Source organism: Okeania sp. SIO2B3 (assembly GCF_010672525.1).
Taxonomy (GTDB): Bacteria; Cyanobacteriota; Cyanobacteriia; order Cyanobacteriales; family Microcoleaceae; genus Okeania.
Map to the genome: position 1 here is coordinate 146,229 of NZ_JAAHGH010000005.1, position 55,963 is coordinate 202,191.

General features: G+C 37.2%; 31 protein-coding genes and 1 tRNA gene. 17 read left to right on the forward strand and 15 right to left on the reverse strand.

What is annotated here, in order from left to right; all coding sequences use genetic code 11:
• On the reverse strand, positions 1-3,850 hold a 3,850-nt coding region (locus F6K15_RS06320; RefSeq protein WP_293058478.1), incomplete at its 3' end, for a methyltransferase domain-containing protein.
• A 948-nt stretch (positions 3,851-4,798) separates the two neighbouring features.
• A complete protein-coding gene (locus F6K15_RS06325; RefSeq protein WP_293058481.1) occupies positions 4,799-5,647 on the reverse strand; it encodes a hypothetical protein in 849 nt (282 codons plus the stop codon).
• Between the two features lie 1,081 nt (positions 5,648-6,728).
• On the opposite strand from F6K15_RS06325, the gene ftsH3 reads away from it, so the two are divergent.
• Entirely contained in the window at positions 6,729-8,570 is a 1,842-nt protein-coding gene (gene ftsH3, locus F6K15_RS06330; protein WP_293058484.1) for an ATP-dependent zinc metalloprotease FtsH3, read from the forward strand.
• A 1,207-nt stretch (positions 8,571-9,777) separates the two neighbouring features.
• On the opposite strand, the gene F6K15_RS06335 is transcribed toward ftsH3, so the two are convergent.
• Positions 9,778-10,083 carry a type II toxin-antitoxin system RelE/ParE family toxin gene (locus tag F6K15_RS06335; RefSeq protein ID WP_363267488.1) on the reverse strand — a complete coding sequence of 102 codons (306 nt, stop codon included), beginning with the start codon at positions 10,081-10,083 and terminating at the stop codon, positions 9,778-9,780.
• 862 nt (positions 10,084-10,945) lie between these two features.
• Here F6K15_RS06335 and F6K15_RS06340 point away from each other — a divergent pair.
• The 8 genes from F6K15_RS06340 (at position 10,946) to F6K15_RS06375 (ending at position 19,467) form a co-directional block, all read left to right on the forward strand.
• Positions 10,946-11,476 carry a phycoerythrobilin:ferredoxin oxidoreductase gene (locus tag F6K15_RS06340; protein WP_293058487.1) on the forward strand — a complete coding sequence of 177 codons (531 nt, stop codon included), beginning with the start codon at positions 10,946-10,948 and terminating at the stop codon, positions 11,474-11,476.
• Positions 11,477-11,758: 282 nt separating this feature from the next.
• Positions 11,759-12,277 carry a phycocyanin subunit beta gene (locus tag F6K15_RS06345; protein ID WP_293058490.1) on the forward strand — a complete coding sequence of 173 codons (519 nt, stop codon included), beginning with the start codon at positions 11,759-11,761 and terminating at the stop codon, positions 12,275-12,277.
• A gap of 106 nt (positions 12,278-12,383) precedes the next feature.
• A complete protein-coding gene (cpcA, locus tag F6K15_RS06350; protein ID WP_293058493.1) occupies positions 12,384-12,872 on the forward strand; it encodes a phycocyanin subunit alpha in 489 nt (162 codons plus the stop codon).
• An 865-nt stretch (positions 12,873-13,737) separates the two neighbouring features.
• A complete protein-coding gene (locus tag F6K15_RS06355) occupies positions 13,738-14,607 on the forward strand; it encodes a HEAT repeat domain-containing protein (protein ID WP_293058495.1) in 870 nt (289 codons plus the stop codon).
• Positions 14,608-14,780: 173 nt separating this feature from the next.
• Positions 14,781-15,425, forward strand: coding sequence for a HEAT repeat domain-containing protein (locus tag F6K15_RS06360; protein ID WP_293058498.1), 645 nt, complete (start codon positions 14,781-14,783; stop codon positions 15,423-15,425).
• Positions 15,426-16,621: 1,196 nt separating this feature from the next.
• Complete coding sequence (locus F6K15_RS06365; RefSeq protein WP_293058501.1) at positions 16,622-17,587, forward strand: metal ABC transporter solute-binding protein, Zn/Mn family; 966 nt, start codon at positions 16,622-16,624, stop codon at positions 17,585-17,587.
• Entirely contained in the window at positions 17,584-18,345 is a 762-nt protein-coding gene (locus tag F6K15_RS06370; RefSeq protein ID WP_293058504.1) for a metal ABC transporter ATP-binding protein, read from the forward strand. The genes F6K15_RS06365 and F6K15_RS06370 overlap by 4 nt, the downstream gene beginning before the upstream one ends.
• Before the next feature lie 303 nt (positions 18,346-18,648).
• Positions 18,649-19,467 carry a metal ABC transporter permease gene (locus tag F6K15_RS06375; protein ID WP_293058507.1) on the forward strand — a complete coding sequence of 273 codons (819 nt, stop codon included), beginning with the start codon at positions 18,649-18,651 and terminating at the stop codon, positions 19,465-19,467.
• Positions 19,468-19,834: 367 nt separating this feature from the next.
• Here the strand turns inward: F6K15_RS06375 and F6K15_RS06380 are convergent, their stop codons facing one another.
• The 4 genes from F6K15_RS06380 to glgB form a co-directional block, all read right to left on the reverse strand.
• Entirely contained in the window at positions 19,835-20,608 is a 774-nt protein-coding gene (locus F6K15_RS06380; RefSeq protein WP_293058510.1) for a peptidase, read from the reverse strand.
• A 153-nt stretch (positions 20,609-20,761) separates the two neighbouring features.
• Entirely contained in the window at positions 20,762-25,573 is a 4,812-nt protein-coding gene (locus F6K15_RS06385) for an NB-ARC domain-containing protein (protein WP_293058513.1), read from the reverse strand.
• Positions 25,495-26,334, reverse strand: a complete 840-nt coding sequence (locus F6K15_RS06390; protein ID WP_293058516.1) for a triacylglycerol lipase — start codon at positions 26,332-26,334, stop codon at positions 25,495-25,497. The genes F6K15_RS06385 and F6K15_RS06390 overlap by 79 nt, the downstream gene beginning before the upstream one ends.
• A gap of 493 nt (positions 26,335-26,827) precedes the next feature.
• A complete protein-coding gene (gene glgB, locus F6K15_RS06395) occupies positions 26,828-29,155 on the reverse strand; it encodes a 1,4-alpha-glucan branching enzyme (protein ID WP_293058519.1) in 2,328 nt (775 codons plus the stop codon).
• A 1,008-nt stretch (positions 29,156-30,163) separates the two neighbouring features.
• Here glgB and F6K15_RS06400 point away from each other — a divergent pair.
• Positions 30,164-30,739 carry a hypothetical protein gene (locus F6K15_RS06400; RefSeq protein ID WP_293058522.1) on the forward strand — a complete coding sequence of 192 codons (576 nt, stop codon included), beginning with the start codon at positions 30,164-30,166 and terminating at the stop codon, positions 30,737-30,739.
• A gap of 693 nt (positions 30,740-31,432) precedes the next feature.
• A complete protein-coding gene (locus F6K15_RS06405) occupies positions 31,433-33,325 on the forward strand; it encodes a penicillin-binding protein 2 (protein WP_293058525.1) in 1,893 nt (630 codons plus the stop codon).
• An 880-nt stretch (positions 33,326-34,205) separates the two neighbouring features.
• On the opposite strand, the gene surE is transcribed toward F6K15_RS06405, so the two are convergent.
• Positions 34,206-34,910 (reverse strand): 5'/3'-nucleotidase SurE, encoded by a 705-nt coding sequence (gene surE / locus F6K15_RS06410; protein WP_293058527.1) that lies wholly within the window; start codon positions 34,908-34,910, stop codon positions 34,206-34,208.
• A 955-nt stretch (positions 34,911-35,865) separates the two neighbouring features.
• On the opposite strand from surE, the gene F6K15_RS06415 reads away from it, so the two are divergent.
• Entirely contained in the window at positions 35,866-40,140 is a 4,275-nt protein-coding gene (locus F6K15_RS06415; RefSeq protein WP_293058530.1) for a tetratricopeptide repeat protein, read from the forward strand.
• Positions 40,141-41,848: 1,708 nt separating this feature from the next.
• On the opposite strand, the gene F6K15_RS06420 is transcribed toward F6K15_RS06415, so the two are convergent.
• A tRNA-Ile gene (locus F6K15_RS06420) sits at positions 41,849-41,921 on the reverse strand.
• A gap of 186 nt (positions 41,922-42,107) precedes the next feature.
• Between F6K15_RS06420 and F6K15_RS06425 the strand changes: the two genes are divergently transcribed.
• Both F6K15_RS06425 and F6K15_RS06430 read left to right on the forward strand, forming a co-directional pair.
• Positions 42,108-42,776: a hypothetical protein gene (locus F6K15_RS06425; RefSeq protein WP_293058532.1), complete on the forward strand. Its 669-nt coding sequence runs from the start codon at positions 42,108-42,110 to the stop codon at positions 42,774-42,776.
• Positions 42,777-43,114: 338 nt separating this feature from the next.
• Positions 43,115-44,641 carry a hemolysin family protein gene (locus tag F6K15_RS06430; RefSeq protein ID WP_293058535.1) on the forward strand — a complete coding sequence of 509 codons (1,527 nt, stop codon included), beginning with the start codon at positions 43,115-43,117 and terminating at the stop codon, positions 44,639-44,641.
• Positions 44,642-44,982: 341 nt separating this feature from the next.
• Here F6K15_RS06430 and queF read toward each other — a convergent pair whose 3' ends face one another.
• Positions 44,983-45,402: a preQ(1) synthase gene (gene queF / locus F6K15_RS06435; protein WP_293058538.1), complete on the reverse strand. Its 420-nt coding sequence runs from the start codon at positions 45,400-45,402 to the stop codon at positions 44,983-44,985.
• Between the two features lie 151 nt (positions 45,403-45,553).
• Between queF and F6K15_RS06440 the strand changes: the two genes are divergently transcribed.
• A complete protein-coding gene (locus tag F6K15_RS06440; protein WP_293058541.1) occupies positions 45,554-46,150 on the forward strand; it encodes a hypothetical protein in 597 nt (198 codons plus the stop codon).
• A 1,155-nt stretch (positions 46,151-47,305) separates the two neighbouring features.
• On the opposite strand, the gene F6K15_RS06445 is transcribed toward F6K15_RS06440, so the two are convergent.
• The 3 genes from F6K15_RS06445 to F6K15_RS06455 form a co-directional block, all read right to left on the reverse strand.
• Entirely contained in the window at positions 47,306-47,431 is a 126-nt protein-coding gene (locus F6K15_RS06445) for a hypothetical protein (RefSeq protein WP_293058544.1), read from the reverse strand.
• 58 nt (positions 47,432-47,489) lie between these two features.
• Entirely contained in the window at positions 47,490-47,933 is a 444-nt protein-coding gene (gene speD / locus F6K15_RS06450; protein WP_293058548.1) for an adenosylmethionine decarboxylase, read from the reverse strand.
• Between the two features lie 142 nt (positions 47,934-48,075).
• On the reverse strand, positions 48,076-49,131 hold the full coding sequence (locus F6K15_RS06455) for a pentapeptide repeat-containing protein (protein WP_293058551.1): 1,056 nt from the start codon (positions 49,129-49,131) through the stop codon (positions 48,076-48,078).
• A 1,006-nt stretch (positions 49,132-50,137) separates the two neighbouring features.
• Here F6K15_RS06455 and F6K15_RS06460 point away from each other — a divergent pair.
• Positions 50,138-51,154 carry a CHAD domain-containing protein gene (locus F6K15_RS06460; protein WP_293058554.1) on the forward strand — a complete coding sequence of 339 codons (1,017 nt, stop codon included), beginning with the start codon at positions 50,138-50,140 and terminating at the stop codon, positions 51,152-51,154.
• Between the two features lie 466 nt (positions 51,155-51,620).
• Positions 51,621-52,277 carry a Crp/Fnr family transcriptional regulator gene (locus F6K15_RS06465; RefSeq protein ID WP_293058557.1) on the forward strand — a complete coding sequence of 219 codons (657 nt, stop codon included), beginning with the start codon at positions 51,621-51,623 and terminating at the stop codon, positions 52,275-52,277.
• A gap of 963 nt (positions 52,278-53,240) precedes the next feature.
• On the opposite strand, the gene F6K15_RS06470 is transcribed toward F6K15_RS06465, so the two are convergent.
• Positions 53,241-54,422, reverse strand: a complete 1,182-nt coding sequence (locus F6K15_RS06470; RefSeq protein WP_293058560.1) for an FtsW/RodA/SpoVE family cell cycle protein — start codon at positions 54,420-54,422, stop codon at positions 53,241-53,243.
• A gap of 187 nt (positions 54,423-54,609) precedes the next feature.
• Positions 54,610-55,089 (reverse strand): GNAT family N-acetyltransferase, encoded by a 480-nt coding sequence (locus tag F6K15_RS06475; protein WP_293058562.1) that lies wholly within the window; start codon positions 55,087-55,089, stop codon positions 54,610-54,612.
• Between the last annotated feature and the right edge of the window lie 874 nt (positions 55,090-55,963).

Here is a 55,963-nt window from a genome sequence, read left to right on the forward strand (position 1 = left end):
CTTCCAGGAGCAAATCTTTTAGTTGTTCTTCAGTATAAGCATTACCAGAAAAATAATATTGTTGATCTTTCGCCCCTTCCTCGTCAAAATTTCCCAAACTTTTAGCACTGTGGTCATGTACTTGAATTCTAAAATATCCCCCTGGTTTTAATACCCGAAATATTTCACTAAAATAACTTTTGACAATGGAAATAGAACGGATGTGCTGAAAAACTATTGTGGAATAAACAAAGTCATAATATTCATCAGGCAACTGTTGTAAATCATAGCCATTATTAACATATACCTCTCCATTTTGTTTACCATCTGCCAAATATTGCCGGGCAAACTGAATCATATTTTCCGAAATATCGACACCATCTACCCGTGCAAATGTTTCTCGTAAATACTTAATCAGACGACCTACACCACAACCAATTTCTAATACTTTCCACTCTGGTTTTACGGGGATATCTCCCATGATTTTTGGTATCCAAGTTTGTATTGACTTTTCCCAAACTTGCTTTTTTTCTTCTGGAGAAAGTGTTTCTATTCCTTCATAAGCTAATACCCGCCCAAACATAGCTTCATCTATAGAATTAACATTCCAAAATTGGCGCTGCAATTCCAGTTGCTTATCGTTTATTGGTGCAATTTTACTTGGATTTTGAACGAGATTTTCAACTGTTGAATTAGCCATTGAAATTAACTGGGATTCTAATTTACTTTGACTAGCTTCTTCTCTAAATACTTCTATTTTTTCTGGGCGTTTGACTGTTGCCCAAATCCAAGGTTTAACAGATTTTAGGGAAACTAAATTAAAACCAACTTCCAGGAGCAAATCTTTTAGTTGTTCTTCAGTATAAGCATTACCAGAAAAATAATATTGTTGATCTTTCGCCCCTTCCTCGTCAAAATTTCCCAAACTTTTAGCACTGTGGTCATGTACTTGAATTCTAAAATATCCCCCTGGTTTTAATACCCGAAATATTTCACTAAAATAACTTTTGACAATGGAAATAGAACGGATGTGCTGAAAAACTATTGTGGAATAAACAAAGTCATAATATTCATCAGGCAACTGTTGTAAATCATAGCCATTATTAACATATACCTCTCCATTTTGTTTACCATCTGCCAAATATTGCCGGGCAAACTGAATCATATTTTCCGAAATATCGACACCATCTACCCGTGCAAATGTTTCTCGTAAATACTTAATCAGACGACCTACACCACAACCAATTTCTAATACTTTCCACTCTGGTTTTACGGGGATATCTCCCATGATTTTTGGTATCCAAGTTTGTATTGACTTTTCCCAAACTTGCTTTTTTTCTTCTGGAGAAAGTGTTTCTATTCCTTCATAAGCTAATACCCGCCCAAACATAGCTTCATCTATAGAATTAACATTCCAAAATTGGCGCTGCAATTCCAGTTGCTTATCGTTTATTGGTGCAATTTTACTTGGATTTTGAACGAGATTTTCAACTGTTGAATTAGCTATTGAAATTAACTGGGATTCTAATTTACTTTGACTAGCTTCTTCTCTAAATACTTCTATTTTTTCTGGGCGTTTGACTGTTGCCCAAATCCAAGGTTTAGCAGATTTTAGAGAAACTAAATTAAAACCAGCTTCCAGGAGCAAATCTTTTAGTTGTTCTTCAGTATAAGCATTACCAGAAAAATAATATTGTTGATCTTTCGACCCTTCCTCGTCAAAATTTCCCAAACTTTTAGCACTGTGGTCATGTACTTGAATTCTAAAATATCCCCCTGGTTTTAATACCCGAAATATTTCTCGAAAATAACTTTTGACAATGGAAATAGAACGGATGTGCTGAAAAACTATTGTGGAATAAACAAAGTCGTAACTTTCAGAACTTAGTGCTTGTAAATCACAACCATTATTAACATATACCTCTCCATTTTGTTTACCATCTGCCAAATATTGCCGGGCAAACTGAATCATATTTTCCGAAATATCTACACCATCTACCTGTGCAAATATTTTCCGTAAAGGTTGAATTAAACGACCTACACCACAACCTATTTCTAAAACTTTCCACTCTGATTTTATTGGTATACCTTGAATAATTTTTTCCGTAGAACTTAAGATTGAATTTTGCCACGCCAGATTTTTTTCTGAAGGAGACATCCCATTAATTTTTTCATCAGTAAAAACTCGTTCAAACATCGCCTCCTCTAAAGAATTAACATTCCAAAACTGACGTTGAAAGGAAAGTTGTGCTGTATTTATCGGTTCAGATAAAGCAGGGGAAATATTATTTTTCCTTTCTACAAAATTTTCAGTTTTGCCTTTAGACTTAATACCATCCCTGGAAAGAGGTAATACTTCTTTTCTCCCTAATATTTTCTGCAATATTTCTGTAGCAGGAGTAAAACTAGGTGCTTTTTGTAATACTTGACGCAAAACTTTTTCTGCCAAGTCAAAATCATTAACTTTCTCTGCCGAAATTGCCAAATAATACCCTACTCTCCAGTTATTACAACCCAAATTTATAGCTGCTGTAAACTCAGAAATAGCTTGATGATGCTGACTCTGTTTTTGTAAAACTAATCCCGACCATAACCTCAAATAACCATCTTTTAAATAATAATCTCGATAATGAAAAATTCCACCTCCATACCTATTACAAAGTACAGGAGAAGAATGAGAAATCTGATTCTCCGCAAATAATAATTCTGAAATATTTTCAGACTTCATACTCACAGAAAAATTTTCTGCCGTCTCCCCTAAAGATTGAATAAATAATTCCGCGCCAGATAATTTATTTCTATCCCATTGATGTTTAATTTTTGGTTGTTTGAGGAGGTAGTCGTAAATTTCATTAATCTTGTTTGTAGAACTTTCAGGACTAAAATTTTGTCGCGCATATTCTTGAGCATTGCGACCTAATCTCATCCTTTCCTCTGGGTGAAAATAGAGATATTCTATAGCATTTTTATATTCCGTTTCATTATTAACAACTAAACCCGTTTGATTATGAATAACTAATCTTTTAATTCCGCCAAAAGGGAAAACCACAGGTGGTACTCCAACCCACATTGCCTCTTGCAAACTCTTCTCTGAAGTAGCATAAGTATCTTCACACAATGGATAACCAAAAACATCTAAAACTTCTAATACCGACTTAATATTTTCAACGTAACTCCTAAACTCAAAACGCTCTACTGCACCTAACTTTTCCGCTTCTTTTCGTAAATAATTATTGATACCACCACAGACAATAAATTTCACATTTGGGATATTAACTTTGGCACTCATTCCCACATAATTAGAGTACATTTTCGCAAAATCAACTGTACCAATATAGCCAACATTAAATGTCTCGTGAAATTGTGGCTGAAAATCATCAAGTCTATCAAAATCTGCAATCCCATAAACCACAGAAGTGCTTAAATTTTTCTTCGTTGAAGATACACTTTCAAATACAGGTAATTCCAGAGTATAAGGACTTGTTACTATAGAAAAATCAGCATATTCCAGTAACTCCTTTGTAATAATATGAGGCGCTCGATCGCCAATTATTTTAAACCAAAATACCAACCGCATTGCCGGAAGTTCAGAGCATAATAATTCATAGATTTCTGGATTATTCCAAAAATGAATATGTACAATATCAGCCGCCTCTATTTCACTCCAAATAATTTCTTGATTAGGTTGATTTATTACATACATCCCTTCATTATTTCCTAGTGAAACGGCCTCTGTTTCTGCTGGTAATAAACTCAGAACTCGATGTTGTTGCACTACACCCATTCGAGACGAATATTTAGCAGTTGCCACCATTGAGCGACCAGCACCACCACGGGAAAGTTGTTGAATAATATGCAGAATTTTTAGCATTTTTTTCCAGCTAAAGCTTAAGTAAATTAATCCTCTAAAACAGGGAATAATTATACCATTTATCAAAAACTTTTCTACATTTTTTTGAGTAGGGGAGTAAGGACGTTGTATGTAACGTCCCTACAGGGAGAAGTAAACAGAAGAATAATAATACCAAATTCAATCAAGATTGTTACAGTAACACCTTCTGCTGAATGGAATTGAAAAATATTCACTTTTTATTTCTCATACCTAACACCTAATACCTAATACCTACCACCTACCACCTCACACCTACCACCTAATACCTACCACCTCACACCTACCACCTAATACCTAATACCTAATACCTGAGAATAATTCATACAAAATTCAATCAAGATTGTTACAGCAAAATATAGATACTGAATGGAATTGAAAAATATTCACTTTTTATTTCTCATACCTAACACCTAATACCTACCACCTACCACCTAATACCTAATACCTAATACCTGAGAATAATTAATACCAAATTCAATCAAGATTGTTACAGTAACACCTTCTGCTGAATGGAATTGAAAAATATTCACTTTTTATTTCTCATACCTAACACCTAATCCCTAATACCTAACACCTAACACCTACCACCTACCACCTAATACCTAATACCTAATACCTGAGAATAATTAACACCAAATTTAATCAAGATTGTTATAGCAAAATTGAAAAATATTCACTTTTTATTTCTCATACCTAACACCTAATCCCTAATACCTAATACCTAATACCTGAGAATAATTAATACCAAATTCAATCAAGATTGTTACAGTAACACCTTCTGCTGAATGGAATTGAAAAATATTCACTTTTTATTTCTCATACCTAAAACCTAATACCTAATACCTAACACCTAATACCTAATACCTACCACCTAAAACCTAATACCTAAAACCTAATACCTAATACCTAATACCTACCACCTAACACCTAATACCTTTTCAAAGAATAGTGCTTGAGCTTATGAACTTGATTAATTAAATACCCTTTGTCAAAAAAATAATCACTATAAATATCTTCCACTTCACGGTCACAATCATGAATAAATATATCAGTATTACCACTTTTCATAGCTAGTTTAGCTGCCATATAAATACTCTTCATTCTCCCTGGTTTCTCCTCAGAATATCCTGCTGGTGCATCTACCAAAATAAAATCCCATTTTGTAAATAAAACTTTCTCAGGTAATACCATCCATAAACAATCATTTCCTTGACTATATTCTTCCAGTAAACTTTTCCATAAATAAACTCTCGTACCATACTCAACCAAATAAGCCTCAATAGAATTTTCACAACCAACTTTTACTTGATTCAACCAATCTTTATCATCCTCCAAAAATACAGTTTTTCCACCTCTATTTACCCCCAACCAAAGTAAACTATCCTGACCAACTCCAAAGATTAGAAAATTACCAGGTACTTTCCCCCCAATCACATTAGTAATATAAGCATATTCTTGAAAAGACATTTGACCAGGATTATCATTAACTAACTGAAAAATTTGACTACCATACTCATCAAATAAACAGCGGTCTAAATTACTATAAACTGAACCATTATCAAGCAAAACTTCTGTTGCTTTAATATAAGCACGAACAGCAGCATTTATATCCCCATTTAACTGCAAAAAAATTCCCATAATTTCATATACTTCCACAAAATTTGGTTGACCTTTAATAACTTCATAGCACCAGGCGATCGCTTCCTTGAATTTTCCTTGATTGTAATAAAATTGTGCTTTTTTATTTAAAGCAATAGTATCGCCAAAATTAATCATCAACCTTCCCTCCTTAACTATCCACTACAAATAAGCCTCCTTATTCAGAAAAATCAAAAATAATCAGGACTTAAATAATCCATGAATTATCAACACTAAATATCTCTAACGTTATAGTTTTTCTTCCCTATAGTTATGATATTGATATACATAGTCTCTTTACCTAAGTGATGAATAATTTCATACAGTATATATTAATTATCTCAAACTTTTGAAAATATCTACAATCAAGTTATTAATTAGAGTTTGCTGAAAAAGTTGCATGGCAGGGGTAATAGTCAAAAGGAAAGGGGAATTTAGAGCAGGTAGTCGGATATATTTATCCCTTGAATTTTTTGCCATAGTTAGCCCAAAATCTTAACTTTTTGGTCGCTCAAGCTTAAAAAGTTGTACTTTTTTTCGCTCCTTAAATGTTAAAACCTTTATCTGTAAATACTTTGAGATTTAATCAACAAGTCCTAATTACTTTCACAATAAACAAATAAACAATAGAAGAGCTATGAAATATAGCTCTGAGTACTTCTCCACCTCCCAAAACCCGATCGCCTAAAAAATCTAATCATTAGACATCTCCAATAATAAAAAATCAAATCAATTATCCCACTGTGATTCATCAATTCTTTCTCCCTACTCCCTGCTCCCTAATCCCTCTTTTGGAGGAGATGTCTATGATTAGTAATAATTAATTTTGCTCTTCCCTATTCCTTCCAAATCTACAATATCTGACAACCAAAAAAGGACTGGTATATCAATATTTTATTTAGCTAGTGCAGGATGGCGGAAATAACTGACCAGTTACAAAATCCTCAAACAATTGCAAATCAAAAATGATTGACTGTCAGATGTGCGTCTTACATTCTGGAGGGGCTATGTACGGAACTATTTCCGCACCTTAAAAGCGCCGTAGGAAACCTCGCCAATTAGCACTCGCTTTTAACTTCCGCGTAGCAGCACTAGCACAACTCATATCCTGTTACTCCAACCACTGTGATATTATATTAGAAATCAGTTAACATAAGTTAATATAGCTGGATTAAAAAATAGTCCCAATAGTATAAAAAGATTAGAAGGAGCAACCCTAGTGAATAATAAAAGGTGGAGAAATGCTGGCCTATATGCCTTATTAGCAATAGTAGTCATCGCCTTAGCAACAGCATTCTTCGATCAACAACCCCAAACCAACGAAACCTGGAAATATAGTCAATTTATTCAGCAGGTAGAAACCAACAACGTAGACAGAGTCAGCATCAGCGCCGACCGTACAGCAGCACGAGTCAAAGTCGCCGACGGTAGTATAGTCCGCGTTAATCTACCCAACGACCCCGACCTAATTAACATCCTCACCAAAAACAACGTAGACATTTCCGTACTGCCCCAAAGTGAAGAAGGTTTCTGGGTTAGAGCATTAAGTAGTTTATTCTTCCCTGTCCTATTATTGGTGGGACTGTTTTTCCTACTACGTCGTGCCCAAAGTGGACCAGGTAGCCAAGCTATGAACTTTGGTAAATCTAAGGCTAGAGTCCAAATGGAACCCCAAACCCAAGTTACATTCAGCGATGTAGCAGGTATCGAACAAGCCAAACTAGAACTAACAGAAGTAGTAGACTTCCTCAAAAATGCTGATCGCTTCACAGCGGTAGGCGCAAAAATTCCCAAAGGAGTATTGTTAGTAGGTCCTCCGGGAACAGGTAAAACCCTATTAGCAAAAGCAGTAGCTGGTGAAGCAGGAGTACCATTCTTCTCCATCTCCGGTTCAGAATTTGTAGAAATGTTTGTGGGTGTAGGTGCTTCCCGGGTCCGCGACCTATTTGAACAAGCAAAATCTAATGCTCCCTGTATCGTATTTATAGACGAAATTGATGCGGTGGGACGTCAACGGGGTGCTGGTTTAGGTGGTGGTAACGATGAAAGAGAACAAACCCTCAACCAGCTACTTACCGAAATGGACGGTTTTGAAGGCAATACAGGTATCATTATTATTGCAGCTACTAACCGCCCGGATGTTCTAGATGCTGCCCTACTCCGACCAGGTCGTTTTGACCGTCAAGTAGTAGTAGACCGCCCTGACTATGCAGGTCGTCTAGAAATTCTCAATGTTCATGCTCGTGGTAAGAGTCTTTCTAAAGATGTAGACTTAGAAAAAATTGCTCGTCGAACTCCTGGATTTACTGGAGCAGATTTGTCTAACCTATTAAATGAGGCAGCTATTCTGGCAGCTCGTCGCAACTTAACTGAAATCTCTATGGACGAAGTTAATGATGCTATTGACCGGGTATTAGCAGGTCCAGAAAAGAAAGACCGAGTAATGAGCGAGAAGCGCAAGGAACTTGTAGCGTATCACGAAGCTGGTCATGCTCTAGTCGGAGCGTTGATGCCTGATTATGACCCAGTGCAGAAAATTAGTATTATTCCTCGCGGTCGTGCTGGTGGTTTGACTTGGTTTACTCCTAGCGAAGACCGGATGGACTCTGGTTTGTACTCTCGTGCTTATCTACAAAATCAGATGGCTGTAGCTTTGGGCGGTCGTCTTGCTGAGGAGATTATTTTTGGTGATGAAGAGGTGACTACTGGTGCTTCTAACGATTTACAGCAGGTTGCTCGTGTAGCAAGGCAAATGGTGACTCGGTTTGGGATGAGCGATCGTCTTGGTCCAGTTGCTCTTGGTCGTCAGAACGGTAATATGTTCTTAGGTAGGGATATTATGGCGGAGCGTGATTTTTCTGAGGAAACCGCTGCTGCTATTGATGATGAGGTTCGCAATTTGGTAGAGCAAGCTTATCGTCGGGCAAAGGAAGTATTGGTAACTAACCGTCATATTTTGGATAAGTTGGCCGAGATGTTGGTTGACAAGGAGACTGTAGACTCTGATGAGTTACAGGAGTTGTTGGCTACTAATGATGTGAAGATGGCGGCTTTAATATAGGGTTATAGCAGAAGGAAGAAGGAAGAAGGAAAAATCTGGCGTTGTCTGAGTTTTAAGCTTTTGATATACCCTCACCTTTCTTTCGACTTCCATAATCTGAAATTTTTCTCCTTATTTAAATTGTGAGTTTATGGCTACTGTGACGTTCTTCTACATCAAATCAAAGATTATAATGTAGGCTTCCCAACCTCACGGATAGGGTTTTCTGCTTTGCTGGCGCAACGCTGCGCGTTACATGTCGCGGAGCGAAACACAGGGAGTGTAACCACTTAACCCTCCGCAGACAGAGACTCGGAGACCCACCGCCTTTTTGTACTAAACAGTTCTGTAATCCAGAAAGTTCCCTCAAGAGTTTTACCTTTTCACAGGTTGAGGGCGAACTTAACTAATTGAACCCCATACTCGCTAGTTGTTTTCATGGTTCTTTCAGGTGCGTACTACCGCTACTCCTGATTGAATCACCAATAACACAAAAAAGCATATAATGCAAGAAATAAGTGGACGCTACGCGGTTTATTTGTTGGTCGGCAATTCCCCTCCCGTTAACATTTGTATAATGGGGCACTCCTTGCTGACATCAAAGTTGCAGTTGAGGCGATCATAGCTGACATCATTAGGTAATTTGTCCTAAGTTAAATCAATACCATTACGGTTGCAGGACTACCCATATTGACTGTCTGGAATTTACCTCTTACTTTATCTACTATTTGTCAATAGCTAGAATTACTTAGGCATTTATACTTGTTCAAAATTTGTTTTTTTGAAATTATCTAACTCTGCTGAAAATTAGCATATTTGAGATGCAATTAACGTAAATACAAGGTTATAGCTTTCTTGAAAAGGTCTTTTTTTGAATTTAAATATAAAATTAGCATCATATCTTAATGTACAGAGTATGATACAAATCGCTGAAATAACGCAAGTTCGTGAAATATTTTGTAATAATTAGCGAAAAATGAGGCTATCTTGATTAAGATAAATAATATTAAAAATCAATTTAATTAGTATAACTTATACATAAGGATCGCAATTTAGTTTTGTTTTTGAAATTAATTTTGCGCTCCCTTGAAGAAAGTAGAACAGAAGGTAATGATAATTTTCTGATTACTTCGTCATACTCTAATTGGTTGGAGCGATCGCTACAGCAGGAGGATTAATTCGTCAGAATCCACGGTGTTTCAACCCCTGGAGATATCAAAATAGTAAATTAACTATTATCCCCATCCTCAAAAAGTGCATCTAAATCTCGATATCCACTCACAACTCTTACAATTTCAATTCTTTTTTGAGCCTGAAAATAAAAGATCAGATAATCATCTACGGGAAAACTTCTTAATCCTGAAGCCAACTCTTCACGATTACGTCCCATTCCAGGAAAATCTGCTAACTGCCTGCACTTTTCTCTAATTTTTGCCTGTAACTTTCTTGCCACTTGTGGATTTTTTTGAGCTAGATAATTATTAATTTCCTTAGACTTAAATGGGCTTGTTCGTCTATACGCATGACTTTTTATTCAACTAAAATTCCTGACTCAGAGGCGATGAACTATTCAGGATCTTTTTCCCAGGAGCAATGCCACCAACATTTTCATTGTATGAAGCTCCGAAAAAACGCGGCTCAAAGGAATTTCTGTTGCATCCTCACAAAAATTCTGATATCATCAGACTTAAATTGGCTTGTTCTTCTATACGCATGACTTTTTATTCAACTAAAATTCCTGGCTCAATTGTTTACAATTAGACCAAAGGCAATTTGTTTAACAACCAAAAAGGCAGTAATAGTGAGTTTGGTAGTAGTGGTTTATTTGCCCGCTTATCTCAACGTTGGTTGAAGACCCGCGCTCTCCCGAAGGGGAGCGGAGGGATGGGAAAACCAATCAATAAGAGCGGTTCTTACACATAGTATGCTATCCTAATATAACTAGGCTGCTGGGCTAGCAGTGTCAGTCTGTGGAGCGACCGTAAGACCAGAAAGAGGTTTGGCCTTGGAGGCAGGTGCTACGTTAGCGCAGCTCCTCTGTCAAGAGGAAGCAGAAAGTCCTGAGCCGCGAGGTTTAGGAATCCCGCGTTGTTGCGTAAGCGCAACGTCGGGAGGATGTCAAAAGGAAGTCCTGCACTAGAAGCGACATTGATAATTAGAGTATCGCGATTCCATAATTAAGGAATAAAAATTTAGGGGCAATCTAACCGTAGTTGCCCTGTAACTCAGTAATAATTATATTCGTCGAAGCATAGCTTAGTGGGACTTACACAACTTAACTGGTAAAATTAGACTATAATGCTTGTAAATCAATAATTTTACGTCTCCCGCGATCGCTAGGGGACTTACACAACATTTTAGAGCTGATTTATCAAGTAAATATTAAGNTCCTCCAAGTGTTAAATTTTGTAATATTTCCCCACCTTAATTACGATTTGCCATTTTTTGGAGCAGACCTAGTTACCCTACCAGGTGGACATCTAATTGCCCTAGATATGCAGCCCTTATTTCGGGATGACCCTCAGTATCAAGAAAAGTATACTCAGCCAATATGGGATACCTTCCAAACACATCAGCAGCATTTGCCGTGGGGAGGAGATTTTCCTGAAGAAGCAATTCCCTTCTTTTCTCCAGCCTTTCTTTGGACTCGTCCTCAAAAAACTGAATTAGTCAAGACAAAAGTATTTGAAGCCTTCAAAGACTACTTGCAAGCTTATTTAATTTTTGTAAAGCAAGCACAACCTATTACTGATGTAGAGAAATTAGCAGAAATCAAGGAGGCACAACTACGTTATCTGAGATATCGCGCCGAGAAAGATCCAGCTAGAGGAATGTTTACCAGATTTTATGGCCCTGAATGGACAGAAGAATATATTCATGGCTTTCTATTCGATCTAGAAAGACAGTTGGCCTTGAATCCTGTTTAACTTTCCATATGTAGAAAATTTTGTTAATAATTTGTAATAAATAAAAACACAACAGCATTGTATAAAGAATATCTGAAGGGTTATAAAGATAAACGAAGATCAACAAAAACATTGATTGATGAGGTTGAAAAGCTTCTCATAAACGGTGTAAGATTTTCTCAGGATTCTCAAACAGTCCTAGTTTTACTTTTCCAGGCATGGGCAGCTAGCCTGAAAAAACTAAAAAAATACCCATAGCATCGAAAAGCAACTAAAAAAAAATCAAATTAGGAGAATTAATCGATGTTTGATGCTTTTACAAAAGTAGTTTCCCAGGCAGATGCCAGGGGTGATTTTGTTCCAGCTAGCACAATTGACGCTCTAAGCGCAATGGTAGCAGATAGCAACAAGCGTTTAGACGCAGTTAACCGCATTACTAGCAACGCTTCTACTATCGTTGCTAATGCAGCTCGTTCTTTATTCGCAGAGCAACCTCAGTTAATTGCTCCTGGTGGAAATGCTTATACAAGCCGTCGTATGGCAGCTTGTTTACGTGACATGGAAATTATCCTACGTTATGTAACTTATGCTATTTTCTCTGGTGATGCAAGTGTGCTAGATGACCGTTGCCTCAATGGATTGCGTGAAACCTACTTAGCTCTAGGAACTCCTGGTGCTTCTGTAGCAGTAGGCGTGCAAAAAATGAAAGATGCAGCTATTGCTATTGCTAACGATCCAAATGGTATTACTCCTGGAGATTGCACCTCTCTAATTGCTGAGATTGGTGGCTACTTCGACCGCGCTGCAGCAGCAGTTGGCTAAAAAAACTGTAAAAAACTTTTTTTGTAAGGATGCACTTGAGCATCTCTACAGCTTTTAAAATCGTACCAAAAATTGTACTCGCAATAATAAGGGAAGTACCTCAAACATGAAAACTCCTCTAACTGAAGCAGTAACTGCTGCTGATTCTCAAGGCCGCTTTCTAACTAACACAGAAATCAATGCAGCCTTTGGTCGTTTCGGACGTGCTGCTGCTTGCTTAGAAGCTGCTAAAGCTCTTACTAGCAAATCTCAAACTTTAATTGATGGAGCTGCCCAAGCAGTATACAATAAGTACCCCTATACTACTACAACCCAGGGACCTAATTTTGCTTCTACTCCAGCAGGAAAAGCAAAGTGTTCTCGTGACATTGGCTACTATCTCCGGATGGTAACATACTGCCTGATTGCAGGTGGTACAGGTCCTATGGATGAGATACTCATTGCAGGAATTGATGAAATTAATAAAACCTTCGAGTTATCTCCTAGCTGGTATATTGAAGCTCTAAAGTATATCAAAGCTAACCATGGTATTACTGGTCAACCTGCAACTGAAGCTAACAACTATATTGATTACGCTATTAACGCTCTTAGCTAGTAGTTGTCACAGTAAGTAGGTGGTGGATGTTAAATTAATATTCACTGAATTAACTACCCTGAGCTAATATTAAACGTAGCCCGGACAGGTATATTGGTGCTAGCCTGTGGTTAGTATTTGTTAATCTTTCCGGGCATCGTTATTTCAGTTATCAGTTATCAGTATTTTTTGGGAAGAAAAAAGAAGGTAATGGTGATATAGGAAAAATTCAAAGACTTTGCTATCACTTAGATGATTTAATCTCGCTTATTAACTCTGGCTAAATCTAAAACCAAGCAACGCATGAAAAAAGCAGCTAGTCGAATGAGATTAAAAATTAGAAATCTTATAGATGAATTGCACCATAAAACAGCTCTATTTCTAGTGTCTCTTTTCCTGCGGAATGCTACGCAAACAGAGGAGCTTTCCTATCGGAATGCTGCGCAAACGCTTTCAACACTTTGATGTGATTTTACTGCCAAATGCATGAAGTTTCTCAGATGACAACCAAATCAAGCAGAAAACTCAGAAGTAAGTCGGTCAGACAAATGCAGCAATTGGGCACATTACAGATTTGAACTTTTCTTGAAACATAAAGCTGCTGAATATAACAAAATCGTCTAAGATGTAAGTGAAGCTTATACTAGCAAAACCTTTAGCTGGACTGGTGAAATCCTGAATAATTTAGGTGGTAAAAAAGTTGTTACTGGTAACGATGGTTTTCGCCTTGATCGCGACTTAAAGGTCCCGCGTGGAATTTTGATCATGCATCGTGGTAGAAAAATTTTCTACCGCATTGGGAGATACCCCCTCAGCAGGTTGATCTTGCTGTGCATTGTTAACAAATGTTAGCACTCATAGTATCGGAAAGCTTGTATATTTAAAAATGGAGCAGCAGTATTTGGAATTACCATCAGAAGAAGTATCAGAAAATGGTGAGTCTCTTACTGTGGAAGAGGCGATCGCCAATCTACGGCATGAAGAATTAGGTAAACGATATTATGCTGCTTGGTGGTTAGGAAGATTTCGAGTAAATATACCTGCTGCGGTAGAAGGCTTAATTTCAGCACTAGAAGATGACTCTGACCGAACAGAAGACGGTGGGTATCCTCTCAGACGCAATGCAGCAAGGTCTTTGGGTAAATTAGAAGACAAAAAAGCTGTACCAGCTTTGATTAAATGCTTGGAAAGTTCAGACTACTACGTACGAGAAGCAGCAGCAGAAGCATTAGAAATGCTAGGAGACCCTAGCTGCATTTCCGCATTAATCAAACTTTTAGATGGAGGGGTCGAAGTTGCAGTATTAGTTCCAGGTAAGCCTCATCTTGTTCAACCCTACGAGGACATTATTGAAGCTTTAGGAAAACTTCAAGCTCAATCAGCAATTCCTTTAATTAAACCTTTTATCGAACATCCTGTAGAAAAAGTACAATATGCTGCTGCTCGCGCTCTATATCAACTAACCGGAGAAGCAGTTTATGGAGAATATTTGACTCAAGCATTAGATGGTGATAATCTACAATTACGACGTTCCGCACTCATGGATTTAGGAGCGATCGGCTATTTACCTGCAGCTAAGGCAATATCAGAAACCTTAGCCGAAAATAGTATGAAATTAATTGCCCTCAAAGGACTTTTGGAACATCACCTCACAATAAATTCAAAAGTTAACACTCAAAAGTCAAAGGTAGAATCTCAATTATTATTATCAGATGAGGCTATTGAGGTAATGACTCTAATGGACTCACTTTTATAAAATCAGGACTTACACACGGACACTAAATCGAGTGAGGGCGTTTTGCTCCGCAACATATAAAGCGGAGCTTTGCGTTAGCAAATGGCATTCGCCCCTACAGATGGTGTTTTAAAGGTTAATTTGCGTAATTCCTGAAAAATATTAATATTCTCCTACTTCCCTACTCTCTAAAAATGAATAATCAACCCTCAACAATAAATAATCAACTCATCCAAGCAGTGGAAAAAGCAGACTCTTCTCAAGGCTTAATTGATACAGTTAAAGATTTAGCAGCAGCTCAAATAGAAGATGCTATCCCGATGTTAATTACAGTTTTAGGATACAACAATCCTGGCGCAGCAGTAGCAGCAGTTGATGGGTTAGTTTTACTTGGAGAAACGGCAGTACTTCCACTACTAGAAAAACTTGACGGTTATAACTATGGTGCTAGAGCTTGGGCAATTAGAGCATTGGCAGGTATTGGCGATCCGCGTGGGTTAGATTTATTATTAGATAGTGCAGTAAATGACTTTTCTTTTAGTGTACGACGAGGTGCAGCTAGAGGTTTAGGTTTTATTGATTGGGAAAAGTTATCAGAAGCAGAAGTCTTCGATGCTCAACAGCGTGTTTTTCTAACTCTGCTGCAAGTATCTCAAGACCCAGAATGGGTAGTGCGTTATGCTGCTGTAGTCGGTTTGCATGGTTTGGCCAAAGCTGTAGAAGTTAGCGCTCCAAAATGGCTTGAGGATATTTTGACCAGGTTTGAGGAGATTATTGATACAGATACAACTTTAGCGGTTAGTGCTAGGGCACAAATGGCTATTGCAGACTTAAGGTAAGTTAGAAGTTAGAAGTCAAAAGTCAGAAGTGATATTTTAAGTACTTAAAAACTTTACTCTACAGTAATTTCAGCTTTTACAGGGGTTTTCATTTCAATAGACTACAGTAGGGGCGTTTTGCTCCGCTTTATATATTGCGGAGCTTTGCGTTAGCAAATGGCCATTCGCCCTTACAGGGTTTTGGTTATGACAATGTGATTCATCAATCAGCAAAAGCGTTGTAATCCCTCCCAGGAGGGGAAGACAGGAAGCAAGAGGAAGAATAATCCCTTGATTATTCTGCGCAACTATGAGCCTAAAATGCTAATTTTTTGAACCATTATGACCTAAAAGCTTGGACCTTTTTTTAACTAAAAAATGCTAAAACCTTTATATTTCAGTGCTTTTAGATTTAATCAGCAAACCCTAATTAAGTGTGATTAAAAGACAAGTTCAGGAAGTGTCCCTTTAACAAAGCGGTGCGACCCCGCGACGACGCTAGTCGCAAGCGGTCGGAACCCGCGACGACGCCAGTCGCAAGGGAACGCCGACCAAGAGAGGGAATGCGCACCAAGAGAAAAAGAAAATGTCCTACCTCAAAACTGGTATTTAAGCTATTCCCATACGACTCCTGACTCCTGACTCCTAAGAAATAGCTTAGCTATTTGTAGCAAACATTTATCAAATTGGTATAATCTACATTTTGTATTGCAAAATGTAATATGCAAGTATAAGTCAAAAGCGAGTGCTAATTGGCGAGGTTTCCTCAGAATGTAAGACGCATATCTGACAGTCATGCATTAAGAAAAAAATTATAGTGGTCAATAGAAATTAATAATTCAGTAAGTATTTATGCTTAATATTTTCCTGAGAATTTAACTTTTGAGAAGTAATTTATACCGTATAAATATTTACCAAGAACGGTTTTTTCATACTACTTTTAATATTACAAATTGACGTGTGGAATATGGGTAATAAGTATTCAACCGTATTTTATATAATTCCTTATTTCTTACTCTCTGTTTCCTGTTCCCCATAAAGAATAAAACTTTGTACATTATCAACTAGAAAATGGCTGTAATAGTTTTATAACTTTTCGACGGTCAAAGTATTTTTTTAATTGGTATAATTTTTTACTATTAAGTTTGTTATTTTTACCCATTGTGGTATAGTAAATTTGAAAATGATAATCATTCCCAAAAATAACCTGTAAACTAATGCTCAAGAGAATTAGACGAATTCACTGTTTATTATTAGGAACAGCAGCACTGGCCACAGCTGTTTCTCTCGGAAGTGCTAGTAGTGTGGCCCAGAATCAAAATGAAACGAAAATAGTCGCAACTTTCTTACCTATATATATGTTTACCAAAGGAGTTACTGGAGAAAGTGGAAAAGTAGAACTCTTAATTCCTGCGGGAGCAGACCCCCATGATTATCAGGCAACACCTGAGAATGCACGGAGTATTGCAGAGGCAGATGTATTAGTGAAAAATGGGTTGGGGTTGGAAGAATTTTTGGAGAAATTAGTTGATGCTACAGGTAATTCTCAACTTCAAGAAATTGATGCTAGTCAAAATATAGAACCCCTAGAAGAAGAAGATAAGGACCACGACGATCACGACGACCACGACGACCATGACCATGACCACGACCACGACCACGGTCATCACCATGAAGAAGGAAACCCTCATGTTTGGTTAGACCCTGTTTTAGCGCAACAACAAGTTAAGAATATTCGCGATGGTTTAATTAAAGCTGACTCTAATAATGAAGCTAGTTATAGAGCAAATGCTGATATTTATCTCAGTAAATTACAGGAACTTCACCAAGAATTTAAAACTCGTTTATCACCTTTTCAAGGATGTAAATTTATTGCTTTTCACGATGCTTATCCTTACTTGGCTGAACGGTACAATTTACAACAAATGGCAGTGGTGGAATTGCCAGAAGATAATATTACGCCTAGAGATGTTCAAAGAGTAATAAAAGCAGCCCAAGAATATCAAGTTAAAGGTTTACTTGCTGAAACTGGATTTAATGATAATCGGATGCAACAGATTGCTAAAGATATTAAATTACCAGTCAAAAAATTAGACCCAGTAATTAGCGGTTCGTTAGACCCAGAATATTATTTTACTGCCATGAGAAATAATATAAAAACTTTAGAGGAAGTTTGTCAGTGAAATTAGTAGAAATTGAAAAAAATCTGCCAGTAGTAGAAGTACAAAATTTAACAGTAATTAGAGGAAAATATCAAGCAGTAGAATCTGTATCATTTCAAATATTTCCTGGTAGTAATACTGCAATTATTGGTCCGAATGGTGCAGGAAAAAGTACATTAATTCAGGCAATATTAGGTTTAATTCCTTATGAATCAGGTTATATAGAAGTTCTAGGTAAACAAATAAAAGATTTAGGAAAACATTGGCAAAAAATTGCTTATATTCCTCAAAAATTACCTTTTGACCGGAGTTTTCCTTTAAGTGTGGCTGAATTAATCAGTTTAGGTTACCCTGAGCAAGGTTTGATGAAGTCGCGGGAAAAGCTTATGGCAATAGAAAAAGCTTTGGTACAAGTTAAGTTAGAAAATCAGGCAAAACAGCGAATAGGAAGTTTAAGTGGTGGGGAGTTAAAACGGGTTTTATTAGGATATTGTTTGGTGCAAAATAGACAATTATTAATCTTAGATGAAGTCATGGCTGGTATAGACCCAACTGGAGAAATACAATTTGCTGAATTACTAGCAAATTTACATCAAGAAGAGGGTTTTTCTATTCTGCAAGTTTCCCATGATTTAGATATGGTGAGTCGTTATTGTGACCAAGTTATTTGTATTAATCGTCGTTTATGTTGTCAGGGTAAACCTAGTCTTGCTTTGGATAAAAATAACTTGAGTAAAGTTTATGGGGATAATTTAACTAGATATGTTCATCAGCGTTAAATAGAAGGCAGAAGGCAGAAGGCAGAAGGCAGAAGGGAAGAAAAGATTAGAAGGGATAAAGTTTTTGTTCGCTGATTATCCGGACATGGTATAACCGGACTTCAGATGAAGACTGGTTAAATTTATAGATGTTATTGTGTATTTATAATTATTAACCTTAGCTTCTCTATAAATAAACTTACTTGGCTAAAAAAGAGGGTGCATCTCATATTTGTATTTGCAAAAATACTTTTTTCTTATATATTCCCTGTTGCCTGTTGCCTAAAAACGATAAATTTTTGGCTTTATTCAAAATTAATAAATATGGATTTTTCAGAATGGATTAATTTATTTAGTCTACCATTTATGCAGCGAGCAATTATAGGGGGTATTCTATTAGGAATTTTAGGAGGAATTATTGGTGGTTTCGTGATTTTGCGCCAATTATCTTTATTTGGAGAGTCCTTGGGTCATACAGCTTTTTTAGCTGTAGTATTAGCTGCTTTATTACAGTTACCACTTACGATCGCTTTGATTATTTTTTTGGTATGCTTTGGATTAGGAATAAATTATTTAATTGAAAAGACTAATTTAGGTGGAGATACAATTTTAAGTATTGTAATTGCTAGTTCGGTTGCATTGGGTACTATTGGGTTTAATTTTGTGCCTGGATATCGAGGAAATTTATTATCTATATTATTTGGTGATATTTTAGCAATTAGTAATCTAGATTTACTTTTTTTAATTATTTTGTTAATCGTAACATTGGTTTGGTTAGGGCTGACTTTACAACAACAAATATTATTAACTTTAAATTCTGATTTGGCACAAATTCAGGGGATACCAGTAGAAAGATATAAATACATATTTATAATTATTTTATCCCTGGCAATCGCTCTGACTATGAGAGCAGTTGGTATTTTATTGGTGAATGCTTTTTTGGTAATTCCAGCAGCAACAGCTAAGTTAATTTGTCATCAATTTGTACCTTTTTTAGGAATTTCTGCGACAATTGGTGCTATGAGTGGGGTGTTAGGAATGATAGTATCTGGTAGTTTCAATTTACCTTCTGGTCCTAGTATTGTTTTAGTACAGTTAGTGACATTTTTAATAGTAGTATTTTCCGGTCGAGGAAAGTTTTAATGTAAGCATTCAGCTGTCAGCAATCAGCAATCAGCTATTGCTTTTTAGCTTTATTAAACCCTATATTAATGGGTATTATTAAGCCATAATCCAGTGATAATAGTGATAATTAATATTACAAAAAAAGCAGGTTTATTTGACGTTAAAGCCTATATTAATTTAAACACTTCTTTCAGGAGAGAGTTTTATTGGTGAGAGCTGACAGCTAATAGCTGTTTGCGCAGCATTCCGCAGAAAATCCTTACGTTTTGAGATCAAATCTAGTTAAACAGCTATAGATTAGTCGTTTTTAGGAGTAAGGAGTAAGGAGTAAGGAGTCAGAATAAATAACTTCAATAAACCCTAACTATTAATTATTAATTATTAATTATTGAAGTCCTAATCTCGTTGCTTGTAAATAAATCCGTTTCAGAGTATTAATATCCCTAGCGGAAATAGGAGGAGGTTCTGCCACCTGAGAATAATACATAACATCAGTTTTTTCAGGACTATGACCCCAAATACCTAAAGCATGACCGAATTCGTGACGAGCAGCAGCAGGGATATATTTACCTACTTGCATTGGACTCAACAAAATCACAAAACTCTGAGATAAAGTTCCGTTCTCATCTTTATGTAGCTGATAGCTAGTCTCCGCAGAACGCGCTCTTAATTTTCCGGGGGTTAAAGGAGGTCGTTTGTTAAAAATTTTGATATCGGCAATTTCTGGGTTGTCTACTATTTGTAAGGGTAAATAAGTATTCCATTCCCAGATAGCATCTATTACAATATTAGCCCATTGACGAGAGCGAGATACCTTTTGCAAGGAGTCAGGAGTTGATTTAACTGAGCTAGAAAGTAGGTTATTTTCTGATTCCTCATTCTTTTGAGAAGATTCGACATAAACTTTAATAGGAAACTGCGACCAAATTAAATAACCTACATCCTGAACTTCAATGCGATCGAAATAATCACCGCTATTATTGGTGTCGTTCCATTGTGCCAAAGTTGGTGGTAAGGGGTAAGTTTTTAGAGTAGGTAAATCTTGAGCATTAACCTCTACATGAGGATTTGAAATCAAAAAATAGAAAGCTAGCATCCAAACAGCAAAACCTAGAAAAAACAAGCGTAAATAAACCGATACTATTCTGTTAACAAACATTATGGAAAAAGGTGATATGTTATGAACAAAGGTAATTGTTGGGCTAAAGCCTAATTACAAGCTTAATTATAACTATTCAACCTAACTCTTTTCCCTTCTGACAACAAAGCCACTAACAACTGATAACTGATAACTGATAACTGATAACTGAAATCACCGCCACCACCGGGAAACGTCTTGAATAGCAATGACTATTTTTTTGATTGCTTCTTGACCTCCTAAAGCAAAGATGACGGGAGTTAATATTTTTATGTCTGAGAGTAAGTCGGGGCGAGTGCGAAGGGATAAGGTGTGAAGGGTATCTTGCCAGAGGGGGTAAAGTTGAGTTTTTGGCATTTGTGAGAGTTTATCAGCCAAAGAACTAAGAACTGGGGCGCGATGCCACTTATCCTGAATCTGTAGAGCTACAGCCAGAGTTTCTGGTAATAATTCTGGTGTCAATTTCTCAGCCAAAGCTACGAGAACTTGGGCGCGATCTTCTTTAGACTGAATCTGTCGGGAAGCAACCAGTGTTTCTAGTAATAATTCCGGTGTCAATTTATCAATCAAAGCACAGAGAGCTTGAGTACGTTCTCTATCAGACTGAATCTGTCGAGCAGCAGCCAGAGCTTCTGGTAATATTTCTGGGAATTTATCAGCTAAAGCTCTGAGAACTCTGGCGCGCTCTCCCTCAGACTGAATCTGTCGAGCAGCAGCCAGTGCTTCTGGCAATATTTCTGGGAATTTATCAGCTAAAGCTCTGAGAACTTCGGCGCGATACCACTTATCCTGAATCTGTCGAGCAGCAGCCAGAGCTTCTGGTAATATTTCTGGGAATTTATTAGCTAAAGCTCTGAGAACTGGGGCGCGATACCACTTATCCTGAATCTGTCGAGCTGTAGCCAGTACTTCTGGTAATATTTCTGGGAATTTATCAGCTAAAGCACTGAGAACTATGGCGCGATATTTCTCATCCCGAATCTGTCGAGCAGCAGCCAGTACTTCTGGTAATATTTCTGGGAATTTATCAGCCCAAGCTCTGAGAACTTGGGCGCGATATCCCTCACCCAGAATCTGTTGAGCAGCAGCCAGTACTTGTGGTAAAAATTCTGGTAATTTATCAGCTAAAGCACTGAGAACTCTGACGCGATATAGATCATCCTGAATCTGTCGAGCTGTAGCCAGTGCTTCTGGTAATAATTCGGGAAATTTCTCAGCTAAAGCTCTGAGAACTTGGGCGCGATCTTTCTCAGACTGAATCTGTCGAGCAGCAGCCAGTGCTTCTGGTAATATTTCTGGTGATTTCTCAGCTAAAGCTCTGAGAACTTGGGCGCGATCTTTCTCAGACTGAATCTGTCGAGCAACAGCCAGTGCTTCTGGTAATATTTCTGGTGATTTATCAGCTAAAGCACTGAGAACTTCGGCGCGATATTTCTCAGACTGAATCTGTCGAGCAGCAGCCAGTACTTCTGGTAATATTTCTGGGAATTTCTCAGCTAAAGCCCTGAGAACTTGGGCGTGCAAAAACTCATCCCGAATCTGTCGAGCAGCAGCCAGTGCTTCTGGTAATATTTCTGGGAATTTATCAGCTAAAGCTCTGAGAACTTTGGCGCGCAAAAACTCATCTCGAATCTGTCGAGCAGCAGCCAGTGCTTCTGGTAATATTTCTGGTGTCAATTTCTCAGCCAAAGCACTGAGAACTTGGGCGCGCAAAAACTCATCCCGAATCTGTTGAGCAGCAGCCATTGCTTCTGGTAATATTTCTGGTGTCAATTTCTCAGCCCAAGCACTGAGAACTTCGGCGCGATATCCCTCATACTGAATCTGTGGAGCAGCAGCCAGTGCTTCTGGTAATATTTCTGGGAATTTATCAGCTAAAGCACTGAGAACTTCGGCGCGATATTTCTCAGACTGAATCTGTCGAGCAGCAGCCAGTGCTTCTGGTAATATTTCTGGGAATTTATTAGCTAAAGCACTGAGAACTTCGGCTCGATATCCCTCAGACTTAATCTGTCGAGCAGCAGCCAGAGCTTCTGGTAATATTTCTGGTGTCAATTTCTCAGCTAAAGCACTCAGAACTTGGGCGTGATATCTCTGATCCCGAATCTGTGGAGCAGCAGCCAGAGCTTCTGGTAATAATTCTGGTGTCAATTTCTCAGCTAAAGCACTGAGAACTTCGGCGCGATATCCCTCATACTGAATCTGTGGAGCAGCAGCCAGAGCTTCTGGTAATATTTCTGGTGTCAATTTCTCAGCCAAAGCTCTCAGAGCTTCGGCGCGCAAAAACTCATCCCGAATCTGTCGAGCAGCAGCCAGAGCTTCTGGTAATATTTCTGGGAATTTATCAGCTAAAGCTCTGAGAACTCTGGCGCGAGATCCCTCAGACTGAATCTGTCGAGCAGCAGCCACTGCTTCTGGTAATATTTCTGGTAATTTCTCAGCCAAAGCACTGAGAACTTTGGCGCGATCTCTGTCAGACCGAATCTCTCGAGCTGTAGCCAGAACTTCTGGTAATATTTCTGGTAATTTCTCAGCCAAGGCAATTAGAACTTCGGCCCGATATTTCTCAGACTGAATCTGTCGAGCAGCAGCCAGAACTTCTGGTAATATTTCTGGGAATTTATCAGCCCAAGCACTGAGAACTTCGGCGCGATATTTCTCATACTGAATCTGTCGAACAGCAGCCAGTGCTTCTGGTAATATTGCTGGTGTCAATTTATCGGCCAAAGCACTGAGAACTTGGGCGCGAGATTCCTCAGACCAAATCTGTCGAGCAGCAGCCAGAGCTTCTGGTAATAATTCTGGTGTCAATTTCTCAGCTAAAGCACTGAGAACTTGGGCGCGAGATTCCTCAGACCAAATCTGTCGAGCAGCAGCGAGTACTTCTGGTAATATTGCTGGTGTCAATTTATCGGCCAAGGCAATTAGAACTTGAGCGCGATGACACTTATTCTGAATCTGTCGAGCAGCAGCCAGTGCTTCTGGTAATAATTCTGGTGTCAATTTCTCAGCTAAAGCACTGAGAACTTGGGCGCGAGATTCCTCAGAACAAATCTGTCGAGCAGCAGCCAGTGCTTCTGGTAATATTTCTGGGAATTTATCAGCTAAAGCTCTGAGAACTTGGGCGCGATATCCCTCATACTGAATCTGTCGAGCAGCAGCCAGAGCTTCTGGTAATAATTTTGGTAATTTCTCAGCTAAAGCACTGAGAACTTGGGCGCGCAAAAACTCAGACTGAATCTTTAGAGCAGCAGCCAGTGCTTCTGGTAATATTTCTGGGAATTTCTCAGCCCAAGCAATGAGAACTTCGGCGCGATATTTCTCATCCCAAATCTGTCGAGCAGCAGCCAGTGCTTCTGAAAGGGCTAGTTTTTTTAAGTTGTCTGGCAAATAATCAACTAATTTTGCCAGAGAGTCTACTTGATCCCTTGCAGGCTTTTGTAATGTGTAAGCTAATCCCTTCTCTGGAGTCCAGACATTGTTTTTAACCAAAGTCACCAACAAACCTACTGGTAAATTTGTTGGCAAACTATTAATAGAAGAAGTTATCAAAGCATAACGACACTGCCTACCAATAACTTCAGCCAACCTATCTTCATCCCATTCAACCTCCGCTAACTCCCAAGCACGAGCTACATCAGTAATAAAAATCTCTGTTTTCCCAAAACGTTCGCACGTTTCATACCAACCATTAAACCCACTTTTCGACTCCTCTGCCAATAAACCATGAATCTCCTCTATTTTCCCCGCCTTTTCAAAATGCCAGACTAGATGCTGATGAATATAACCATCATTGGGTAAAGTATGCCAAAGATTATTATCTGTTAACCGACTGTATTTCTCCAACAATATTCTGTGAGCTTCAACCAGACCAATACCCAACCCCGGCAAATTACCTTCTTCTGTTGGATGTAACGGCGCACTCAACAAATAACGTGCTAGATCGTGAAATAAGTCATGTAAACGATAAGTAGGCTGGCCATCAGCTAAAACTACACCATCTAACAACAAAGACTTACTCCGCAAATACGCCAATTTATCCCTCGCATCCTGTTCATCCAGTTCCCAAAGTACAGCCGTCATTCCTGAAGTAATCTGAACATCATCCGGCAATATTCCCAACCAAATAAAATTATCCCTGGTTTCCTGTTGCAGTTGTTTAATACTCAAATTCAAGGAAGCAGTCAAACTCAAGCGTTTTAAACTCGCTTCATCAGTAACATTTCCTGCACCTTCTCTATCCAAAGTTTTAAGATGTACAATTTCTCCTTGAATATCCGCTAACAGCACTCCCCAAGACATACCATCCGCAACTTGAGCCGCTGCCAACTCCAAAGCTAGAGGCAAATATCCCAGTTCCTTAACCAAACTCTCTGCCTGTTTTGCTTCCTCTGCCGTAATTTCACGCCCTAACCTTTGAGTGAGAAGTTCCATTGACTGGGATAAACTCATCACATCCAAACTGTAAGTTTCAGCTTCTAAGATATTAGCGATCGCCTTTTCCCTAGTAGTCACCAAAACCTGACAGCGGGGACCTCCCAGATTAAAAATTTTAGCATGGTCTGGACTCCAAGCATCATCCACCACCAATAACACAGCTTTATCATAAAGCAAAGTCCGCAAATGATTAGCAGTGGCCTCCACAGTTGTAGGTTGGAAATTATAGTCACCCAATGCTTGCACCCAGCCACTCAGCATCGGCAGAATATTAGGCTCTTGACCCAAAGTTACCCAGAGAATACCATCAGAAAAACGAGATTGTACCTCCTCATCATAAGCTAAAGCCGTGGCCATAGTAGATTTACCCACAGCACCCAAACCGTGGATAGCAGTAACCACAATAGCTGGCGTATCTGATGAATTTTTCAGTAGGTTAGCCTTTAAATTGTCGCTGTATTCGGGGCGGTCTACATAGTATCTTGGTAGAGGTGGTGCTTGGAATAAGTCAATTCTAACTGTTCTGTTGTAACTAGAGTTGGAAAACATTTTTTCACAAATTTTTTTACAGAAAGATAAACCAAATCATTTTTTCCAAGTTTAGCTATAGAATTGTGGTCTGCTGGAATAGCAACAGGTTTGACATCCTTAATTCCTGGGTTAGCGCTATCCTCATCCACAACCAAAACTCCTCTCATGGGTTGAGTTTCATAGAAGACCTGAGTTTTAATTCCTAAATTATCAACGTTTTGTCGATACCACTCATTAAGTTGGCGTAACTGAGGTGAATGCGCTTTTAATTCCTGAACATTTACCGTAGCTCTCGTCAAAATATTAAAATTATCAATTAAATTAGCCAAGTGTGAGCCTTGATGGGGAGTAGACAAAAATACAATCCCTTGAGTCTGTTCGATAATAGCTTTTTTATCGTCAAAATTTTGAGCTGTACGAATTACCTCTTTAACAACCAGACCACCAATATTATGAGTTACAAATATTAGGGGGCGATCGCCTATATCATTAACTGCCAGATATTCCAGCAGATTACTTGCTAGGTCAAAACGTGGCATTCCCTGACCAACATATCCAAAGCGAGGCGCATCATATCCAAATGTCCAGACATTTGCTTGTAATTCTTCCCCCAACCAAAACGGCCAAAAGTCCAAATCTTGATTATCCTTTTTACTTTGAGGATGCCATGTACTCCAGAGATGGCCAGCTAAACCATGAACAAAAACAATATCACCTCTGGGATGAGAATTTTCACACTTAAATACTGGTGATAAACCAAGCATATTCTCTTCTGTCATATTATTTTTAGTTAGGGGAAGTTTAGTAATATTATAAGCTATAGAAAAATAGTGCGAATAGAGACCTCATCATTCTCTCAATCATCTTCTTCTCTGATATAAAATCCGGTTATAAAGTTATCGCACTTTCTACTTCCATTCAATGCAGACATATACCGGAATATCCACAGATAATTCCAACTCTCATCCTTTCCTTTTACTGACTCCTGAGTTCTGACTCCTCTCATCGTACAATAACTAATTATCCGGATACTATATGACACACCCAGGACTTACGCATGGAAACTAAATATAGTTAGGGCGAATGGCATTCGCCCCTACATATGGCGTTTAAAAGGTTGATTTGCGTAAGTCCTGACACCTATATCAACAAAGGTTGGTAGTTTGATCAAAATTCTAACCACCAACCTTTTCAATCTTTACCAAACCTTGTAGAGACGTTGCATGCAACGTCCCTACATTGTGGTTAATTAATATTACTTGCTCTTAGTCATTAACCTTCAGAAACAGTTTCAGTTTCAGCTTCCACCTCCTGAGACTGCTCCATTACTGCTAACGTTTTCTCCTTGTCTAACTTCAACACCAAAATACCCAAAGGAGGCAAACATAAATCTAAAGACTGTTGATAATTATGGAAGTACCAATCATCAGTCCACTTACCACCCAAATTACCCATATTGCTGCCACCATAATTACCAGCATCACTATTAAATATTTCAGTATAGAACCCTGGTTCAGGTACACCGATGCGATAGTGACTATGAGGTTGAGGAGTAAAATTGCAAACCGCTACTACAAATTCTTTCCCATCTTTAGCGCGACGAATAAACGACACCACACTATGATTATTATCACTACAATCTATCCACTGGAAACCCTCCTCTGTACAATCTTGTTCATACAAAGCAGGTTGAGAACGATAGAGGTGATTCACATCCCGGAAAAATCGCTTCATTCCTTGGTGAGCATCAAATTGGAGCAAATGCCATTCTAAATCGCCCCAAACATCCCATTCACCCCATTGAGGAAACTCCATCCCCATAAACATAGTTTTCTTACCAGGGTGGGTAAACATATAAGCAAACAACGCCCGAACATTAGCAAACTTCTGCCAATCATCCCCAGGCATCTTACCCAACATATTACTCTTACAATGTACCACCTCATCGTGAGACAAAGCCAACATATAGTTCTCACTGTGGTGATACCAAATACTGAAAGTAACATTATTCTGGTGGAACTGTCGGAACCAAGGGTCCATTTCAAAATAGTCCAGCATATCGTGCATCCAACCCATGTTCCACTTGAGGTTGAAGCCCAAACCACCAACATAAGTAGGCCAAGTAACCATTGGCCAGGCAGTAGATTCCTCTGCAATGCAGAGAGTACCAGGATAGTAACCAAAAATCAAATGATTAACCTGACGGAGGAAATCAGCAGCTTCGATATATTCTACACCTCCGTATTGGTTAGCAACCCATTCACCATCAGGTCTCATATAGTTGTGGTAGACCATAGAAGCAACCGCATCTACCCTAAAACCATCAATGTGATACTTTTCAAACCAGAAAAGGGCATTTGAAACTAGGAAGTTACGGACTTCATTACGACCATAGTCAAATACTAAAGTACCCCATTGCTTGTGTTCGCCTTTGCGGGGGTCTGGATGTTCATAGAGATGAGTACCATCAAAGAAAGCCAAACCATGTCCATCTTTGGGAAAATGTCCCGGTACCCAGTCTACAATTACGCCAATATCATTTTCATGGCATTTATCCACAAAGTACATGAAATCTTCAGCATTACCGTAGCGAGAGGTAGGGGCAAAAAATCCTGTAACCTGATAACCCCAAGAACCATCAAAAGGATGTTCTGCTACAGGTAACATTTCAATATGGGTATAGCCTAAATCTTTAACATAGGAAACCAGACGATCTGCTAATTCTCGATAGGTAAGAAAACGAGCATCAGTTCTGAGTTCTGAGACTTGAACTACAGGCTCAGTTTCCCCATTTGGTAGTTTAGCAGGTTCCGCAGAAGCAGCATGAATCCAAGAACCCAGGTGGCATTCATAGACAGAAATAGGTTGAGTGAGAGGATCGCTATGGCGACGTTTCTCCATCCACTCTTGGTCGTTCCAGGTATATGAGTCTAGGTCAACAACAATGGAAGCTGTTTTGGGCCTTACTTCCTGTTGATATCCATAAGGGTCACTTTTTTCGTAGATGTGTCCTTCCCAGTTTTTGACCTCATATTTGTAGTGTTCTCCAGGGCCAATATCAGGAATGAATAGTTCCCAGATACCTGTGTGTCCTTTCCGCATTTGGTGTTTACGACCATCCCAATAGTTGAAGTCTCCTAAAATTGAGACATTACGAGCATTGGGTGCCCAAACAGCAAAGTAGACTCCTTTGACTCCGTTAATTTCGGCGATATGCGCCCCTAATTTTTCATAGACGCGGTGATGGTTTCCTTCTCCAAATAGTTGGAGGTCGAAGTCTGTGAGTTTTGGAGAGCGGAAAGCGTAGGGGTCATAGATGACTCGTTCATGTTCTCCTTCTTTGATTTTAAGTTGATAGTTGGCTAGTTCCGGAGCGTCTATGACACATTCAAAGAAATGTGGATTATGGACAGACTGCATTGGGTATTCTTGGCGGTCTATCGGTGAGATGACTGAGACAGCTTCAGCACTTGGTTGGTAGGCTCGGATTACTGTTACAGTTTTGCCATCTTGTTCTATCTGATGAGCACCGAGAACTTGGAAGGGGTCCTGGTGATGGTTCCAAACTATTTGGTTGACTTGGTCTACAGAAATTGTCATGTTTGTCAATATAATTTTGTTAACAATTAATTAGGAGTGTTCCAGGATGGGGATATGCTAATCAAGCATTAATTAGCAGAGATTTTCCAAATATTGGGCGTACACAACTAATGTCTAAGGGTTAAACAATAATTCAACTTTCACCTTTTTACCATGACAAGTGCTTCTGACACGCTCAATAGTTATAAAAGGATTTTTTGTTTTACACAATTAATATTAAGTATACAAATTATGAATACAAATTCGTTATTTACTTAATCAGTACTGACTTTTTATGCAACGTCCCTATTACTCTCAAGAAGATGTAGCATAAATGTGTGAGATTTCATCTAAGAGCCAGCATTTCCAAAGGGGTAGCTTTAGTGTCAGCAAAACTTACCTAATGGTGAAGTTTTTCTCTCGAAACTCAGGAGAAAATAATGCCTAAAAGGAGTTTATATAATTCTATTTTATATATACATCATACTTCTATGTGTTTTGTCTTTAATTTATCTATATATTCTTCCTTTAAAGAAAATTTTTGTCCATTTAATCCGTAAATATTGGCACATTTAAAAGGATTTTATGACAAATGCGATCGGATATTAAAAATTTAAATTTGATGGGAAATTGTATCTAAATCAGCATAGATATTTTGCAGTTTAATTACAATTGGGAAAATCTTAACTAAGATTAATATTAATTTGTACTACTAAATGTTGTATGTCAATCCAAAATAAATTACGCTCTCTTAAACAAGAACTAAACTGTTATATTAACATAGCTATTTAAGAGTTTTAGCTTCAAAATTTTTTATATATAATTCAAGTTATCTGATATAATATGTAATTTTTTACAACAATTGTCAAGGTAGGAAATACAACTAAAACTATCAATCAAATAGTTAGAAGTTGATAGATATAAAAAATTTCAATTAAAATTTGAATGGGAAATTAAAACATATACTCAAGATTAGATACTGTTGTATTTTGAGTCTTATAAAATTAGATGTCAGTATAGGTAAATTATATGGTTGCAGTTAGAAGTACATTTTTGGCCCCAAAAAATCAATCCCCAAAAACGAATTTGTCCGTCGTCTCAAAAAAATCAGCTCGCCGACAAAAACTAACATTTGAAAAAAATTTATCTGATGATAACTATACTTCAGAAAATACTAGGGATTCACAAACAATTCAAGAACAGAATTTGGCTCAAGTCATATCCTTACCTAAGTCTAAACCACTCTGGTTAAAATCCTTGATGGCGACACAACTAACTTCATCCATGGTCACAGTATTATTAGCAAGTACCAGTGTGGCAATTTATGGCTGGACAATTTATGGTCAGTCGAAATGGACGACAGAATATCAACAATTACAAAAACTTAGACAAAAAGAACAACAGATAAGTGTAGCTAATGAGTTATTGAAAAATCAAATAGCGGAACAAGCTTCAACTTCTGATATTGGTTTAGTTTCACCAAATTCTGTTAAGCGGATATTTTTAGACCCAGCACCTCCACGTCCTGCTCCTAATCCTCCTAAACCTTATCTAGAATCTACTTCTGGTCATAAATATCTCCTCAACACACCAGTGGGATATTAAATATTAGCAAGGAGTAGGGAGTAGGGATTTAGAAAAAACCGATCTTCTCACTATTCAGGGCAAATCTTTCTATTTTCCCTGCTACCTACTCACTTAATTTATCTCAGATTCCGCACGTCAATTTATCACATCAAAAGTAACACAAATATCAGTGGGTGGCGAAGTATTTAGGGTTTGCGCTTCACTAGTCTTATGGGTGAGGGTAGGAGACAGGAGACAGGAGACAACCCACCCGCGGGCCCCTCCCAGGAGGGGATGGGAAGACGAGAGAAATGGGTACGAGCGAGGAGGTAGGAGTAAGAATTGTAAGAATGATTTTTCTGCCCAACTATGCACCTAAAATACGCTCCATGCATGAGCATCAATAGCTGAAAACCAGGCACTTTTTTTGAACCCAAAAAGGCTAAAACCTTTATCTGTAAATACTTTTAGATTTAATCAGCAAGCCCTATTTATAGTCTATAAATCATCATCATTTATAGCGCTACGCAAATAGGGCGCAGACATTCCTCTATTTCCTACTCCCTAATCCCTAAAATCAACTAATATTTAACTCAGAGGAAGGAAATTAAAGAAAGCAAGGATTTAAATCTCCCACTTCTTAAAGTAGCTTACATTAAATTAGAGATTTAACCACAAATTAATACTTCTTTGTTTCTGCTTACTTATTATTATTATTAATAAATAACTTAAATGCCTGCTTCTAAATATACTTCAAATACTCAACTTCGTCGTCAGTATTTCAAAAACAAACAAACAGAACAATCTAATTCTAGACTCAAAACTCACAAGCCAGAAAGCGAAACATATTCTGTTAAAAATACCAATGGAGAATTATTATCAACGCCCTCTAATCAAAAAACAGAAAAATGTCAAACATCTAGACTTTACCTAGTCTGGATACTTTTAATGTGTGGCTTATTAGGATTAATAATTAACCTATTCTATTTACAAGTATTGCGAGGCAAAGCATTACAACAACAAGCAAAATACCAGCAAACCGAAGAATCAAGTCCTTTCGTTCCCAGACGCCCAATAGTTGATAGAAATGGCAATACTTTAGCAATTGATAAAATAGCATATACCCTCTATGCTCACCCCAAAATTTTTAATCGTTCAAAACAAGAAGTTGCTTATCAATTATCAACTATTTTAGAAGGAGCAAATTTGGAGAAAACCCTAACTTCAAATGACTTACTCCAAATGTTTAATGAAAGAGAGACAGGTGTAAAAGTTGCCGACTTCATACCTCAAGAAGCTAGAGATAAAATTACTAATTTATTTGTTGATGGTTTAGAGTTAATTCAACATCCACAACGTGTTTATCCCCAAAAAGAATTAGCTGCTGAAATAGTAGGATATGTAGATGGAGAAAGTATAGGCCAAGCGGGGATTGAATATAGCCAACAAAATCTCTTAGAGCGCTCTGTACCAAAAATCCAATTTCGGCGCTTAATCAAAGGTGCTTTGGTACCAGACAAACTAACTACAGGTTTTCTACAGTTAGATGACCTTTCTTTGCATCTAACTATTGACTCTAGCTTGCAACGGGCAACACGAACTATCCTCCAAGAACAATTAGAAACTTATGAGGCCAAGCGAGGTACTGTCATAGTGATGGATGCTAATGATGGTTCTATTCTATCTCTAGTATCAGAACCTTCTTATGACCCAAATCAATACTATAACTATGACGTAACACTATTCAAAAATTGGGCTGTAACAGATGTTTATGAGCCAGGTTCTACTTTTAAACCAATCAATGTGGCCTTAGCTTTAGAAGTAGGAGCAATTGAGAAAGATAGTGTATTTTACGACGCAGGTAGAATAGTTATCGGAAATTGGCCTATATTTAACTCTGATGGTAGCGGTGGGGCACGCACTGTGACTGAAATTATTCAACATTCCAGTAATGTAGGTATGGTGAAAATTGTTGAACAAATGCCCCGAGCTGTTTTCTATGATGGCCTTAAACGCTTAGGATTAGGAGATACTACTGGTACAGACCTTCCCTTTGAAGCACCGAGTATTTTAAAGGGCCGCAACCAGTTTTTAATGGTACCAGTGGAAGCTGCTACTACTGCTTTTGGCCAAGGATTTTCTCTTACTCCTCTACAACTAGCACAGCTTAATGCAGCTTTGGCAAATGGGGGTAAATTGGTAACACCTCATGTGATGCGTGGTTTGTTTGATAGTCAAGGACAACCATATTGGCAGTTGTCTTTGCCAAGTCCTAGACAGGTGTTTTCTTCTGATACTACGACAAAAGTATTGGCAATGATGGAAAGGGTGGTTGAAAGTGGTACTGGTAGAAGAGCTAGAATGCGTGGGTATCGAATTGCGGGTAAAACTGGTACGGCTCAAAAAGCTTCTGAAACAGGAGGTTATTCTAAGAAGGCTAAAATTACAAGTTTTGTTGGTATTTTACCAATGGAGTCTCCCCGTTATGTGGTTTTGGCGGTTATTGATGAACCTATTAAGGGTAGTGGGGGAAGGGTGGCAGCTCCTATTGTTAAGTCGGTCATTAAGTCTTTGATTGATATTGAGCAAATTCCTCCTTCTGATGTCAGGTCTGGTAACAATTAATAATTAATTATTAATTATTAATTATTAATTATTAATTATTAGGGTTTGCGCTTCACTAGTCTTTTTGTAGTGGGAGGAGTCAGGAGACAGGAGACAGGAGACAGGAGAAATGGAAATTATAGAGGAGGTAGTCGGGTATATTTGTCCAAAGATTGTTCTTTCATAATCACCTCAAAATACTAGCTTTATGCAGCTCTTTAGACCGAAAAGCTGGCACGAATTTTCGACCAAAAAAGGGTAATACCAATGTCAGTCAATGCTTTGATATTTAATTAGGGTTTGCGCTTCACTAGTCTTTTAGTAGGGGTAGGAGACAGGAGACAGGAGACAGGAGACAGGAGACAGGAAACAGGAGACATGGGAATGAGCGAGCAGGTAGGAGCTAAGTTTTGTCCCTTAATTTTTCTGCCCAACTATGCGCCTAAAATACGCTCCATGCATGAGCCTCAAGAGCTGAAAACCAAGGTATTTCAGACCTAAAAAGGCTAAAGTCTTTATCTGTCAATGCTTTTAGATTTAATCAGCAAGCCCTAATTAGCAAGCCCAAATTATACCAATTCTCATGCATTAGTGCTATGCTTGGGCAATACTTCAGTTGTCAGCTGATCGGTACAAGCCAAATCACTTTTTTGCTGATTTTAGCTTGCATTAATGTTAATTATTCTTATGTTTGCTTCTGTTTGCTTCTCCTTGTACGGACGTTGCATGGAACATCCCTAACCATTTCTCTACTCCCCTGCTCAACAAAATGTAGAAAAGTTTTTGAGACATGGTATAGCACTCTACCTTTTAAAGCGAAATGTTTTTGGAGGCTTGCTCAAGTCTTTGTGACAAAAACAACTTCTGACTTTTGACTTTTGTAAGCTCCCCACTCCCTAGGTTAAAGTTGAATCTTTGTAATCGCAATATTACCAGCAAAGCAAACATCTACATCTGTGCCAGGAGTGCGATCGCGTTCTCCATATTTTCCGGTATAATAAAAATTTTCTCCTTCCATTCGATAAGCTACTGGTAATGGTTGGGTTGATGGTGTGCAAAATACCATTTTTGGATCTGGTGCTTCGGGTTCTAAATAAGGGAAGTTTACATTCCAAAAAGCTCCTGGTTCCAGGGGACGGTTGAGTAAATCTGCTAATACTATTTCTGCTAAACGAGTTACTCTTTCCCAATTCACAGGTTTTTTTGCTTGACGATATTGAGAAAGGGCTATTCCGGGAATTCTATGAAATGCTGCCTCTCTTACTGCTGCTACTGTACCAGATATGTAGACATCTACACCCATGTTACCCCCTGAGTTAATACCTGAAAGTACCCATTTGACATTCTTGTCGATGTGTGTTATTGCAATTCTAGTACAATCTGCTGGTGTACCTGCGATCGCATACTCAACTTCAGACAGAGTTTGAATATTAATTGGTTCTTGAGTCGTAACTTGATGTCCACAACCAGATAATTGTCCTTGAGGAGCGACAATAATACTTTTTTTAGGAGATGCTAAAGGTAAATTGACATTATTGAGGGCTGTCAAAAGTGCTTTGATACCAGGAGCATTAATTCCATCATCATTAGTGAGAATAAAGGTCATACTTTTTCAGAATTTGAGTTTAGCTATAGCAATTCTATTTTATTTGTGTCAGGACTTACGCACAGAAACTAAATCTAGTGAGGGCGAATGCCATTTGCCCCTACACATGGCGTTTTCAACGTTAATTTGCGTAAGTCCTGTGTGTATAAAAATCTTACCGCTTTTAGGGAACAGCGGTCAGACCCCGCGTTGCCGTCAGCTCGCTTGCGGAATGCTGACCAAGAGAGGGGACAGATGGGAGTTTCAGTTTTTTTTATCTACTTTTTGATTACCCGCAACTTATTTAGAATTGCTATAGTTGATAATTTTAACATTGCCGGTTAAAGATATTTTTGAGTTGAATTCCTGATCTTTGCTCATTGAATTCCAATACTTTGACTAATTAGCTATTTACCATTTTTTTAATTCTTCAGCTTTTAACATAGAAAAATATATATTACTGTACTATGTAATACATTTATCTGATAGTCAAAAGTAATATTTATTGTCTGAAAACTTGAGCTGATAAGAACTTCAGATTATTTTTTTGTTTATTGTTCAATTATTTGTGAGATTATTAAACATCTCCAATAATAAAAAATCAAATCAATTATCCCGTAGAAATTACCAATTCTTTCCCCCTACTCCCTACTCTCTACTCCCTACTCCCTTTTTTCCAAAGAGGTCTATTGAGTTGATCGCTATAAGATTAGAATTTTACTCTTCTGTGCTCAGTAGAAAATGAACAAATAGAGATAGTAATTTATCTTTTTCTTTTGGGGTTAATACCCCACCGTCTGAGGGTGTTGACAATTGGTTGGGGTTTGAGTCCCCATCCACTTTTTGCTTCTTCCTTCTTCCTTCTTCCTTCTTCCTTCTTCCTTCTTTCTTCTTCTACTTTCGTAGATTACATGAAAAACAGTATTGTGTTAAACTATTTATTATTATGAAAATCAAAGAGTAATAAAGTCAATGTATGTTACTGCCTGCTGTTTTACATCCTGATATAGTTGAATTTCTCCGAAAAGATGCGGAAAGTAATTTACAAAGAAAAGTATGGGAATGTATTAAAAAACTGAAGCAGCAAAAATTTGATAGTGGGTTGCGAGTTAAAAAGCTGAAGGGAATAAATAAAAGAGTATGGGAAGCTAGAATTAATAGTGCTAGTCGCTTAATTTTTACTTACAATAAATCATCAGAACCAGAAACAGGAAAAATGCAAGTTTATCTGGCAATTCAAGATATTTGTGTTGACCATGATGATGTATCACGACGTGCTAAAGCTAGAAAGAAAAGTACTGATTCGGAATGGTTAGAAACAGAAGAAATAGAAGTGGTTTTAGAAACTAGCGACTTTAAAAATCTAGAGAATTACGCAGATGGAAATAATCAATACTCAGCAGTAGAAAAAACAAATATTGAAATAGTAGAAGCTCTAGAGTTAGAACTTAATTCAGATTTGACAGATGATGAATTGTTAGGAAATATTCAGTGGCGAGTATTGGAGTCAGAAACGGAATGGCAAAAGGCAATTATTGAGCAAAATACAGATTTACCTTTGAAGTTGACAGCAGAAGAGTATGAACTTGCTAAACTTTCAGGAAATCTTTTATTAAATGGTAGTGCTGGTACAGGTAAAACCACGGTAGCATTATATAGAATGCTGCAAAAAAGACAGTATAAAAAATCAGGGAAACGTTTATATGTTGCTTATAATTCTTTGCTAGTTAATAATGCAGAAGAACAATTTTATAAAATAGTTACAGATAGTGAATTAGAAAAAGCAGAAAGTAATCAAATAAATCAAACAATTTTTGAATTTAAAAATCTCCATAAACTATGTTTGGAAGTTCTGAGTACTCATCATCATGAATATCATCATCAAAATGAAGTAAACTATCAAGTTTTTTCGGAAATGTACAAGGCACATCCTCGAAAAAAACAATATCCAACGTCTTTAGTCTGGGAAGAAATTAGAAGTGCTATTAAAGGAAAACAACTATCTATAACAGAAGATATTTTGTCTGAAAAAGCTTACGAAGAAATTAGTAAAAACAGTCTGAATTTTCTGGATGAAAGACATCGTAGAGAAATATATAAAATTGCAAGATGGTATCAAAAAAAACTTCAAAAAGAAAAATTATATGATGAAATAGATTTAGTCAGACAAGTGTTGAAATTGATTGAAAATAATTATAGTGAAAAATACGATCTGATTGTTTGTGATGAAGTGCAAGATTTGACAGAAATACAATTAGAGTTATTATTTAAGTTAGTTAATTCCAATGGAAATTTATTTTTTGCTGGAGACTCTTATCAGATGATTAGTCCTAGTGGTTTTCAGTGGGAAAAACTAAAAGATAAATTTTATCCTCACAGAAAAGTAGAGAGACAAACCTTAAAGTTTAATTTTCGTAGTGTAGGAAGCTTGGTAAATTTAGCCAATCAACTACTAAAATTACGTTCTCGATACTTGGCAGAACCAACAGAAAGTTACTCTACTACAAACAGTAGTAAGGGTCAATTAGCTAGGATAATTTCAGCAGACGATCAAACATTAATCAAAACATTAAAAGAAACATCTTTATATCCTGGCGATGCTATTTTAGTCAGACAAGAATCAGAAAAAGAAAAAATTAGAGCCGAACTAAATTCTAGTTTTGTTTTTACAATTGAAGAAATCAAAGGATTAGAATTTGATACAGTTTTTCTCGTTGAATTTTTTCAACCCACAAAAAAACTTTGGTCTAAAGTTATACGAGGTGGCTTACTAAAAGAAAAAGAAAAACCAGCATTTCAACTAGAATTAAACTTACTTTATGTAGCAATTACCCGTGCTAGTAGAATATTAAATATTTGGCAATCACAGCTTAGTTCCCTCTGGCAAGAACCAGAATTTCAAGGCTTATTTCAGTCAATAATTCCCGAGTTAGTAAGAAGCGATCGAGTAAATCCTAGTTCAGAAACATGGCGTAAACAAGGGGAATATTATTTAAAATCAGGATTCTATCAACAAGCAAAAGAATGCTTTACTAAATCCGGAGATATAACTTTAGAAAAACAAGCTCAAGCCAAATTATTAATTCAAAAACAAGCTTATGATGAAGCAGCAAAAATTTTGCTTGAGTTAAGAGAATGGCAAGAAGCAGCACTACTATTTGAGAAATTAAAAAAATGGCAAGAAGCAGCAAAATGTTGGGGAAAAATTGGAGAAAAACAGAGGCAAAAAATTTGTGAAACTTACAACTTAGAAGCAAACTTAGAATGGTTAGCAGCAGCAAAAAAATGGCAAGAACTAGAAAATTTTGCTAATGCTAAACGTTGCAAGATGAATATTCCCGAAAAAAAAGCAGAATACCAAGCTATTGAATTTGAAAAGAAAAAACAATGGCTTAAAGCTGCTTATGAATATGACTTAGCCAAAATACCTCAGAAAGCAGCATTGTGTAGAGCCAAAGAATTTGAAAAGAAAAAACAATGGGAAAAAGCTATTACTCAATATCAAATAGCAGGAATGAAAGAAAAAGCAAAAAAATGTCGCCAGAAAGGAGCAGATGAACTCCATAAACAAGGATTGATAAAACTACAAAAAAGAGATAATACTGGCGCTATAGAAAACTATAACCGAGCAATAATACTAGACCCAAATAATCATCAATTTTACAAAAACAAAGGTATTGCAATGGCTCAACTGGGAAACTTAAAGGCAGCAATAGCAAATTTTCACAAAGCATTAAAACTTGAACCAAAAGACCTCCAAAGTTATCATAACTTAGGGGCAACTTATGCAGAATTAGGCAAATTAAATCAAGCCATAAATCTTTTTTCTCAAGCTCTGAAATTTAATCCTCAAGACTCTCAAATTTACCATAACTTAGGAGTAGTTCGTTTTAAAGCAGGAGACCCACAAGCAGCTATCGCAGATTACAATCAAGCAATAAAATTTAATCCCACAAAAATCGAAGCTTACTATAATCGAGGTATTGCCCGTCGCTTCCTTGGAGACCGACAAGGTGCAATTGATGATTTCACCACATTATTACAACTCAATCCTCAAGTTGTAGATGCTTATACCCAACGAGGTACTGTTAAGTTTGACATGAAAGATATAAAAGGAGCAATGGCCGACTTCAACCAAGCAATTAAACTTAATCCTAAACATCTTGAAGCCATTTACAACCGAGCTATAGTCCGTCGTTTGATGCGAGATAACAATGGCTCCCTAGAAGATTTTAACCAGGTTATACAAATTAATCCTAACTATGTGGATGCTTATATCAAACGAGGTATAGTTCGTTTCGATCTTGGAGAGCATCGCGGTGCTCTAGAAGACCTAAACCGTGCAGTCCAGCTTCAACCCAAAAATGCAGAAGCTTTTTATCATCGAGGTAACACTAAGCGAAGTCTGGGAAATTTTCCCGGAGCGGTCGCTGACTTTCAGACCGCCATACATCTCAACTCCCAATATCATCAAGCTTATAACGACCTTGGCATTGTACGTCTGAGAATGGGAGATATAAAAGGGGCAATCAAAGACTTTGAAGCAGCTATACAAATTAATCCTAACTATGCCGAAGCACATAATAACCGAGGCTTTACCAAGTTTAAATTAGGAGATATACAAGGAGCAATCAAAGACTTTGAAACAGCTCTACAAATTAATCCTAACTATGCCGAAGCACATAATAATCTCGGAAATGCTCGCTTTCAAACAGGAGATTTTCAGGGAGCTATTGATGACTTTGGCGAGACTCTACGCATTCATCCCAACTATGTTCCTGCCTATAATAACCGAGGTTTAGCTCGTTTGAAACTAGGAGGCTTTTCTGAGGCGATCGCTGATTGTCAAACAGCACTAAAAATCAACCCCAACTATGGTTTAGCCTACTATAATTTGGGTTTAATTCACTGTGAAATGGGAGATTTGCAGCAAGCTATAATAAACTATAATGAAGTATTAAAATTGTATCCGAGAAAAATAGACGCTTATATTAACCGAGGGCTAATTTATATGAAGTTAGAAGACTATGCTCAAGCAGTTAAAGACCAAACCAGTGCTTTAGATATTAATCCTAATCTCGGTCACGCTTATTCTTTTCGTAGTCAAGGATATATGAAATTAGGCAACTTTCAAGCTGCTGTTGATGATTTACACAAAGCAGCAGAAATTTATCAACAACAAGGAAAGCGACAAGAATATGAAAAGATCATCAACACTATTGATAGTATGAAAGAAGAGCACGATCGATAGACATAGACGTGGAAACTAAGTTTTTGCTCAGGGATTATAGAAGCTATTTGGGATCTATTTAAGATCTATTTAAAAATATAGGGGGAGTGTGGGGAGATGGGGAAATGGGGAGCTGGGGAGATTGAAGGCTTGAAGTAATTATAGAATTATGAACATACACTGTATAACCCGATTATATAGAATCGGGTTATACAGTACCGCTACATATTAATGGCACTGCGTAAGTCCTCCTGATAACTGAAATGACTCCTGATCTAATTAGGGCTTGCTGATTAAATCTAAACCCATTTACAAATAAAGATTTTAGCCTTTACAGCGGTTTTCCTGCACGGTAGACCACAGTAGGGACGTTCCATGGAACGTCCCTACAAGGTTTGAAATGTGAAGATGTGGTTCATCAATTTGAAAAGCGCTGTAAGGAGCGAAAAAAAGTGCAACTTTTTCAGCTTGAGCTATCAAAAAGTTCGGATAAAAGGCGAATAATTGCCAAAAAATCAAGGGACAAATATATCCGACTACCTCCTCGCTCATTCCCCGTTCCTCCTGAATTCTGAGTTCTGAGTTCTGACTCCTACCCCTGCCATGCATACTTTTTCAGCAAACCCTAATTACACCAATGCTACCGAATTTGATATTATCTCTGCATTGAATGGAAGTAGATCGGCAAAACAGAAACCACATTGCTGTCAATTCATTTTATTAAGCTTCTAGGCAAAGCCAAATTCTTAATTCCAAAATACACTAAATTTTACTTTTGAGCAATCAAGGCTGTATTATTTATCTATCAAGATTTTCAGCTTTTTCTAGAGGGGTAGGAAATAGAGGTGCTATCGCATCTTTTTTCGCCCTAAATTGCACCCTAAAAAGGGATGTTGAACTAATTTTGCTAATTTTATTTTAAATAACTAATGTTTAATTTTATTTTTGATAAATTTTAATTATGTTAGTATTTATACCTACTTATCCAAGACATAGACAAGTTTAAATAAGTCAAAATGATAGCAATTATAAATAATGCTGATATTTGTATCTGGATTTTTTCCTGACTCCTGAATTCCGACCCCCGATCATTTATGCTTCATTTTGAAACACGAAATGTATATCATCACATCACACTCAGATAGAATTATGTTATAATATAAAACTGCTCACACTGAGGTGTCACTGCGACCTTTGCAGATCGTAGAAGAAATTGACGCTCGTTGGCGTACTGTCGGGGGTTGTTTTCAACCTAGATAAGTGCCACTCAAGTAGTAAACCGCGCCGATGCGAGGTTTGGGAATCTCCCGTTATAATCCTATGCTTTATAAACATCTTTAATTAACATAAAATGTAGACATTATAGACAAATTATGTATAAGTCTTCAAAAGGGTTTTTCCTGAGAAAAAATGTATTGAAAAGCATATTAATTTGGATAAGTTAAGTAGTTTTGCCAAGTTTTATTGACTATTTCTCCCTTCTCCCCTGCTCCCTTCTCCCCTTCTCCCCACAAAGTTTTCAGGAGTTCCTGCTCGGGGATAGCGTTATCATTGAGGTATTTAACGGGTGAGGATGTCAAGAAAACGGGATAAGTTAAACATTAAAGCTAGTTCCCTAAATCTAGCTTTGTAAAAAAACAGCAAATTTTATCGAAAATAGAAAATACTAAAACCCTTTAAGGAGCAAATATTTTATTCTATTTCCAGGAATTAATTTGATTTAGTTGTATGCGCCCTGCTGGAATCGAACCAGCCTGAAAGCGAATTATGAGCTCGCTGCCTCCCCAATCGGCCAAAGGCGCTTATTTCTAACTTTACCTCTATATAGTAACATCAAGCTAGGTTGAGGTTTTCTGAGATAAGTGAATCTATTATAACATAGTTTCTTGAATTAAGTAAAAATTTTGGACGTAAATATCCATAAATTTATACTAAGATATAGTATATCATAACAGAAAACAATATTATGCCTAAGAAATAAAAAAACTATGAATTCTAGTATTGTGCTAACTCTAAGCTTACTCACCTTAATGTTTGGTGCAGGTTTGAGTAGTGCCTCTTGGGGATTTAGACTAGGCAGGGAAGCTTTAAAAGGAATTACTCAACCAGATACTCGTCCTACTAATAATTTAGCAGGTGCTAGAGACAATTCAAGTCGCCAAGAAGGATTGGTCTTTTTAGAAGAGGAAAAGGTTATTGCCAGTGTGAAAAATATTATCAGAAATGGTGGAGTAGTTGAGGATAAAACTACTAAAAAAGACTCCCAGAAAAAACAAGCCAAGGTAGAATCTGCTGAAGAAAATCAATCCCAACAAAGTTTTCCAATTGTGAGTAGTGATGCTGGAGTAGCTCTAGAAGTTAATGATGTTCGTAGATGGGGTAATTCTCTAGTTTTAGATGTCAATTTAAAAAATGATGGAGACAGATCTGTAAGATTTTTGTACAGTTTTTTGAATGTTACAGATGACCAGGGAAGGTCTCTCAGCGCAAGTACAGAAGATTTACCAGGAGAATTACCACCAAATGGTAGAAGATATTATGGTATTATTACGATTCCAATTGCCTTATTAGATAATGCTAAACAACTTTCCTTGGAACTGACAGATTATCCCGATCAAAAGTTAGATTTAAAGATGTCTAAAATCAAAATAGATTAGGTGAATTAGGGATGTTTTGAGTGGATTGTTAATTAGATGAAACAGCGGTCTATGAAATAAATAAGTTAATTCATTTATCATTTATAGATTAGATGGCAAGAGAAAGCAAAATTTAAATTTTAACTTTGAAGAGCAAAGAAATCTAATAGACATCTTCAATAATAACAATCAAATCAATGATTGCACATAAATCATCAATTATTTCCCCCTAATTCCTACTCCCTATTCCCTATTCCCTCTTTTGGAGGAGATTTCTAATTAAGTTGCCCAAGATTTAATGGTATGTATAAATTGTAAGTATTAAACATGAAAATGTTCAGAGGTCTGAGGCAGAATCAATGGCAGTAAGTTTGGGAGAGATGCCAAGCTTAGAAATCCTGACATCGGCAGAGATAATATCGCGACTTTTGTCAGTCTTTCTGCTAATTACCATCAATGCCTTTTTTGTGGTAGCAGAATTTTCTATAGTTTCTGTGCGTAGATCCCGCATTAATCAATTAGTAGATGCAGGAGATGTTCAAGCCAAAATTGTTCAAAAACTTCAAAAAAATATAGACAGACTACTCTCAACAACTCAGTTCGGTATTACTTTATCTAGTTTAGCTTTGGGTTGGATTGGTGAAGGAACTATGGCAGTTATTGTTAGAACTGCAATAGTTGAACTACCGCTACCTATTCATGTTAGTCAAGCGATCGCTCACTCCCTAGCTATCCCAATTGTCACTTTTTTTATTTTGGCTTACCTGCAAATTGTACTAGGAGAATTATGCCCAAAGTCAGTAGCACTATTGTATTCAGAAAAGTTATCGAGATTATTTGGTCCTTTGAGTCTAGCTATCTCTCGCTTCTTTAATCCATTTATTTGGGTCTTAAATCAATCTACTCGTTGGTTATTACGACTGATAGGAATTAAATACACTGATAATGTCTGGAAAACACCAGTTACCCCTGAAGAATTACAATTAATTATCTCTACTTCTACTGAATCAACTGGTTTAGAAGCAGAAGAAAGACAGTTACTTAGTAATGTCTTTGAATTTGGGGAAGTATCAGCTTTAGAAGTCATGGTTCCACGCACCAATATAGATGCTATTTCTAGTACAGCTAGTTTTAAAAATTTGTTAGATGAAATTAAGATATCTGGTCATTCTCGTTATCCTGTAATTGGTGAGTCCATAGATGACATTCAGGGTATTATAGACTTTAAAGAATTGGCCCAACCTTTAGCACAAGGTTTATTATCTCCACAAACCTTAATTATATCTTGGATTCGCCCTGCAAGGTTTGTATCCGAACAAATGTATTTAAGTGAGTTATTATCATTGATGCAAAGAATGCGTCAAATTCCAAATAGTCGTCAGCACCCAGAAATGGTCATAGTAGTAGATGAATTTGGTGGCACTGCTGGATTAATTACGCGAGAGGATTTGATTGCTGAAATTATCGGTGGTAATAGTTATCAAGTAACTGGTACTGAAGAATTTACTCTACAAATGTTGGACGATCAAACTTTCATTGTGCAGGCACAGTTAAGTGTAGAAGAAGTTAATGAACTATTGAATTTAGATTTACCTCTAACTGAGGATTATCAAACTTTGGGAGGATTTTTGATTTATCAGTTACAAAAAATACCTACTGCAGGAGAAAAATTATGGTACGAAAATCTTGAATTTACTGTTATTTCTGCTGAAGGTCCACGTCTAGATCAAATTAAGATTACTCAATTGGAAGAGTTAGAAAATGAGCAAATTGTTAATGCTTTTTTAGAACATGAAGAAGAAGAAAAAATTAATCAAACTCCATCAGATGAACTAATAGATAACTCAGTTTTTCAGTCTGAAATTGACCCTCAAGATATGAACTAAAAGCTTTATTTGAGCAATTTTTCTTGTTATAGGAGGAGGATAAATTTGATATTTATCCCCATTTTTGTTCTTTAGTTACTTTTTTCTGCAAGTTATAGTGCTGTGATTACTTATCTAGATTTTATTTATTGGCGTTGCTGAATGGTAATGATTTTTAGACTAAGTATCAATGCAAAACAGTAAGTTTTTCAATTTTACCTTCAGCTACTTATATCATGTCTCATTAAATAACTGTAATAAACAATCTTTCCCCAACCTTCTAGGGAAGTTGCATGCAACTTCCCTAAATTGCAGTGAATTAATGTTACTTGATATTACCATTACATTTCAGCAACGTATATTTATTTATAATGTTCAACTTCAATAGTAGTATGAACATTTCCTCGTGGAGAAAAATTAGTTTTAATTTTTACTTCTAAAGGATCGCAAGCTGCTACAAAATCATCTAAAATTTGATTCACTGATTCTTCATGGGAAATATAGCGCTCGCGATAACTATTAATATACAATTTCAGTGCTTTCAATTCTACTACTCGTTCATTTGGAACATATTTTAGGTCAATTGTGGCAAAATCTGGATAACCAGAAAAAGGGCATTTACAAGTAAATTCTGGCAAAGTAATATTAATCTCATAACGTCGTCCAACACGAGGATTAGGAAAAGTAATTAACTCTCCTTCTGATATATTTCGTTCTCCATATAATGGTTCTTGTGTACTAAACTCTTGAGAAAGTTCATGGTTAGTTTCAGAATAATTCATAGATATTAATTAAATAATCAATAATTTGGAGATTCAAGTTTATATAAGTAAATATTTTTCTTTGATTGTAACTTGACGAATTTCTGTTTTATTGCTCTAATTTCACTAATTATCCGCCATAATTATTGAAAAATATCATAATGGTAACATAATGCAAAATACTAGCGCATCTAGTCAGATGGGACATAATTCCGAAAATAACTACTCTCCATCTATACCTATTTCTGTATATAGAGAAGCTACTGCTGAACTACAAGCAACTCAAATCAAGCTAGAATCACTCAAAGTTCATAATGAGCAGTTAATTCAGCAAAATCAAAAACTCAGAAGAGAATTTGAAAAAGTTATTCAGTCTGCGACACAGTTACAAGAAACTCTGAATTCTTCCCTGCTAGTAACTCAAGTAACTCAACCTCAAGTACCTTCTTTTCCCAGCTCTGGACCTAGGGTAGATACTTTTAGAGATAACTCTTTTAATTCTGATAATTCTGATTTTGAGGTGGATGCTCCTGAAACATCATCTGCCTCACCTTCTCTACCATTTACCGAGTCTAAAAAAGCAGATCCAGATTTTCCAGAGTATCTATTTACAGAAGAACCAGATATAAGTCGCTACAGCAAAACTTCTAATTCCACACAAGTATCTGACCTGAATGGAATTTGGTTAGTAGTTGCTATTTGTTTGATTGTAATTGCTGCATTTGGTGCTGGATATTGGGTTGTGCGCCCAATTTTAAATCAGCGATAATGCTCCACCTCGCGACCGCAATAACCAATTATCATCCAAGAAATTACAGAATCAAATACATTATTATAACCTATAATCCCACGACTAAAACCGTGGGGTTATATCATGTCCGGATAATTAGTGACAAAAAAAACTTTCTCCCTTTAAACCTTTGTTTCCCTTCAGCATAGCTGCCTTCCTTCCTCCTAAGTGTAACTATTCAAGCGGACATGATATTATTAACTCAAACCAGGCATATATGTACTTTAGTTAAAATTAATTTAGATTGACTGTTCGTCCTCTTGCTAAACTCGTTTGTTTGACATACTCCAGTCCCTGAAGCAGGTTGGTTCTCCCAGACTCGCCAGGGATTAGCTGGACTATTAGACCCCTTAACTGTTTCTACTCGCGCAGTAGTTATCCAAATACAGGACTCTCCTCAGTTGTTCAGGTGGTTAGCCTGAGTTTTGGGATGTCCGACCATACTGTTTTACTAGAAATACAGTTTGATTAAATGGTTGGTACTTTGTTATTGACATCTCCAGGGGTTGAAACACCCTTGATTCTGTGGTTAGTCCACCGCAAATGGGACGGGGCGTTTTAAGTGCGGAATTTACTTCCGCACGCAGCCCCTCATAAATCCACAATTGCTTCAAGTCTATCAACAAACTCCTATACTCCTCGACATAGAACAAAATCTAGCTGTGAGCTTACTTTTTTTTTGAATAGCTTTCACGAGTGGTTTTACTCAAAATGTTGGAGCAATCTTCTCGCTGCTCTAGCTGCCTGCTTGCTTTTCGATGCCGAATGCGGAGCTAACAGCCGTCGTAGGAAGCATTTTCCCCGTCTCCTGTCCACCGGAGTTTCACCGCAAAGCGCGGTCATGTCATGGCGACAAACCTTGTTCTTACTTACTATTCCTAAGTATAGAGTATAGCAGATTTTTACTACGGGTTAAAACCCGCGTGTCGTTATTCAACCAGCCGTTAAAACGGGCGCTGCGTACTTCCTCCCGTTATTTTTTTAGGTTTCTCTAGCTGTTTTGACTGTACCTTTACCACAACAGGTTATTAGTTTTAACCCTCTTGGACTCTTTACCTCTAGATGATTTGGCGTTGCTGATTTGAGGTATTATATCATATCCGCATCAGAGGGCGAGCAAAAAACTTTCTCATTCTACTCCTGTTTACTTCTTCTTTCTTCCCTTCTGACTCGTTCCTCCTGAGTTACCCTCCTGGGAGGGGTTAGGGGTGGGTTGACTCCTAAGTAATTAAGATTAATATCATACAGGCTATTGAGCAACGCCGATGATTTATCTAGCCGACGAAGTAGAGGATTAGGTATTGCAACCAGTCCGATCTTAACACAAACTCGCCCTGGAACGGCAAGGCTTTAAGCCCTGTTTTTCGGTAAAACTGTTAACATGATCTTTTGTAGAAGTATCTTGGACTCCCATCTCAGGGTCAAAACCGCGCTTTATCTCAGTCAACTTTATTTGTTTAGCTTGGAGAGCGGTTTCTAGAATCTCTACAGCTTTATGGGGGTTTCCATGACCACAAAAGAATAAGTCAGCAGCAAAGTAACCTAACTCAGGCCATGTATGGATGGCAATATGAGACTCTGCCAGTGTTGCCGTCGCAGTTACTCCATGAGGGCTAAACTGATGAACACATAAGTCTATGAGAGTTGCTCCTCCTGCTGTAATTGCATCAATTAAAGAGCGACGGATACGTTCAGGATCGTTGAGCAGCCCTGCAGGGGACTGCCAGGCATCAACGACTAGATGGGTTCCCAATTGTTTCATTCTACGCGGTTATACCTCCACCCGATTAAGGTCTCCAATATATTAGTTTATCACAAAATTTTTGAATTCTGAGTAATCAATGTAACCACTTTTGGAGAATTTAAGTCAAGAGTTAGATTTGCTCCATAAATCTATTTTAACTCTATCTGTGAGTTGAACCATTGGGCATAATTGCTTCTGTTAAGCAAACATCCTCAAGAGCAGAAAGATTTAAACTAGACCCAATCAAGTTAGCACGACACAGGCAAGCTTTTTTTAAATCAGCACCTTTAAGAGATACTAGCAATAAACCAGCACCATAAAGATTAGCTTTCTGTAAGTTAGCACCTCGCAAATCAGCTTCCAATAGATTTGCCCCTGAGAGATTGGCAGCTTTCAAGTTAGAACCTCTTAAGTTAGCTTTGCTCAAGTCCACAGCTCGCAGGTCTGCTTGTTGAAGATTAACACCATTAAGATTAGTATTTCTAAGATTTGCTCCTTGTAAATTAACTCCAGTCAAATTTGCTCCACTTAGATTAGCATTGCTCAGGTTTGCTCCCTGTAAATCTGCCTCAGTTAAGTCAGCAGCGCAAAGGTTGGCCTCTGCCAAAGTTGCTTCTGTTAAATCTGCCTTAATTAATTTTGCACCACTGAGATTTCCTCGTTGTAGATAAGCTCGAATTAGACTTGCCTGATTTAATAAAGTGCCACTTAGGTCTACCTCACTCATAATTGCCCGATTCAAAGTGGCCTTAGTTAAGTCTGCGCCACTGAGAATAGCACGGCTGAGAGTAGCTCCTGTGAGGTTGGCTTGAGTCAGTTTTGAGCCATTCAGCAAACAAGTTCCGACCATGCTGGTGCCAATTAGAATAGCTTCTGTTAAATCTGCTTCTGAAAAAATAGCCCCACTCAAAATTACTCCAGTTAAGTCGGCTTCAATAAGAGTAGTTTGAGTAAAGCTCGTAGCGCTCAAATTAGCTTCAATTAACTTAGCTTCAGAGAGATTAGCATTACTAAAATCTGCACCAATAAGATTAGCTCCAATTAGTTTAGTTTTAGCTAGGTAAGAATCTTTGAAACTAGCATTACTTAAATTACTGCGATTAAGGTTAGCTGCACCTAAATTCACTGCAACTAGGTTAGCCCCTTGAAAATTTCTTTCTCCTTTGGAGTGTCTAATTAATAGTTCATTTGCGCTTAAAAGCTCGCTGACATTCATAAAATAAATCTGTTAATTTATCTAGATTTGTGTTGATTTGTTTGATTTCCTCTTGAATTGCCAAAAATTAAGTTTAAAAGATTCTATATTTGGTTAAACTTTCAACAGAAATTATTTTTTGTTAATGCTAAACAAAGTTTGTCGGCGCAGCCGCGATCTGGGATGTCCTAGTGGTCTGTCAAAATATTATTGACGGGTTTGACCCCCCCTAACTAAACTAACCTTAAAAATAGGGAAGTTAGAAAAAAGCTATGGACAGAATTGCTTTGACAGACTACTGGTTTGAATAGGTTCATCAGTCTTGGATAATAGAACTTTACTCCATGACTAATTACTATTTGTTGTATTGATCTAATTACAGGAGTTATGTGCTGGCATCCTTGCAGTCTAGAGACCCTTGTGTGGCTGCGGGTCTGTTCAGCTAGTGTCACCCCCCTGATAGTTCGTGGGACAACTAGATTGCAGGTTGTGATTAAGCTGCACAATAATTAAGCTACCAGGTTCGTCTGAAGCTGAACCTTGAGTATCTGATGTTCTTATACTGCATTTATTGCTTATATCTACTTGATCCATCAGTGCCTAATTTTTTTGAAATTGGCTGCTTCGTTAGTAAAAATGATAGCTGACAATTGATGATTAGACAAATTTTTGTTAAATTAGTCTAAAATATTTTAAATATAAAGATTTTAATTGATAAAAAGTTTTTTTTATGATATATTAAACATTTTTTTAATCGCTTAAAGTCTGGCTCATATCAAGTCGGATTGAATAACCATTATCAAGCTTGCTTCTCCGAATATTATAGAGACGTTGTCAAGGCAGGAAAAGGTTTGAAACTCAACTTCCTTCTACTTAATGTAGTAAGTGGAAAACTGCTGTAAAAGAGGTGAGGCAGCAGTAAATAGACAAGGAAATTTGTTTAAAAGCAACAAGAAGTGTTATTATAAAAGTTTTTCAGAATATCGTAGACGTAACTGCAAAAGTTGAGTTAGGGTTTTAATTAACTATGACAACACAAGTATTGCCGAAAGTAAATAGTCTTGGAGACTGGGCATCCTTAGCTTTTGAAAAGCATTTTCAGAAAACCCTCAGACATGAACCAGAGGTACTCAAAGATCAAGACCCAGAGGAACTACATCAAATGCGTGTGGGTATGCGTCGCTTGCGCTCTGCTGCTCAAGGTTTTAGGCCAGTTGTCACTTTGCCGAAAGCAGCTCAAGACCAAAAGATTGGTAAAATTGCTCGTTGTTTAGGAGGTTTAAGAGATTTAGATGTTCTTTTAGAAGCGCTTCAAAATCGCTATCAACCAAATTTACCTCCTCAAGAACAAGCAGAGTTAGAAAAGGTTATGCAGCGGTTACGAAAACAACGTCGTCAAGCTTTTAAAAAAGTACGAGGAATACTTGGAAATAAGAGTTATCTAGTGTTGAAGCAGAAATTGCAGGAATGGTTAGATAACCCAATTTATACAAATATTTCTTGCCTACCTATTCAAGAGGTATTACCAGATTTATTATTACCTGAAGTTAGTAAATTACTTCTTCATCCTGGCTGGTTGGTTGGTATTGAAACAGAGGATTTAGAAACAAGTGATAATCAGGATTTTTTACTCAAAAAAACTAATTCTAAGCATCAAGTAGTCAAAATTAATAATGATGTTTCTTCTATAAACATTAGCGATCTAGATGAGGAAAATCTACATAGTCTGCGTAAGGAAGTAAAGCGGGTTCGTTACCAAATGAGTTTATTTACAGAATTTTATGGTCCGACTTATGAAGCTTATTTAAAAGATATGAAAGAAATTCAGGAATATCTCGGCGATATTCAAGATTCTGCTGTGTTAAGAGAATTTCTGGAAAATGTTTTGCAATCTAAAATTGATAAGGTTCTTCCTACCTTAGAGAAGCAACTACAACAAAATTGGCATCAAGCATGGCGAAAATGGCAGATTTTGCAAAGACGATATCTTAATATTCAAGTTCGACAAAATTTCCGCTCTGAATTATTGCGACCTGCGGTCTAAATTCTGGTAGATTAGACTTCTTGTAGAGGTCAACGAAAAAACAAAACAAAAATGAATAAGTGAATATTTTATTTTTACTTTTGCAAGAAGTTTATTTATCCAAAATTGGTAGTAGGTAAAGATTGAGTAAAAAGCAGAAAATATATATATAGGGTTTCTCCAGTTACTGAAGTACAGTTGTTTTTCTTGTTTTCTATGACCTACGGACGTTGTATGCAACGTCCCTACTCCCTACTCCTGCGCAACAAAGGAATTTTGTACAGAAACGCTTCTTGGGAATTTCTATATAAAATTTACCTCATCAAAAAAAATATTTTTGTGTCTATTGCCTTTGTGAGTTGGGTAGAATGATAGTAAAAAAAGTTTAACCTATTACTAATCTTTTAATTACCTAATCTTTACCTTGTTAGGATAGGGTAAATTTTATGTATATAAAACCAGTATATGTAAACTTGAATTTATAAATATGGCTCAAACTTCTAGAGCAATTATAGAGAATAATCAGTATAATAAAAGTTCTGAACGTCATCTACACTTTTTTAATAAAGGAGAAACAATACCTTTAATGCCGCAAGGTCTTTGGCAAATTTGTCAGGGTTTAGTGCGACTCAGTACTCTTTATCCAGTAGGGGAAGAAGGTCTACTTGGATGGGGTGGACCTTCTATGTGCTTTGGCAGTTGTTTTTCCCACTTGCAGACTTATCGGGCAAATGCTTTGTCAGATGTTTGTTTAATGTGGTACACGATGATTGAGATAGAGGCTTCCCCAAAATTAGCCCAAGAAATTTTACCCCAATTAGGAAGACGATTTCGACAAACAGAAGCTTTGTTAGCGATCGCCGGACAACGACGAGTAGAAGACCGTCTCCATCAATTATTACTATTATTGAAGCAAGAATTTGGCCAGCCTGTGACTGATGGTACTCGGTTAAGTATTCGCTTGACTCATCAAGATATTGCTGGTGCAATTTGTACAACACGAGTAACCGTCACGAGAATTCTAGGAAAATTACAACAGCAAGGATGGATCGATAGAGATAAAGACCGTCATCTGATATTAAAAAATGAAGCTTTCGCAGGCTTATCAGATTTGTTTGGATTTGTCAGTAACAATAATTACTAAACTTACTCAAATAAATTTTTGGTATGAATTTGAAGAAGGCAGAAGGAAAAATTGCTTCTGGATAGTCTTCGACCTGCTGTTGACGGTGGGGTATTAAACCTGCAAAAGATAAAGATAAGAAAAATTATTAAACGTCTCCACAAACCAAAAAATTCAATCTATTCCTATCCATACATTATCAATTATTTTTCTATTTCTCCTTGTTTCCTAAATCCGGTTTTCCCTCTCTTCTAGAGATGTCTATTAGAAATCACCAATAATAAAAAATCAAATCAATTATTGCACTCTTATTTAGGGTTTGCTTATGGAAAGTCTTTTTGCTGGGGTAGGGAGTAGTTATACCAATTTGATAAATGTTTGTTACAAATATTTGGACTGCTTATAGTAGTCATTAGTCAGTAGAAGCTGCTATTATCATCATTTTTTACCATTAAATTAGTAAGCATTCAGCATTCAGCCATCAGCCATCAGCTATTTATTTGAATTTTAAAGAAAGCCTTGATTAATGAAGTAAATTGAATTTTACTATAAAAGCTGACTTTTAAAGGCTATATTTATTAAAAACCCTTCCTTAAGATATTAGATATTATTGCTGAGAGCTGACAGTTAATAGCTGAATGCTTACTTAAATTATCAATTGTAATACCTTGTACATTTAGATGAAAGATTTTAGTTGACGCTTATTATTCGTAACATTCTTTTTTCAAACTGGTATTAGGACGTAGAATAAATGGGAATTACAGAGTCAGTGGCCTAAAGAATAGTCAGAGTGATTTTTCGGCTGGCTGCTTCCCAAAAATGCTCACTTTTTTAACTTAAGCTTCTTCTAAGCTCATACTTTTTTCAGACATAAAAAGCCTAAAACCAATATCAGTCAATGCTTTGGCATTTAATCAGCAAGCCCTATTTATCAATTTTTTCCCCTTACTTCCTACTCTCTACTCACCTCTTTTCCGGAAATGTCTATTGCCCATAGCGTTGCCTTCGTAAGCGACGTTCTTTCAATATTAAAACATCTGCCTGATTTTCTTCTCTGGCTACTCTAACTAATAATCCAGCTAGCAACAAACTACCAATCATTGAACTACCGCCATAACTAAACATTGGCAATGGTAAACCTGTAGTTGGCAGTATCCCAGTCGCAACACCTATGTTCAAGAAAGACTGACCTACTAAAGCTATCATTACTCCAATGGCTACAAGTTGATGTTCCATTCTAGTAGCTTTGAAGGCAACTCTCAAAGCAATAATACTGTATGTAGCTAATAACAGTAACAGTAATAAGGCTCCCACAAAACCAAACTCTTCAGCATAAACAGAAAATATAAAGTCACTATATGGAATAGGAAGAAAATGTAGCTTTTGCTGAGATAACCCGAAACCACTACCCCAAATATCTCCAGAAGCTACTGCTAGTAAACTTTGAATTAACTGATAACCGTCCCCCATTGAATCTGCCCAAGGATTTGTAAAAGAAAGAACTCGCCTCCTCTGATAATCATTAATGCTGACGCTAATGGTAGCTAAAAGAAATCCAGCTAAAGCAATACCTCCCAGATAAAAGTAAGGTAGTCCTGCGGCAAAGGCAATAAACCATAGAATCATACCACATAAGGCAGTGGTACTTAAGTTTGGTTGTAGTAAGATAGATGCTAGGATCAAAGAAAAAGTACATAACCAAATTATCCTCACTAACCAAGTCAAGCGACTCCATCTGCTATACAAATGAGCTGCTTGTAGCACCAAAAAAGGTTTCATTAGTTCAGATGGTTGAATAACTACTGGGCCTAAAGATATCCAGCGAGTTGCACCATTAATTGTAGTTCCTATTCCTGGTATCAGAGTGAGAAGTAGGAGAGTGAGTATGAGAATTAAGCCTATTTTGGCAGTTTGCAGCATAGTGGATAAGCGGGTATAAACAACCACATTAAATCCCACCATTCCTGCTAAGGCCCATATTAACTGTCGTTTAAAAAAGTATAGACCGTCTCCATATTCTGTTGCACCACTGGGATAGGAAGCGGAAAACAATACTACTAAACCGATAAATAGCCAGAGAAATGTTAACCATCGTAATAGTCTAGCTTCTATAGCCCATGTTTGGACTTTGGGGTCGAAAAAGGGAATGAGATAACGTAAATCCATATTATTAGGTATAGGTCTTAGGTGTTAGGTGATAGGTGTTAGGTTGTAGGTAAATTTTTCTCATCTAAGGCTACAATCTTAATTAATTTACTGTTTGTGTCTATAGTAAAGAATAGGTTAGTTAGGATTTATGCTGATAATAAACCTTAGACAGGAAAACTTTTTTCCCACTGTTGCCTGTTGCCTGCTATAGAATTTTTTGATAAATGCGATCGCAGCGTTTTGTCTCTACTCCAGTTGTTAAGTGATAACCGTTATTTTCATATAATTTAACAGCTTCTTGTAATACTGTTGCTGTTTCTATCCAAATTTCTTGAAATTTACATTCTATAATTCTGTTTTCTAATTCTTTTAATAGAAATTTTCCTAAACCTTGATTTCTGACTTCTGGTAATAAGTACATCTTTCTAATTTCGACTGCTTTATTACCTCGTGAAATTGGATAATATGCGGCAGTGCCTAATATTTTTTCTTGTTTTTCTACTACCCAAAATTCTCCTCCTACATTTTGATAAAATTTTTCTACTTGCAAGACATCTCGATCTGCATCTTCGGGTTCCCAGTTTAAACCATATTCTGTCAGAACAGAACCGATAATATTTGCTACTATTTGACGGTCATCTGGTTGCCAATTTCTAATTACAAAATCACGATAATATTTTTTCATAATTTGAGCAGGTTTTAGGTGATAGATTAAAGCTTTTATCTTTATCAGAAAAAGGTTATGTAGCAATCTTATTTGAGTTGTGAGATATTGTAGATTTTAGGGAACAGGGAACACCGAAGCAAATTATCACAAATGATTTAGAATTGCTATATAGAAATCCCAAATAATTTGTAAAAAATCAAAGGATATATATAGACTCTGAAACTTTTACCGAATAATTAAGGTTGAAAGCCTCTCCTTTTAAGGAGAAAAAAGCGGTCGTTTGCTTCGCAACGCTGACGCGAAACGCGACAGCGGAACGGAGTTCTCTCTTCGCAGCTTCCCGTAGGGTGGGATGGCGAGGTCTCCTCGCTGTCCGACCATCGACCAAGAGAAGAAAAATTTTTCCTTTTAGTCAATCCTCTTCTTTTCAAGGAGGGGTAATTATTAATTATTAATTGTTGAACTCCTCAACCATTTGTTTACCCAGAGCTATAAAATCTGATAACTTATAGCTGATATAGAATCCGGTTATATATATGTTCATAATTTTATCTAGACTTCAAGCTTCAAATCTCCCCATCTCCCTATCTTCCCATCCCCCTCAAATATACAATTAAGTGTTTAGCCTAATTTTATATGAGGGTTTGGAGACAAAATGAGGGGTCAGACCCTGAACTGCAACGTTGTAGTTATGAGCAGGAGTTAGAACCGAAACTGCAACGTTATAGTTATGGAAATTTTTGGATGATATAGAATCTGGTGATCGAGACAAAATGAGGGGTCAGACCCTGAACTGCAACGTTGTAGTTATGAGCAGGAGTTAGAACCGAAACTGCAACGTTATAGTTATGGAAATTTTTGGATGATATAGAATCTGGTGATCGAGACAAAA

Excerpts from the sequence above, each read along its gene's own strand:
- F6K15_RS06325 (WP_293058481.1), bottom strand. The coding sequence starts at position 5,647 with ATGATTAATTTTGGCGATACTATTGCTTTAAATAAAAAAGCACAATTT.
- F6K15_RS06345 (WP_293058490.1), top strand. The coding sequence starts at position 11,759 with ATGTTTGATGCTTTTACAAAAGTAGTTTCCCAGGCAGATGCCAGGGGT.
- cpcA (WP_293058493.1), top strand. The coding sequence starts at position 12,384 with ATGAAAACTCCTCTAACTGAAGCAGTAACTGCTGCTGATTCTCAAGGC.
- F6K15_RS06355 (WP_293058495.1), top strand. The coding sequence starts at position 13,738 with ATGGAGCAGCAGTATTTGGAATTACCATCAGAAGAAGTATCAGAAAAT.
- F6K15_RS06360 (WP_293058498.1), top strand. The coding sequence starts at position 14,781 with ATGAATAATCAACCCTCAACAATAAATAATCAACTCATCCAAGCAGTG.
- F6K15_RS06365 (WP_293058501.1), top strand. The coding sequence starts at position 16,622 with ATGCTCAAGAGAATTAGACGAATTCACTGTTTATTATTAGGAACAGCA.
- F6K15_RS06375 (WP_293058507.1), top strand. The coding sequence starts at position 18,649 with ATGGATTTTTCAGAATGGATTAATTTATTTAGTCTACCATTTATGCAG.
- F6K15_RS06380 (WP_293058510.1), bottom strand. The coding sequence starts at position 20,608 with ATGTTTGTTAACAGAATAGTATCGGTTTATTTACGCTTGTTTTTTCTA.
- F6K15_RS06385 (WP_293058513.1), bottom strand. The coding sequence starts at position 25,573 with ATGTTTTCCAACTCTAGTTACAACAGAACAGTTAGAATTGACTTATTC.
- F6K15_RS06390 (WP_293058516.1), bottom strand. The coding sequence starts at position 26,334 with ATGACAGAAGAGAATATGCTTGGTTTATCACCAGTATTTAAGTGTGAA.
- glgB (WP_293058519.1), bottom strand. The coding sequence starts at position 29,155 with ATGACAATTTCTGTAGACCAAGTCAACCAAATAGTTTGGAACCATCAC.
- F6K15_RS06400 (WP_293058522.1), top strand. The coding sequence starts at position 30,164 with ATGGTTGCAGTTAGAAGTACATTTTTGGCCCCAAAAAATCAATCCCCA.
- F6K15_RS06405 (WP_293058525.1), top strand. The coding sequence starts at position 31,433 with ATGCCTGCTTCTAAATATACTTCAAATACTCAACTTCGTCGTCAGTAT.
- surE (WP_293058527.1), bottom strand. The coding sequence starts at position 34,910 with ATGACCTTTATTCTCACTAATGATGATGGAATTAATGCTCCTGGTATC.
- F6K15_RS06415 (WP_293058530.1), top strand. The coding sequence starts at position 35,866 with ATGTTACTGCCTGCTGTTTTACATCCTGATATAGTTGAATTTCTCCGA.
- F6K15_RS06425 (WP_293058532.1), top strand. The coding sequence starts at position 42,108 with ATGAATTCTAGTATTGTGCTAACTCTAAGCTTACTCACCTTAATGTTT.
- F6K15_RS06430 (WP_293058535.1), top strand. The coding sequence starts at position 43,115 with ATGGCAGTAAGTTTGGGAGAGATGCCAAGCTTAGAAATCCTGACATCG.
- queF (WP_293058538.1), bottom strand. The coding sequence starts at position 45,402 with ATGAATTATTCTGAAACTAACCATGAACTTTCTCAAGAGTTTAGTACA.
- F6K15_RS06440 (WP_293058541.1), top strand. The coding sequence starts at position 45,554 with ATGCAAAATACTAGCGCATCTAGTCAGATGGGACATAATTCCGAAAAT.
- speD (WP_293058548.1), bottom strand. The coding sequence starts at position 47,933 with ATGAAACAATTGGGAACCCATCTAGTCGTTGATGCCTGGCAGTCCCCT.
- F6K15_RS06455 (WP_293058551.1), bottom strand. The coding sequence starts at position 49,131 with ATGAATGTCAGCGAGCTTTTAAGCGCAAATGAACTATTAATTAGACAC.
- F6K15_RS06460 (WP_293058554.1), top strand. The coding sequence starts at position 50,138 with ATGACAACACAAGTATTGCCGAAAGTAAATAGTCTTGGAGACTGGGCA.
- F6K15_RS06465 (WP_293058557.1), top strand. The coding sequence starts at position 51,621 with ATGGCTCAAACTTCTAGAGCAATTATAGAGAATAATCAGTATAATAAA.
- F6K15_RS06470 (WP_293058560.1), bottom strand. The coding sequence starts at position 54,422 with ATGGATTTACGTTATCTCATTCCCTTTTTCGACCCCAAAGTCCAAACA.
- F6K15_RS06475 (WP_293058562.1), bottom strand. The coding sequence starts at position 55,089 with ATGAAAAAATATTATCGTGATTTTGTAATTAGAAATTGGCAACCAGAT.